This window comes from Pantoea eucrina (assembly GCF_001691555.1).
In the GTDB taxonomy this organism is placed as follows: Bacteria; Pseudomonadota; Gammaproteobacteria; order Enterobacterales; family Enterobacteriaceae; genus Pantoea; species Pantoea borealis.
In genome coordinates this window covers 57672-115342 of sequence record NZ_MAYN01000001.1, presented here as the reverse complement: position 1 = coordinate 115342, position 57671 = coordinate 57672, and the positions used below count along the sequence as shown (strand labels likewise).

Below are 57671 nucleotides of genomic sequence, written 5' to 3'. Positions count from 1 at the left end.
CAGACTTAGAGATGATTGATTTATGCAACTTAATCAGGAAACTTTTTAATAAAATATACGGATGCCAGCATAATTACAGCTTCTGATATTTCCTTAACTATCAACCAGTCAGAAAACGTTTTTAAAAGAGATGGTTTGGTTTTTCGGTAATCAGACAATTTCAGATCAATATATGCGCAAGAAACACTAATAAAATAGCAAAAACCTTCAATAAACATACTTTGATCTGGCGCACATATTTATTATTTGCGATTTGAATTTAAAATTCTCATAAATTAAATATATTTATACCGCAATCGGCGGTTTATTAATAAAGGAATATGAACATGGGATATTTAAACTCAGGCATCAGCAACAGCAATAGTGAAAATGCAAACAAAGCTGTACTCACTATTGAAGAACAGGAAGTATTAGCATCCGTCTCACAGACGGATGAAGAGAGTCAGTCTGAAGACTAACCTTTCAGCGGCACATTATTGTGCCGCTTTAATATGGACATTTATCATGATTATCCTGCCTGAAAGATCTGTCACCCTTACCAGGTCAAGAAAAGCGATAGAACGTTATTTTTCCCGCCAGAATATACAGATCAAAAATGACAACTTTGGCAATACGCTTTCAGCTACGGTTACACTGTTAAATAAGGGGAGTAACACCAGACCGATCGCTGGCTGCGGTAAAGGCTATGCAGAGGAAGCCAGCGTTGGTGCACTCTATGAAGCTTATGAACATTACAGAAGCTTTCCGGCACTCAGAGAGAAAAGCAGGTTATATCCCTTCAAGTCAGTCATTCAGCAGGCAGAACTTCGCGGGATATTGCCATTACCTATTCTTGCGAAATCATTACCCGCCAAAATTGCAGCAGTGGAATTTACAGATAAAAAGGGTAGTGCGTCACTGCTCTGGCCTCTTTTTTTAACGAATTGCGAATATTTCAGCCATATCATTCAGGGAGACACTACAGACTATAGCGCAGCGCGACGCTATACCAGTAATGCAGGTATCGCTGCGGGTTATGGTTTTACTGAAGCAGCGATTCACGCCATCGGGGAAATAATAGAGCGGCACTGCACAGGTCTCCTGCTGGCAAAAACGTTTTTCTACGGTACACAAAAAGAGATCCGACTGGTTAATACGGACTCACTGCCCCCTGCATCTGAAAAAATATTCAATGATGCTCAGTCTGCCTTAGAGGATGAAATTAAAATTATTGATGCTTCAGAACCGTCACTGCCTCCTGTTTATCTTGCTTACTGTAAGAGTAAGCCACGCATGGGGATAAACATCTACGGCGCTGGCTGTTCACTTTATGCCGACCATGCGGTTGCCAGGGCTATCAAAGAACTGGTCCAGCTGCATAAACTGGCCGATAATTTCACTTACTTCACTGAGGAGCTGGAAAAACACCAGCAAAACCTGAGAAAGCATAAAAAATTATATCGCAGCCTTGTTGCCGATTTTAGCAGCTTCGCTTCCGTCAGCGTTGACCTGCCTCAGAAACGCGTTGAACTGAATCTGCAAGAGCACCTTCACTGCCTGACAACAATGTGCGAAATGGCCGGGTTGCCTGTATGGCTTAAAGAGATAGACAGCGATCCTGCCGGCGTGTCACTGGCCTGCGCCGTCATGCCTGGTATGGAGCGATTCGCCCTGGTCACATTAGGTAACGTCGTTATTCCCTGCCGGAATGATCAGGATCAGACATGCGTAAAATAATCTACATTCGGGTCCCGAATCGCGAGCGGCATGATATTTTTATCATGACAACAAAGGAATCACTTTTTGCCGGCATACGGACGCCATTTATTCACGACACTGCCTATAGCATCATTCTTCCCGGGATGATACGCGGCATACTCATTTCGCTGGATGAAACTAAAGATGAAATAACCCTTGGCATCAGAGTGCCGGACGATCCGGCGTGGCGTGAAAAATTACTCCCCGCCTGCCCGGATTATAATATTCACTTTCCGTGGCCGCCGCTGGATGACCAGGGTAATGAGGCTATATGCCCGGAATCATTCTGGAACCAGATGGCTGATACGCCGGAGAAGCTGGACAGGCAGGAAGCGCATTTCCGGGTACATACTCTGAAATTGCTTCAGGATATCGCTTTTCCGGGGTGCCGTGTGTTTGACCCCGCCTGCTCTACCGGAGCATTTCTTGCCTCATTAAAACAGCAACTTCCCCGGCTAAACTATTTTGCTGCAGATCGTGCTGAAAAAATGGTTGTAAAAGCCAGGCAGCAGCTTCCGCATGTTGTACACAGCGACTTTATGCAAACCAGTGACCGTACCAGGTTCGATATCATTTTTTGCCGCTTTGCTAATCATGAAGTGATAAGACACGATCAGACAGCCCCTGTTATTGATAAGCTGATTACGCTGCTTAACAGGAAAGGTTACGTAATTATCTTTGGCCATACCCCTGTAAATATTGATATTGCTGACTATGTAAGGGGCAAAAACATTGCTCTTAAGATGACAAGCGGTTACAGCGAACGCTTTGCCGGTTTTTTCCAATACTACTTATTGCAAGCAACATAAAAGACCGGATTGCTGTCAGGAGTAAACCAGCATTGCCCTGCCATCCGCGCCCGGTGTCATTATGGCCAGCGTTTCTGGCCGGATCCGCAGGATGCCGCTGTATATCGTTAGCTCTGCTCGTTCAGATGTAAGCCTTCGTTTAGCGCCCATCTGTGTTCCTGTCAGGCGATACGATTGCTGTGGTCTCATGTAAAATAGTTAAATTGAATAAGTATGTTGTAACTAGGATGTAGTTTTTCCCGCTTTAACGCTTAGAAACAGAATCCCTGCATCGCGTAACCTCCGTTTGCTCATGACCATCTACACTTACTTCACCTGAGATCCCCTGAAAACATGAGGTTAAGATGAGTCTGTTATTTAGCGCCACAAAACTGGGACAGCTCTCGCTGGAGAACCGCATTATTATTGCGCCGATGTGTCAGTACTCCGCTGAGGCGGGTAAAGCTACTGCCTGGCACCGTATCCATCTGGGGCAGCTCGCCCTCTCCGGTGCCGGCCTGCTGATTATCGAAGCAACAGCCGTTGAGGATATCGGCCGCATATCACCGGGCGATCTGGGATTATGGGACGATGAGACCGAAGCTGCGCTGGCCAGCGTGGTGAAGGATATCCGTCCATGGGCCACATTGCCGATAGGTATTCAGCTGGGTCACGCAGGGCGCAAAGCCTCCTGTGCCGTACCCTGGGAAGGCGGCGAGCAGATCTCTGCGCAACAGGGAGGCTGGCAGACGGTGGCACCTTCCGCCGAGGCTTATCAGTCGGGTGAACAGGCGCCACATGCCCTGAGTAAAGAAGAACTGATGCGTCTGAAGCAGGCCTTTGTTGATAGCGCACAGCGCGCGGTGCGCATCGGAATTGAACTGGTTGAACTGCATGCCGCTCATGGTTATCTGCTGCATCAGTTTCTTTCACCGCTCAGTAATAAGCGCGATGATGAGTATGGCGGATCGCTGGAAAACCGCATGCGCTATCCGCTGGAGGTCTTTCAGGCGATACGTGATGCCCTGCCAGACTCAGTGCCGGTGGGCGTGCGTATTTCAGCCACTGACTGGGTAACCGGCGGCTGGGATAATGAGCAGTCTATTGCGTTCAGCCAGCAGCTGGCCGCCGCAGGCTGTGCGTATATTCATGTCTCAAGCGGCGGGCTGTCACCCGATCAGGAGATCGATATCGGCCCAGGCTACCAGCTCTCGTTTGCGCGCGATATCCGTAAAGTAGTGGATATCCCGGTAATTGGCGTCGGACTGATAACCGATCCGCAGCAGGCAGAACAGGCCCTGCATACCGGCGATACGGACCTGATCGCGCTGGCACGCGGTATGCTCTGGGATCCGCACTGGCCGTGGCACGCCGCCGCTGAACTGGGCGCTACCGTCAAAGCCCCGCCGCAATATTTGCGTTCAGAGCCGCACGGCCTGAAAGGCACCCTGGTACAGAACGGTAAATAATCCGTTGCGGCAGGCTGCCCGCCTGCCGCTGCTTTCTGGGAAATTTCACAGATTGCGGCCAGAGTAAGGCGCTCCGGCCTTTAACCTTTATGCTTCATTTCACGCATTCACATTAAAGGACGATGAAATGAAACCTCAACACCTTCTGCTTTCTGCTGTATTACTTTGCACTGCTGGCGTCGCCGCCGCTGATACCATGAAAAATCCGGTCAGCGTGCACGTGCTTAATCTGCAAACCGGTATCCCTACTGCGGGTGTAAAAGTGGAGCTGGATCAGAAAGCAGGCGATAACTGGACAGAGCTGGCGGAAGCCACCACGGATGCGCAGGGGCGGATCCCGGCACTTTATCCAAAAGATAAAATGGCGCAGTCAGGTATTTATCGTGTGGTGTTCAAAACCGGGGAGTACTATAAGTCGGTTAATCAGCAGACTTTCTTTCCGGAAATTCCGGTGATATTTAACCTGGAAAAAACCGATCAGCATTACCATATCCCGCTGTTGCTGAGCCAGTATGGTTACTCAACCTATCGCGGTAACTGATATTCAAAACGCGCTGGCTTCAGACCAGCGCGTTCTCATTTCAGCTCGCGCCAAATAACGGCAGCCAGTCCAGCCAGCTCAGCAGCCACGCGGCGATGTTCAGCACACCAAACAGTACCACCAGCGTAATCGCCAGCGGAGATTTTTCATGCGTGGTGAAGCGCTGCCCTGCCCGCCACGCCAGCAAGGCCGGGATCAGAACTGCCCACAGGGTTGCAAACAGACCGGCGTAACCAATAGCCGCCACGAACCCGTGTGGCCAGAGAATGGAGGCCAGCAGCGGCGGCAGAAACGTCAGCAGCGCCGTTTTTACCCGTGCTCCGGGTGTATCTCCCCATCCCATCCGGTCGGCAACAAAGTCGAACAATCCTGCCGTGACGCCAAGAAACGACGCGATAACCGCAAAATGAGAGAAGAGCGACAACATCAGGCTTAATGCCGGCACCTGCAGATGAGTACCTAAGGCCGCCATCAGCGCGGCGATGTCACCGCCCTGCGCAACAATAGCCGGAAACGCGCTGCGCGGCAGATTACCCATCGTACTGACGATCCAGAACAGGTAGAGCGCCAGCGATATCAGCGTCCCGAGCAGCAGGGCACGCGCGATCCTGCGACGGTCGCGCTGGTAATAGCTGACCAGACCGGTGATGTTACCGTGATACCCGAAAGACGCCAGGCAGAACGGCAGCACGCCAAACGCATAGGGCCAGTACGCGCTTCCTTCTGGCGCTGGCTGCAGCAGCGAGCCGCTGTCAACCTGCATCAGCAGTCCGCCAAATAACAAAATAAGCAGTGCAATTTTTGCCACCACGCAGAAGGTCATCAGCCGGCTCACGCCACGCGTACCAAGCAACACCACCACTGCAACCAGCAGCGTCAGCGCAATTTTTGCACCGGCCGTTGTGAGCGGTACGCCCAGCTGACTGAGGGAGTGCTGATAGACCGGACCGCTGGCGGAAATATAGGCGTAAGTCAGAATCCCCAGTACAAACAGGATGCTTAAACCGTTAAGTATCGCCCAGCCGCGTCCCAGCAGATCGCGTACAAGGGTGTCATAGCCTTCCCCGGCTGCATAATGCAGGCTGACCCGCATAAACAGCAGACCGGAGAGCAGCATAGCGCCCCAGCTGATAAACAGCAGCAGCACGCCCCAGCCAAACCAGCTTCCTGCCATAACAACGGGTAGCGTAAACATGCCGGCACCCACGACGGTGCCACAGATGATCATAGCGCCCCACCAGACTGAGGGCTGGCGCGACGTGAGTTGAGGTACTGACATTCAAACGACTCAGAAAATTAGCAAAGGCGGGATGATACACATCATGTACTAGTATGTAGAGCACAAAGCGAAAAAAAGATTGCGGCGCCTGTAATCAGGCGATGACAGTAACGCGCCCGTAAGCCAGGCGCGCAGATTAGGCAGGATTACTGATAAAAAGCCGGACGGAGCGGCATGGTAATCGGAACAATGTCACCACTCTTTTGCGCCGCGACGCAGGCGTCTGCTGCCACCGCCGCCGCATAACCATCCCAGGCAGAAGGCCCGGTCAGCTCGTCTGCAAGGACATTGTTAATGAACGCCTGCAGCTCCACATCGTAAGCATCAATAAAGCGCTTTTTCCAGTCGGTCAGAATGGCCACAGAGAGCGATGCGTTACTGCGCGTCTGTACCGCCATCGGTTCCGGCAGCCGGGCAATGCCGCTTTCTCCCACCACTTCACACTGAATGTCATAGCCGTACTGGCAGTTAACAAAAATTTCAACGTCGATGCGTGTACCCTGCGCCGTTTCCAGCAGGACAATCTGCGGATCTTTCAGATGTGAACTGGCGTGGCGCGTTTTGCGTGGCCAGATCACCTGTGCGCTGACGTAATCGTCATTCAGTAACCAGCGCAGCACATCCAGCTCATGAATCAGCGTATCGGTAATCGCCATATCTGTTGTGTAACTGTCACCGACTTCCGGATTGCGATGTGCACAATGCAGCATCAGCGGCGCGCCAATTTCACCGCTCTCCAGCACCTGCTTTAACGCACGATACCCGCTGTCATACGGGCGCATAAAGCCGACCTGCACGCGTTTTTTACCGCCGGCCATCTCCGCTTCAACAATATTCATGCAGCCCTGCGCTGTGACCGCCAGCGGTTTTTCACAAAACACAGCCTTGCCTGCTTTGATTGCGGCCAGCACAAACTCTTCATGTGTCGGTCCCCAGGAGGTCACCAGCACGGCCTGTACGTCGGGCGCATTGATCAGGTCGTGCGCGCTGTCGTAGATCTCTGCCTGCAGCTGCAGCGCAGCTGCTACTTCTTCGCACTGACGGCGATCGATATCATTCAGCGCTACCACGCGCGCGTTCTGCAGCACCTGACTGCAGCGCCGGATATGTTCACGGCCGATTGCACCGGTACCAATTACGCCAATATTGAGTGTCATAGTCTGTTCCCTTAGCCGGTCGCGGTTAGCTGTTGAGGTAGTCGATGCTGCTGCGAATCTGCTGCTCAATCTCTGCAGCGCTCCAGTTCTCCATCACCGACGAGAAGGGTTCAAACGCATAGATACCGCGGTAACCCATCTCTTCAAGGCGGGCAACCTGCTGCTTTGTCTGCAGTCTGTCATCAGCACTAAGCATGATGCGCTCTTCATCCGTCAGCTCTGCAGCCGGACGGGTATCGGTCACGCCGGAAAGATGAACCAGACCAATCTCATGAACATTGACGTGTCCGGCAAAGTCCGCTTCGGCGCCTTCATAGAGATGGTGATGAAAGGTATCCAGCACAATTTTGAACGGCACCCCGGCCTGTTTAATCAGCCGCTGCGCCTGCGCGGCTGAACGCAGCGAGCTCTGCGGAAAGCCCAGCGGCTCAACCAGTCCCTGAATGCCCTGCTCCGCAAACAGCGGCGCCAGGGTTTGCAGAGCGTCAATAGTCTGCGCGTCGCTGACCGGCGTACCATCGTTGAGCGGACAGAGCACCAGCGCTTTTGCACCGCTTTCCGCAGCGTCTTTCAGCAGGCTACGGGTCTTTTCCAGCACCTCATCACTGAGCTGATTAAACGGATAAACGGCATTGATGGTTTCGATAGTCAGGGCATGCTCACGGGCCAGCGCGCTGACCTGTGCGCCGCCGAGATTGTCGGTCACGCTGCCGCTTTTCATATCGTTGCGGAGTTCAACCTTGTGCAGCCCCAGCTTTGCCACCAGCGCGAAAAATTCACTGATGCTCAGGGCGGGGGCAATTTTGCGATTAATACAGAGGCGGTCGCTGCTTAGTTTACCGGTCATATTCAGTCCTGATGCGTACGGGTTGGAAGGCAACTGAAGGGATACTAAAACATCAGGCTGACCGGCTCCGCTGCTTCTTTGAGTGATTTACATCAGCTTGTATCCTGCTGCCTGAGTGCATATCAGCAGCCCGGTTTTTTACTGCGCGGCAGCGATATCACCAGTAAGCCCACCACAATCAGCACCACGCCCGCCAGACTGCTCCAGCGAAAGGGCTCATGAAACCACGGCAGTACAACAGCAGCCAGCCAGACCAGTACATAGCTCAGACTGAGTAACGGATAGAGCCGGTTGAGCGGCTGGTAGCGCAGCGCCACAAGCCAGCACAGCATCGACACCCCGTAGGCGGCGAGGCCCGCGCAGAGCATTAACGCAGGGCGCGCGCCGCCATGCAGCAGCGCGCTGAACGCAGGAAAGCTCATCATCGCGCCGCGCAGCATCAGCTGCGCCAGCGTCACCAGTACTACGCTGCAGAGTGCCAGACCGGTGCCTTTCATAGCTGGCTCCCCATCAAAGCCACCCCTGCGACAATCAGCAGCGTGCCCAGCCACTGCTGCAGCGTACAGGCTTCGCGCCAGATCAGGCGTGCCGCTGCGGCAACCAGCACAAAGTTAAGGCTGAGCATCGGATACGCCTGGCTGACCGGCACACTGCGCAATACCTGCAACCAAAGCAGCATCGCCATTCCAGGCAGCAGCAGGCTGAGCGCGAGCCAGAGCACCATGCGCCTGCGCGGAGCGTCTGACGCTACCAGCGCTGCCTGCTTCTGACACAGCTGAGCTGCACAGCTGAGCAGGCTGACCAGAACAATCAGCAGCAGGTTCATGGCGCGTGGCGGTATCCGTACCAGACCAGCCGGCCCTGCTGCCAGATCTCATCCGGCACCGGCAGCGCCGCATCGGGCGTTTTCTGTCCGGCATCCAGCATCAGTACCAGCGCGACATCCCCCTTTCTGCGATGAATCCGCAGCCAGTCGGCAAAATCTGCATCCGCAACGTAACGTTTCCGGGCATCGGCATAGCTGAGGCCATATTCCAGTTCGCCTTTGGACGTATAAAAAATCATATCGCTGCGCTTAAGCTGCCAGGCAATCGCAGAGGCGACGCCGGGGTTATCTGCCAGAATATAGCGACTGTGCGTAAGCTGATCCGCTATGTTACGGACAAAGTTCTGCGGCTGTTTGGCGTCCCGTATTCGCTCGGGAATGGCGAATCCCACCAGCAGCGCCAGCGCCAGCGGGCAGAGCGCTGCCAGCTGCCAGCGCCGGGTATGCAGGCTGACACCTGCCGCCAGCGCCCAGCCGGTAAACGCCAGCGCGGCCAGAGAGGCGCGCAGCTTCTCGTCGCTGCTGTAGAGCGGCCGGTGTGCCAGCCCCCAGGGCGCCAGTACGCTTATCACCGTCAGCGCGGTCAGCGCGCCAAACATCAGGTTTATCCAGCCGTTGAGACGCAGCGCGGTGCTTAATCGTGCGCTGTTACCCAGCGCATAACGTGCCATCAGCAGACTCAGCGGGGCGAAACAGGGCAGGATATAGGTGGGCAGTTTGCCTTTAGCAATACTGAAAAACAGCAGCGGCAGAACGACCCAGCACAGTAAATAGAGCATGCCTGCCTGCTGGCGGCGCTGCTGCCAGCCGCTTATCAGCGCGCCGGGCAGCAGCCCCAGCCAGGGCAGCGCGCCCGCAACCAGCACCGGCAGGTAATACCAGAAAGGCGCTTTGTGCTGCGCATTCTCTTCAGCAAAACGCTGAATATGCTCAACCCAGAAAAAGTAGTGCCAGAAATCTCCCGCCTGCTGCGCTATCGCCAGCGCCCACGGCAGGCTGAGCAGCACAGCGGTCAGCAGCGCCAGCGGCCCCCAGCGCAGCAGCTCCATAACGCGACGCTGCCACACCATCCACGGCACAATTGCCAGCGCCGGGACTGCAAGTGCCAGAAAGCCTTTTGTCATAAACCCCATGCCGCAGGCCGCCCCCAGCAGCAGATAGCCGGAGAACCGTTGCCGGAATGTGCGTGCCTGAGCTGCATACCAGAAGCTGCACATTGCCCCCGTCAGCCACAGCATCAGAATCGGGTCCAGCACGGCGTAAGTGCCAATGCCATAAACCAGCAGCGAGGTCATAAAAACGACACTGCCCAGCAGCGCGACGTTACGACTGGCAAACATCCGGCATCCAAGCCAGAAAATCAGCAGGCCGCTGCCAAAGGTGCTGAACAGCGCGCCAGCGCGCACGCCAAAATTAGTGTGGCCAAACACCAGCTGACCCAGATTGTTTATCCAGTAGCCGGCGATGGGTTTTTCAAAATAGCGCAACGTAAAAAAGTGCGGCACAACCCAGTTACCGCTGACAATCATTTCACGGCTTATTTCCGCGTAACGCAGCTCATCAGGCTGCCAGAGGTCGCGAAACGGCACCGGCAACAGATAGTAGAGCGTAAAGAGCATCAAAAGCAGTGTGGTTTTTGTTCCTGTACGCATCAGAACGCCCTGTTTAGTTTGCAGCCTGGCAGCCCAGCCACCCTTCCCGACCGGCGATACTGCCTCGTACCACAGGGGCACGTGGCAGCATGGAAAGGTCGGCAGGCAGCAGCTCACTGAGCGGACAGAAGTGAATACCGGCCTGCCGGGCGCGGTCGAGCAGATTGCTGAAAGCGTCGCGCGCAGCTATCCCTTCGACTTCGGCATGAATGGTATAGACCGGTGTACCTGCGGCATGCTGCATCCGCTCCAGAATAAAATCGTTGAAGCGTGCTGCGCTTACCTGATGCCCCACCACTTCATCCCAGGTGGGCAGCGTGACCGGGATCTGTACCGTGCCTTCCGTGCCGTCAGGCAGTAGCGGGATAAACGGACCGCTGCCGCGGCAGTCGCTGTTGTAGCGGAAATGAAAGGGCTCTTTTGCGGCAATAATCCGGCTGTCCGCACGCCAGCCGGCAACCGCCGAGCAGGTGACACCGTCACCTGTCAGCGCGTCCAGCGCCTGTTGACCCCGGCTTATTTCCTGAGCCAGCCGCTGTTCTGACCAGACGCCCGCCCAGGTCTGCCAGGCAAAGTGATCCCAGGCGTGCAGGCCAACTTCATGATGATCGGCGGTGGCGCGAATAATGTCCGCCTGGCCGCGACCAATATGACGCCCTGGCCAGGCGGTACCCGCCAGCAGAATATCCCAGCCATAGAGCGACGCCGCGCGGGAGCGCACCATTTTCCAGAAAAAGCGCGGCTTGAGCAGGCGCCACACATGGCGCCCCATATTATCCGGCCCGACGCTGAAGAAAAAACTCGCCTGCAGCTGATGCAGGCTGAATTGCTCCAGCAGCGCCGGGACGCCCAGCCGGGTGCCGCGCCAGGTATCAACATCGACCCGCAGCCCCACTTTTTTCATGGCTTCTCCTGCAGTTCAGCGGTGCGCAGAAAGAAATCCAGCGTGTTATCGATGGTGGTATCCATATCCACGTCGGGTGTCCAGTTCAGCAGCCGGCGCGCATTTTTTATCGACGGCTTGCGGTGCTCGACATCCTGATACCCTTTGCCGTAGTAGCTGCTGCTTTCCACTTCGCGAAATCCGGCAAACGGCGGGAAACGGTCGCGCAGCGGATGACGTTCAAAGCTGCTCAGCAGATGCTCTGCCAGCTCGCGGATACTGGCTTCATTTTCCGGATTACCGATATTGATGATCTGCCCGTCGCAGTTGTCGTTGCGGTTTTCAATGATGCGAAACAGCGCTTCAATCCCGTCGCGGATATCGGTGAAACAGCGCTTCTGCGCCCCGCCATCCACCAGCTTAATGGGCGATCCTTCTACCAGATTGAGGATCAGCTGGGTGATGGCGCGGGAGCTGCCAATGCGTGCAGCATTAAGGTTATCGAGCCGGGGTCCCATCCAGTTAAAGGGGCGGAACAGCGTAAAGCGCAGGCCCTCTTTTTCACCATAGGCCCATAGCACCCGATCGAGCAGCTGTTTGGAAACCGAGTAGATCCAGCGCTGTTTATTGATCGGGCCAACGACCAGGTTGGAGCTATCCTCGTCAAAATGCCGATCGGTACACATACCGTAAACTTCAGACGTAGAAGGGAAGATAATGCGCTTCTTATACCTGACGCAGTCGCGAATGATTTTCAGGTTCTCTTCAAAATCGAGTTCAAACACCCGCAGCGGGTTACGGGTGTACTCGATGGGCGTGGCGATCGCCACCAGTGGCAGCACCACGTCACACTTCTTGATGTGATATTCAATCCATTCAGAGTGGATACTGATGTCGCCCTCAACAAAGTGAAAACGCGGCTCGCTGAGAAAACGACTTATCGCATCAGAGCCGATATCCAGCCCATAGACCTCAAAGTTATCATCCTGCAGCAGACGTTCAGTCAGATGATTGCCGATAAAGCCGTTCACACCGAGGATCAGTACCCGCGTACGGCGTTTCACAGCGGCCACCGGCTCAGAGTAAAGCAGCGCGCCGGGAACCAGTCCCAGGCTTTGCGCCAGCTGACTGCCATTCATAAATACGCCGTTATCACACTGGCCGGTGACGATCTCCAGCGCCCCCTCGCCGCAGGCGACCTGCAGCGGATCAACCGAGAGCACGGTCCCGGCTCTGGCAACAGGCGTGCCGGTATGCACACGCCCTTTCCACACCATAAACTTTACCGTACCGGCAAAGGCAAATGCGCCGGGCCATGGCCAGGTGACCGCGCGCACCAGGTTATTCACCTGCCGTGCGCTCTGTTCCCACCGGATACGTCCATCTTCCGGCGTACGGCGTCCCACGCGGGTGGCCTGCCGCTCATCCTGCGGCCGGGCAACGACCTCACCCCGCTTCAGCGCCGGGAGCGCACCTTCCAGCAGCTGCGTGGCACAGGCGACCAGCTTACGGTGCAGCGTCAGCGCATCATCCTGTTCATCAATGGTGACCCGCTCCTGCGTGACAATGTCACCGGCATCGGCCCGGCTCACCATACGATGCAGCGTCACGCCAGTTTCCGTTTCGCCATTAACCAGTACCCAGTTAAGCGGTGCGCGACCGCGATAGGCAGGCAGCAGCGAGCCGTGCAGGTTGAACGCCCCCTGTGCCGCACATCCCAGGATAGCGTCGCTCAGCATCGCCCGGTAATAAAAAGAGAAAATGTAATCAGGCTCCAGTGCCCGGATACGTTCAAGCCATAAAGGATGATTAACCTCTTCAGGCGCATGCACCGGAATGCCGCGCTCAGCGGCGAGACGTGCGACGGAATCAAAAAAATGGCTCTCTGCAGCGGTGTCGGTGTGCGTAAAGATCGCTGTGATCTCAAAACCCGCTTTCAGCAGCGCGTTGATTCCTGCGCAACCCATTTCCGCATAGGCAAAAACAACTGTTTTCATGATTTGATTTCCTGAACCTGAGAGGTTTCGTGCTGCGGGTGGATCACCCGCTGAATGAAATAGCGCGGCCGTGCGCGTACATCGTTGTAGATACGCCCGATGTACTCGCCCAGCAGGCCCATCCCGATAAACTGCGCACCGACAAAAATAAACAGCACCGCAAACAGCATAAACAGGCCGTCGCCGGCCCAGCTGGCGCCAAAAAACAGGCGTAAGATCACCAGCAGTATTGAAAAGGCAAAGCCCGCCAGCGCAATCAGACTGCCGATGATGCTGAGCAGGCGCAGCGGCGTCGTGGTCAGACAGGTCACCAGGTCATACATCAGATTGATGAGTTTCATGACGCTGTATTTGGAATCGCCAAATTCACGCTCAGCGTGTGCGACCGGGAGTTCGATAGTGCGGCGGGCAAAGGTATTGGCCAGAATGGGAATAAAGGTGCTGCGTTCATGGCAGTTGAGCATGGCGTCGACAATGTGCCGGCGATAGGCGCGCAGCATGCAGCCGTAATCGCCCATCGCTTTGCCGGTGACGCGCTGGATCAGCTTATTAATAGCGCGTGAGGCGCGTTTGCGAAACCAGCTATCCTGCCGGTTCTGGCGGACGGTGCCGACCACGTCATAGCCCTGCTGCGCCGCCTTCACCAGTGCCGGGATCTCTTCCGGCGGGTTCTGCAGATCGGCGTCCAGCGTGATAATCAGGTCGCCTGACACGTGTGCGAAGCCCGCCATTATCGCCGAGTGCTGACCATAGTTTCGGTTAAGCAGAACGCCCACTACGTGACTTCCTGGCATGTCAGCAGCATCGGCGATCATCTGCGCCGAGCGGTCGCTGCTGCCGTCATCCACCAGCAGGATCTCATAGTTCAGGCCCAGCGTGCCGCAGGCCGCGCTGGTACGGCGTACCAGCTCCGGCAAACTCTCCTCTTCGTTATAAACCGGAATTACCACAGAGATTTTCTGAAGCGGTTTTTCATCCAGCATGACGGCCTCCTGCCAGCGTGCGCAGCGCGCTGATTACCCGGCTCACATCCTCGTCCTGCATATCGGGAAACAGCGGGAGCGAGCAGATACGTTCGCTGTTCCATTCCGTGTCAGGCAGGCTAAGATGCGGATAACGTTCCCGGTAATATTTATGCGTATGCGCCGCACGGAAATGAAGGCCGGTGCCGATCTGCTCTGCTTTCAATGCCTCCATCAGCGCATTGCGACTGATGCCGCAGGTGGCTTCATCGACGCGGATGATAAACAGATGCCAGGCGTGCAGATGTGGCCAGTCAGGCTGTTTCAGGGGCAGAAAAGGCGTATCCGCCAGCGCCTGCAGGTAACGCTGCGCAATCGTCCGGCGACGGCGGTTGATATCGGCAAGCTTGCCGAGCTGGACCAGCGCAATAGCGGCGTTGATATCCGGCAGATTGTATTTAAAACCAGGCGCGATCACCTCTGCCTGCGGTTTTCGCCCGTGCGTATCGCGATCCCAGGCATCCACGCCCAGTCCGTGAAACTTCAGGCTGCGTATCCGGTCGGCCAGGTCATCATCATCCGTCACAACAATCCCGCCTTCGGCACAGGTAATATTTTTAATGGCGTGCAGTGAAAAGATTGCCGTGCCGCGCTGTCCGACATGCTGGCTGTCATAGTGGCAGCCGATTGCGTGTGCAGCGTCTTCGATTACCGGGATGCCATAGCGCTCGCCCAGCGCACAGATTGACGCAAGATCAACCGGCGCACCGGCGTAATGCACCGGAATAATCGCGCGGGTGCGTGGCGTGATCGCCGCGTCAATCTGTTCTGCTGTCACCATCAGCGTATGGCGATCAACATCGACCATGACCGGCGTGGCCCCCAGCAGCGTAATGATATTGAGTGTAGAGACCCAGGTCAGTGAAGGAGTAATGACCTCATCTCCGGGCTGAATGCCCAGCGCCAGCAGCGTGACGTGGAGGCCGGCGGTGGCTGAACTCACGGCAATGGCATGCTGATTTCCGGTCAGCTCACAGAAAGCCTGCTCCAGTTCGGCATTTTTCGGGCCAGTGGTAATCCAGCCAGAAGCAAATACCGCCCTGACGGCAGCCAGCTCTTCTTCGCCCAAAGCGGGGCGTGAAAATGGTAAGAAAGACATAAATCCACCTTATCAATTATGCTCTGATACAGATGCAGGGCCAGAGCCTGCATCAGCTATCACGCGCAACCTCAACGTACTTTCAACGCGTTCAGGCGAAAAACCTCATGACATTTTGTCTGCTACCGGGTTTATCGCTTCCTGATGCGGCCTGCCAAATCATTAGCCAGCCTGCTATTTTTCCTGCGTAATCACCATAAGCAGCAAAACTTAACGCAACATTAAATTTGCGGTGATTATTCAGCCAACTTCTTCAGCGTTGAGGATTGATTGATAATTGTGCCGGGCGCGATGCAGCAAAAAGCGCAGCGGTTATTCGGGTTTGATACGCTGTTTTTCTGAACCCGGCGCGCAACGATCGTTGCAAGTTATTGAAAATGAGTATTGTCACTCCCGTTACCCCAGAGGATGAGGTAGGTTGCTCGCAGGCTAATGACATGATGAGAGCAGGAAGACGATATGGTGATGTTGCTGGTTACCCTGCTGACGCTGGCCGTTGGCAGCTTTATTAATGTTGTCGTGTATCGGTTACCGCGGCATATCGCACAGGCGGCCACGCTCACCTCACTGCTGACGCCCTCATCCTGCTGCATACATTGTGAACGCGCCCTGCGCTGGTATGACATGATTCCGGTGCTGAGCTGGATCTTGCTGCGCGGCCGGTGTCGCGATTGCCATAGTCCGATCGGCTGCCGTTATCCGGCTACTGAGATCGCGACACTCCTGCTCTCCCTGCTGCTGATCGTGCTGTTGCCCGCTGACAGCCGGCTGATTGCCACACTGCTGCTGGCATGGGCACTGCTGGCGCTCTCCCTTATCGATATGACGCATCTGCTGCTGCCGGATGCGATTACGCTGCCGCTGCTCTGGCTCGGCCTGTTATTGCATAGCGCTGATGTATTACCAGGCACGCTCCATGATGCGGTGACAGGCGCTGCGGCCGGATATGGCGTGATGCGTTTTACTGGCTGGTGTTATCAGCTGCTGAGAAACCAGTCCGGTGTCGGACAGGGAGATGCCAAATTACTGGCAGCACTGGGTGCCTGGCTTGGTTTGACGTCACTGCCAGTACTGCTGATTATGGCCAGTGGCAGCGCGCTGATTTTTGTGACCTTTGTCAGATTATGGCGTTTTCAGCAGCCTGGCCGCCTTATCCCGTTTGGTCCATGGCTTTCACTGGCGGGCATAAGTCTCTTTATTCATTCAATAATTTGAACCTGACCGTTTTAGCAGAGAAATAACAACGGCCAGTTTCTGTCCAACGTTATGATTCGTATATGAAAAGAATAAACAATTCTACACAAAATTAATCATTGTGATGTCAGTAAAAAGGCTCTATATTGGCCGCGCTTTTTACATTACTGATACTTTTTTGTTCAATTAGTCAATCGGCCAGCCACTGCGAGCCCCGGTTGAAGGAGAGATATGATGACGGATAAAGTCCGTATTGATAATTTTGGTGCCAGCTCATTCAACGGAAACAACGACGCATTCTTAGCCCGTCAGGCTGAGTTTGAATCAAACGTCAGGAGTTACCCGCGCAAATTGCCTTTAGCTATCGCTAAAGCCAGCGGCGTGTGGATTACGGATGTTGAGAATAAGCAATATCTTGACTGTCTGGCTGGCGCAGGGACGCTGGCACTTGGTCATAACCACCCTGATGTTCTGCAGAGCATCCAAAATGTCATTACCAGCGGCTTGCCGTTACATACTCTTGATCTGACCACACCGCTGAAAGATCAATTCTCTGAATCACTGCTTTCTCTGCTGCCTGGCCAGGGCAAAGAGTATTGCCTGCAGTTTACCGGCCCATCGGGCGCGGACGCCGTTGAGGCTGCACTGAAGCTGGCGAAAAAAGTTACCGGCCGCAGCGGTGTTATCAGTTTCTCAGGCGGCTATCACGGCATGACGCACGGTGCGCTCGCCGTAACCGGCAACCTGTCACCAAAAGAAGCGGTTAACGGCATGATGCCGGAAGTGCAGTTTATGCCTTACCCGCACCAGTATCGCTGCCCGCTGGGCATCGGTGGTGACGCAGGCGTGAAAGCGCTGACCTACTACTTCGACAACCTGATTAACGACGTAGAAAGCGGCGTGCGTAAACCGGCAGCCGTTATTCTGGAAGCGGTTCAGGGTGAAGGCGGTGTGAACCCGGCTCCGGCTGAGTGGCTGCAGCGCATCCGCAAAGTCACGCAGGAGCACGGCATTCTGCTTATTCTGGACGAAGTTCAGGCAGGCTTTGCCCGCACCGGTAAATTCTTCGCCTTTGAACACGCCGGCATTGAACCAGACATCATCGTGATGTCAAAAGCGGTTGGCGGTGGCCTGCCACTCGCTGTGCTGGGCATTAAAAAGCAGTTCGATGCCTGGTCACCGGGCCACCATACCGGTACCTTCCGCGGCAATCAGCTGGCGATGGCAACCGGTCTGGCTACCCTGAAAGTGCTGACTGAGCAGAATATTGCTGCGAAAGTCGCTGAACAGGGTGAGTGGCTGAAAGCACAGCTGGCAGAGATGCAGCAACGCTTCCCGGTTATCGGTCACATTCGCGGCATGGGCATGATGATTGGTATTGAAATCGTTAAGCCCGATGAGCCGGCTGACCACATGGGCAGCTTCCCGGCAGATGGCGAGCTTTCTGCGCTGCTGCAGAAGAAATGCTTCGAAGCGGGCCTGATTCTGGAGCGCGGCGGCCGTCACGGTTCTGTGCTGCGTCTGCTGCCGTCCCTGCTTATCACTAACGAAGAGCTGGCCGTATTCCTGGATAAATTTGAGCAGGCGCTGCTGGGCGCTGGCGTCAAACCTGTTTGACTGGAAAAGTAAATGAGTGAAGTGAATCCGATTCTGGCCGCCTCCGCGCAGAGCATTGAGGCGTATCAGCAGGCGATTGCCCAGAGCAGCGCCGCGGTTGTGCAGTGGCTGCAGCAGCCTGAGATGTATCAGGGCAAAACGGTTGCCGAACTGCGCGAGCGCATTGCGCTTGACTTCAATCCTGACGGCCTGGGTAACCAGGCCGCGATTGAGCGCGCGATTGAGTATTTCCTGAAAGACAGTCTGTCAGTGCACCATCCGCAGTGTGTGGCGCATCTGCACTGCCCAAGCCTGGTGGTAAGCCAGGCCGCCGAAGTCCTGATCAACGCCACGAACCAGAGCATGGATTCCTGGGATCAGAGCCCTTCAGCGACCATTATTGAGGTCAAACTCATTGAATGGCTGCGTGCTCAGGTGGGTTACGCTGCCGGAGACGCCGGCGTCTTTACCAGCGGCGGTACCCAGAGCAATCTGATGGGCCTGATGCTGGCTCGCGATGCGTTCTTTGCCCGTCAGGGCCACTCGGTGCAGCAGGATGGTATCACCGGCGATCTGCGTAAGATGAAAGTGTTCTGTTCTGAAAACGCGCACTTCTCGGTGCAGAAGAACATGGCGCTGCTGGGTCACGGCTATCAGTCAGTGGTTCAGGTGAAGTCTGATGACTTTGCACGCATGGACGTCAACGATCTGCAGGCCAAACTGGCGCAGGCTGAAGCGAACGGCGAACAGGTACTGGCGATTGTTGCTACGGCGGGAACCACCGACGCAGGCGCTATCGATCCGCTGCGTGAAATCGCTGCCATCGCCGCTGAACGTAATATCTGGGTTCACGTGGATGCGGCCTGGGGCGGCGCGCTGCTGCTGTCAGAGAAGTATCGTCACTATCTGGATGGCCTGAATAGAGTGGACTCCGTTACCCTGGACTTCCATAAGCAATATTTCCAGACCATCAGCTGCGGCGCGTTTCTGCTGAAGGATGCGCGTCATTATGAACTGATGCGTTATCAGGCGGCCTACCTCAACTCCGAGTTTGATGAAGAAGCGGGCGTACCGAACCTGGTCTCTAAATCGCTGCAGACTACGCGCCGCTTTGACGCGCTGAAGCTGTGGATGGGTCTGGAAGCGCTGGGTCAGAAACAGTATGCGGCGATTATCGACCACGGCGTCACTCTGGCGCAGGAAGTGGCACAATATGTTGAAGCCACCCCGCGTCTGGAACTGGTCATGCAGCCGCAGCTGGCAAGCGTGCTGTTCCGTTATCGTCCGCAGCAGCTCACTGACGTTGCTCAGATTGCGCTGTTTAACCAGCGCATCGGCGATGTTCTGCTGGAGTCGGGCCGCGCTAACGTAGGTGTGACCGAGAATCAGGGCGTCACCTGTCTGAAGCTGACGCTGCTGAATCCCACCGTCACGCTGGATGATATTAAGCTGCTACTGGCACTGGTGGAAAAAACGGCCGATCAGCTGCTGAGCGCCTGATTATCCCGCTGAAATCTGGCCGGCACCCTTCACGGGTGGCCGGCTTTTTTTATGCCGGATTTTCCGGGCCGCTTCCGCGCGTTATCACTCCCGCCTCCAGCAGACAGCCCTTCAGCGCGCCAAACGCATCCTGACACTGACGCTCGTCAACGCAGGCATATCCCAGCAATAAACCGCGTTTCTCCTGCGGGTGCATATAATACTGCGACAGCGCACGCACCTTCACGCCGCGCTTTAGCGCCAGCGCAGCAATCGCGACGTCATCGCACCCCTGCGGCAGCGGCAGCACAAGATGCAGACCCGCCTGATGGTTCACCGCCGGCAGAAACGCTTCGCCAAGATAACGGGCAATAAGCCCGGTCAGGAACTGCCGCCGCTGGCTGTAGAGCTTCCGCATGCGGCGGATATGCGCCATGTAGTGTCCTTTCTGAATAAACTCTGCCAGCGCACGCTGGATCAGCAGATGACCGCCACGATAAAGCTCTGCAGCCGCCAGCCGCAACGGCTGAGCCAGCGCTTTAGGCACAACCAGATAGCCGAGCCGCAGCGCCGGATAGAGCGTTTTAGAAAAGGTGCCCATATAGATAACCGGTGCATCTGCCTCAAAGCCCTGCAGCGACGGAAACGGCTGGCCGGAAAAACGAAACTCACTGTCGTAGTCATCTTCGACCAGCCAGCTTTTATGTTTCCGCGCCAGATCAAGCAGCTGTCTGCGGCGCTCCAGGCTGAGATGCACGCCCAGCGGATATTGATGTGACGGCGTCACAAATATCATTTTTGGCGGCTTACTGCGCGAGGGCAGATCGGGAATAATGCCCTGTTCATCTACCGCTTTCGCCTGGATTTTAAGACCGTTAATCCGCAGCAGATTACGCGTTCCCCAGTAGCCCGGCTCCTCGATCCAGACCGGGTCGCCCGCGTCGCACAGCACGCGTGTCACCAGATCCACCGCCTGATGTACCCCCTCGGTAATAATAATCTGGTCGGCGTCTGCCCGCACCGAACGCGCCACGCTGAGATACTCCGCCAGCGCCTGACGCAGCTGCGGACAGCCTCCGCTGCTACTGTAAATCAGCCGTTCTATCTCCGGATCGCGGTTCAGTCGCGCCTGGATCTGACTGAACAGCTTATGCGGGAACTGACGCACATCGGGCGCGCCCGGTACAAACGCGCCCCACTGCCACGGCGAGGCGTTGGCATGTCCGAGCAGCGTTGCGCCTCGCCGCGACAGCGCAGCGGGTTTGGTCAGCACAGCGGCAGACTCAGGAACGCGCTGCGGGCTGTTCAGGCATCCCTCCGGCAGCGTCTCCGCAATCCAGGTACCGCTGCCGGTACGGGCCGTAACGTAACCCTGCGCAATGAGATTTTCATACACGTTTAGCACCGTATTGCGCGATACCGCCAGCTCGCGGGCCAGATCGCGCGTGGCGGGCAGGCGCGAGGCGCGCGGAAAAATACCTTCAGCAATCGCCTGCTGCATGCAGATAAGCAGCCGCTGCTGCAGCGTGCCTTCCGCGACAAACTGCAGGCGCTCCAATACATGATCGGCGTACAAACTCCGCAATTGGCTCCATCCTTTTTCGTTGAATTGGCTCTGGCAACCTGTGCCGCTGCAGGCATAAATAAGCGTGTTTGTCGTGATTTGTAAAGAAGCTTATCGCTAAGGAAAGGTTATGGAAGGTAAAAACAGCCAGCTGCAACAACGTAAAGATGATGCTCTGCCACGCGGCACCGGTAACCTGTGTCCGTGGTTTGTTGAGCAGGCAGAGAACGCCACGCTGCATGACACTGAGGGTAATAGCTGGATCGACTTTGCCGGCGGAATCGCGGTTCTGAACACCGGCCATCGTCATCCGCGCGTCGTGCAGGCCATCAAAGACCAGTTAGAAAAATTTACCCATACCGCTTTCCAGGTCACGCCTTATGAGAACTATGTTGCGCTGGCGGAACGCATCAACGATCTGGTGCCGATTACCGGAAAAGTGAAAACCGCGTTTTTCAGCACCGGCGCTGAAGCGGTAGAGAATGCCGTCAAAGTTGCACGCGCCGCCACCCGGCGCCACGGTATTATCACCTTCGGCAATGCGTTTCATGGCCGCACCTTTATGACCATGGCTATGACCGGCAAAGTGGCGCCGTATAAGCGCGACTTTGGTCCGATGCCTGCATCCGTGTTCCATGCCCGCTACCCAAACAGCGTTACCGGCATCAGCACGGAGGATGCGCTGGCAAGTCTGCATGATCTCTTTACGCAGGATATCGCTCCGCAGGATGTGGCCGCGATTGTGCTGGAGCCGGTCCAGGGCGAAGGTGGCTTTCATATCGCGCCACCTGAATTCATGACGCAGCTGCGTGCGCTGGCCGATCGGCACGGGATCCTGCTGATTGCTGATGAAGTACAAAGCGGATTTGGCCGTACCGGTAAAATTTTTGCCATGGAACACTATGGCGTTGAGCCTGACCTGATCACCATGGCAAAAAGCCTCGCAGGGGGAATGCCGCTCTCCGCCGTGAGTGGCCGCGCAGAAATTATGGATGCGCCCGGCCCCGGCGGCCTGGGGGGAACCTATGCCGGTAACCCTCTCTCTATTGCGGCGGCGCACGCGGTGCTGGATGTTATTGCCGAAGAGCAGCTCTGCGAACGCTCCGTACAGCTTGGTGCCGCACTGACTGAATTCCTGCAGGGCGCACGCGCCACGCAGCCGGCTATCACCGATATCCGCGCGCTGGGTTCGATGGTTGCCGTAGAGTTTGCTGATGCGCAGACTGCGCAGACGCTGCAGCAACAGGCGATGGCACAGGGGCTGTTGCTGCTGACCTGCGGACCGCTCGGTAACGTCATCCGCTTCCTCTATCCGCTGACCATTCCGGATGCGCAGTTCCGCCAGGCGCTCGATATCTTGGGCGGTTTGCTCACTCCGCAGCGTTAAGCCGCGCTGCACCTCTGGCCTGTCCGCTGCAGGCCAGACTGTCCACCTTCACGCCAGGCGGCGCGGTGCGTCGCCTGAGAGACGATTCGGAGAAAAAACTATGACCGCTCAGAATGCCGACGTACTGGCACCAGGCTTGAAGCCGCGCCACGTGAGGATGCTTTCTATTGCCGGCGTTATCGGTGCCGGCCTGTTTGTGGGCTCCGGGCACGCTATCGCCGAAGCGGGGCCGGCGGTGCTGCTCGCCTATATTGCCGCCGGTACGCTGGTGGTGCTGATTATGCGTATGCTGGCGGAGATGGCCGTTGCTTCGCCTGATTCCGGCTCTTTTTCCACCTATGCTGACAAATCGCTGGGGCGCTGGGCCGGTTTCACTATCGGCTGGCTCTACTGGTGGTTCTGGGTGCTGGTGATCCCGCTTGAAGCGAACGCCGCCGGCACTATTCTGCACGGCTGGTTTCCGCAGGTGGACGTCTGGGAATATACCCTGGCGATCACGGCGTTTCTTACCGTCAGCAATCTGTTCAGCGTGAAAAACTATGGCGAGTTTGAGTTCTGGTTTGCTCTGCTGAAGGTGGTCGCGATCGTCGGCTTTCTGGTGGCAGGTAGCCTGGCGGTATTTGGCCTGCTGCCCGGCAGCAACACGCAGGGGATCTCGCATCTCTGGGATACCAGAGGGTTTATGCCGAACGGTATCAGCGCCGTGCTGGCCGCCATTCTGACCACAATGTTCTCTTTTATGGGCACGGAAATTGTCACAATTGCCGCAGCGGAGTCGCGCGAACCGAAAAAGCAGATCACCCAGGCGACTAATTCTGTGATCTGGCGTATCGCCCTGTTTTATCTGCTGTCAATTTTCCTGGTGATTTCGCTGGTGCCGTGGAACAGTCCGGCGCTGATGAAGAATGGTTCTTATCAGACCGCGATGGAGATAATGAACATTCCTCATGCGCGTCTTATTGTCGATATTGTGGTACTGATTGCCGTATGCAGCTGCCTGAACTCAGCGCTTTATACCGCCTCGCGTATGCTGTTTTCGCTGTCGCGTCGTCAGGATGCACCCGCTGCCGCCTCGCGTACCACGCGCAGCGGTACACCGTGGGTTGCCGTATTACTTTCAACCGCAGCGGCGTTTCTGGCGGTGTTTGCTAATTATGTGGCACCCAGCGCCGTTTTTGAGTTCCTGCTGGCCAGCTCGGGCGCGATTGCGCTGCTGGTCTATCTGGTGATTGCGGCCTCTCACCTGGTATTGCGCAAAAAACGCGAGGCGCGTGGCGAGACCCTGAGCTATCGCATGTGGCTCTTTCCGGGGCTCACCTGGGCGACCATTGTATTTATCATCGGCGTGCTCGGCTCGATGCTGTTTAATCAGCAGCATCGCCCGGAGATCATCGCCACCGCTATTCTGACGCTGCTGGTGCTGGCTGCCAGCCGGCTGGTACACCGCAAACGCGCGGCGCGCCGCCACGCCAGAATGGTAGCCGTTCGTTCCTGAGTCACGGTTCCGGGCAGGGATGCCCGGTTTCAGTACACGTCAATGCTGAGAGCCGACTCCGGCACATCAATTTTCACCACGCAGTGTGTCCAGACGGGCTGTCCTGGCGACAGCTCATGCTCAACGAAATAGTGCTGAAACGCTTTCAGTGCGTCAGTCAGATCGCTAATGGCTCGCGCATCAGGCTCAAACCAGTCAGGTTCACCCTGCTCATCCAGATAGTTAAACTGATATTGCCCTCCCTCCTCGTCAGCAAACAGCTCAGCCTGTACCGTCAGCTGTCGGGCGCCTTCCGGACCGCAGCTGTAGAGAATTTGTCCGATGCGGCGATAGAGATCTTCATATTGCATATTTTTTATTCTCACGTGTGGACGGTGGCACTTCACCATCCGTTAAGGTTGACTTTCTGACGCACGCCCTGAAAATGGCAGCGCCAGACTTAGCCGTTTATAAAGGGAGTTTACCATAGCCTGTTTATCGCGTTTTCATCTGACAGCGCTGCTGCGCACCGGCGCGCTGGCACTGCTGCTGGCAGGCTGTGCCGGCACACCGCCTAAGTCGCTGGTGACGCCGCTGCCACCCGTGGCAAAGCCACCGGTTACGCTCACCCCGGACGCGCCGCGCGAGCCGATGCGTGGCGTATGGCTCACGACTGTTTCACGCCTCGACTGGCCGCCGGTGACATCGGTGACGGCCGCGCCGGCTGAACGTATTCGTCTGCAGCAGGCGTCGCTTATCGCCAGACTGGACCAGTTAAAGCAGCTTGGGATCAACACGGTGTTTTTCCAGGTCAAGCCTGACGGCACCGCGCTCTGGTCCTCAAAAATCCTGCCCTGGTCCGATACGCTGACCGGCCATATCGGAGAAAACCCTGGCTACGATCCGCTGGCATTTCTGCTGAAAGAAGCGCATCAGCGGGGCATAAAAGTGCACGCGTGGTTTAACCCCTATCGCGTCTCGACCAACGTCAAACCCGGTACCCTGCGCGAACTGCAGCGCACGCTGACACAGCAGCCTGCCAGCGTCTATGTTCTGCATCCCGACTGGATCCGCACCGCAAGCGACCGGCTGGTACTGGATCCGGGTATTCCCGACGTGCGCGACTGGATCACCAGTATTGTGGCTGAAGTGGTTTCGCACTACGCCGTGGATGGCGTGCAGTTTGACGACTATTTCTACACCGAAACTGCGGCCTCTCCTCTGAATGACAACGCGACTTTTCGTCAATATGGCGCCGGTTTCACTACTAAAGCTGACTGGCGGCGTAATAACACGCTACAGCTGATTGAGCAGGTCTCGCGCACGGTAAAAAAACTGCGGCCCGACGTGGCGTTTGGCGTCAGTCCGGCTGGCGTGTGGCGTAATCTCTCTCACGACCCGGCCGGTTCCGATACGCGCGGTGCCGCAGCTTACGATGAGGCTTACGCTGATACGCGCCTCTGGGTACAGCGTGGTCTGCTGGATTATATCGCCCCTCAGCTTTACTGGCCGTTTGCCCGCGCAGCAGCACGCTATGACGTGCTGACCCGCTGGTGGGCAGACGTAGTTCGTCCAACACCGGTGCGCCTCTACATTGGCGTTGCGCTCTATAAAGTGGGCGTGGCGTCTAAAATGGAGCCCGACTGGACGCGTCAGGGAGGCGTACCCGAACTGAAAAAGCAGATTGAGCTGAATGAGTCGCTGCCGGATGTTGATGGCACGATCCTCTTCCGCGAGGGGTATCTGTCACAGCCGCAGACGCAGGAAGCAGTACGCTATCTGCAGCAGCGCTGGAAAAGCCGCGACTGATGCACACGGTTTCGCTATCATCAGCATCCGTTAGCCCAATACAGATGCGCTATGACTGCTGATTTTGACGCGTTTATCGCGCCGCCGTGCCATGAAAAGATTACTGTTATCTGGCAGGATGAACACCTGCTGGTGATAGGTAAGCCCGCCGGTCTGCTGAGCCTCTCCGGTAAAAATCCACAAAACAGTGATTCAGTGCATTACCGGATGCTGCAGCGCTACCCGGGCTGCTCGCTGGTGCACCGGCTCGATTTCGGCACATCCGGCCTGATGATCATCGCCCGGAGCAAAGCCATCAACGCTGCGCTTTCCGCGCAGTTCAGTATGCGACAGGTTGAAAAAATCTATACCGCGCTATTGTGCGGGCATCTGCCCTGCGATGAAGGCGTGATTGATGCGCCGATTGCAAAAGATCCCGCGCACTTTCCGCTGATGTCAGTCTGTCCAATTAAGGGTAAACCGGCGCGCTCGCGCTATCAGGTCACGGCACGCGTTTATCAGCCTGACGGGCTGCCGCTCACGCGCGTGATGCTGATGCCCGAAACCGGGCGTACCCACCAGCTGCGTCTTCACTGTCAGCTGCTAGGTTATCCGATTCTGGGCTGCGACTTTTATGGTGGCCGGCGGTTACCGGGCACGGAAGAGGCGGCGCGCCTGATGCTGCACGCCAGTGCGATCCGGTTTGTTCATCCGGTCAGCCAGCAGCCGCTGCATCTGCAGCTGCCGGCTCCGTTCTGAACGCCAGACTGCTTACCACATCAGATCATCCGGCACTTTAAAGTCAGCGTACGGATCATCCTCATCCTGCGCTTCCTGACTCAGTGCGCTGTTCAGCACAATCGCGCTGGCATCGCGCTGTGCGATCTTATCCGCCACGCTGGCCGGAATAATCGCGTAATCGCTTTTCTCCGTAACCAGACGGGCAATGGCCAGACGGCCGTTGATAAGCTGCGCCTGCGTGGCTTTATCAACGGTGATTTTTTTGATCAGATTGTTATCGGTAAAGTTAAAATCGATATCACCCCGTCCAGTCGTAATACGGTTCATCTCAATGAGCTGCTTTACCTGCGCCTTATACTCTTTTTCCAGCACCGCCTGACGCTGCTGGTCATTAAGCTGCTTATCACGCTCAAGCTGCGCTTTTTTGTTCTCTTCAACGGCCTGTTTCGCTTCACGCGCCTGCACGCGTGACTTTTTAGCCGTACGCTGCACCTTTTCCATTTTTTTGCTGGAGACTAATCCGGCTTTGAGCATCTGCTCCTGTAGCGTAAGTTTAGACATTTCCGATCCTGAATCTGTTGGCTAATCTGGCAGATTATACCTGTTATTCACCGGGCTGTACCGGACAGCCGCATCCGCTTTTGCGGATATCTGCGGCAGCCGGTGCCCTGTTCACCTTCAGAACGTGGCGTTAAGGCCTATATTCCATGTTATCTGCCGCCGATCGCTATTGCCGCTGATAGCAGAAACGCCGGTAAACGCGCTGACGGTCTCTGTCAGCGGCACAGAGGCGCCCGCTGCCGCCTCCAGCCAGTTATTATCACCGCTGCTTACCGTGCGGGTGAAAGCCGTGCGGGTTGATTTCAGCCCACCGCGAACGCTGCTCTCAGCGTCACCAAACTGGCGATTATAGGTAACTTCCGCCCACGGATTGACCGGCCACTGCGAGGTGTCGATGCGCCAGCCAGCTGCGCCAGTCTGCGTGTGCCGGGTCTGATCGGAAAAACGCATGGCGGTGCTGCTGTCTCCGTTTTCACGGTAGCCACCGGCGCGCGTGTAATCGAGTGCATAGCGCACAACCGGACCGGTAGAGAGATGGGAAGTCAGCGGAAAATCCCAGCCGCTCTGCACACGAAAACCAAGCAGTTTGCCACTGCTGTTCCCCTGCTCTGTACGAGTGGCCGGCCCGATGTGAATACGGCGTTCAATACTGTCATAGCTGAGATCGCCGTAGTGCACATCTGCATTGATCCAGCCCTGGTCAAACAGCGTCAGCTGACTGTAGAGCGCCACCAGATTGCCGCGCAGCTTGTAGGTGTAACGCTCGTCAGGATGCTGGCGCTGATCGCTGCGTGACAGCAGCAGACCCGCCTGCCAGCTATCGGTCAGCTGATACCCTATCCCCAGCGTCAGGCTGGCACGGGTGGCATCGCCCGTCAGCCGATCGCCACCGCGATAGTCAGCGTGCTGTCCCGCATAGCCTCCAAACACGCTAAATTCACCGGCATCCGGCGTCTGCTGACGCTGCTGCTGCAGATGTCCCTCCAGCGTATTTTGCATATCACGGGCCAGCCCCGTCGGGGCGGCGGTAAGTGACGAGACCAGCGCCGGCGCCTCAAGAATCGAGCGGATGTAATCCGCAATCATTGCATGTACCGCCGGTGAGGGGTGCAGCCGGTCAGCAAACAGAAAGCGCTGCGCCTCACTGAAGCCTGGCGTGGCAGAGGTACACTCCGCAGCGGATGTGCCTGGCGGACAGGCCATTCCAATGGTGTTGGTCAAACCATAGCGCGCAGGATCGGCAATCACTTCACTGAGCAGGCCGGCAATATCAGCACGCACGATATTGCCTCTGAGCGCGGCCAGCCCCGCTTCCTCCTGCTGATTAAAGCCGTCAGAGAGTGCCGTCACCTGCTCACTCAATACCTGCCAGAGCGCAAACAGCTGCTGCGCCAGCGCCTCGCGTACGGCAGGAATCGCCGACACTTCACCCGCCGCCTGGCTGAATGCGGTCTGAATAGCCTGCTCGCGGGCAGCCGTACTCAGCACCGGCGTCGCGTTCAGTGACTGAAACGCTGCCTGCAGCGCTGAATCACCCAGCGGACTAATCAGCTGAATGACTGTCTCAACCATTAACGGCGTTGTGCCGAGCTGGGGCACGTTAGGCACAATCACCGCGCCGGCACCCGCCTCCAGCAGCGTTCTGACCTGTGCCGTTGCCGCGCTGGCGCTGACAGCAACGGTCTGCGGCGCGGTCAGCGGATTTGCCAGCACCGCCGCCGCAATATCATTAGCCCCAGCCCAGTGAATATACAGGCCATTGCTCTGCGCGCGACCGTTATTCAGTTGCAGCCAGCGCGCAAGCTGATCCTGGGTATTTAACGCCGGGTTAAGCGCTGGCACGGTGACTGCGCCGCCCTCTGCATAGTTACTGCCGCCCTGCGATGAAGGCCGCAGTGACTGGCCGAGGTCAGCCGCCAGAATGTCGTCATACAGGGGATGCCGTGCACCATCATATGTAAAGCGACCCACATTACCGCTGTCGCTCAGGCTATCGCCAAATACAGTCAGGCTATCCCAGGCGTAAGCAGGTGCTGCGGCAACGGCAGTCAGAGCAATGGCACCGGCAAGTGCCGAAGGTGTAAAACGGGAATGACGCATATCTGACTCCTGAAATACCCGATCGCCACGCTGGCGACTAAACAGGCGGAATGCGCATGCGGCTCATCCGCAGGCGGGGTGGTATTGCAGGAAAGGTGTAGACATTGAGAAAGGCATTTACCAGATTGTGACCGGGGTTTTGCGGTATACGTCAGAATAATGGGGTTCAGGGCGGGATAATACCGTACCCGCCAGCTGACGCGCTGGCGGGTGAAACGGATCACATGCGGGCTTCGAGCGGCACCGGCACTTTCTTCGCTTTTGGCTTCAGGCCAAACATCATAGAGGCCACGCGTGAGCGTTTGATAAACCAGTAGCAGACGGCGCTCAGCCCGATACCAATGGCACAATCAATCAGCACATATAGCACGGCATAGTTGGCAGGCAGCCAGTCATCAATGAGCCAGGAGAAGGCGATCACCACCGGATAGTGCAGCAGATAGATGATCAGGGCTGAATCCACGATAGCGGTCAGTATGCGGTTCTCTTTAACCTGAATTTTTTCAAAGGTGAATACCATCCAGTAAGAGAGCATGGCTGAAAGCACGCTGCCCATTATTACCGGCACATACTTGACCACACCGCTAATATGATTATGCGCAATGTAGTAGCAGCCTGCCCAGACGGCAGCCACCAGCGCGGCAATCAGCCAGTTGTTCATCAGTTTGCTGTTCGCGTAATGCGCAATCTTCTCGCGATTGATATACAGCGCATAGCCCGCCGTGTAGTAGACCAGGAAACGTGCCGTAATCGGGATCAGCTCAACAAATTCACCGCGCCCTTTGACCAGGAATTTCAGCACGAAACAGGCGTTACCCAGCACAACCAGCAGCGCAATCAGCATGGGCAGCGAGAGTTTACCCAACTGGCGCGCGCTCCACTGATAAAAGCTGCCAGGTACAGCGAGTGACATGATGCTTAACGAAACCAGAAACCACAAATGGTGCATCATGGTGTAGCTGTTCAGCCAGCCTTCCAGCGAGTAAGGCCTGTCATTTATCTGACCCGTGATGAAATACATCAGCGGCGGAATAAACAAATAGGCTGAAATAAGCGGAACTAATACGCGTTTGCGACGATTCTCGGTAAAAAACTGCTGCCCTTTACGGAGAATAATGAGGGCGGAAAACATCCCTGATAAAAAGAAAAACACTTCCATCCTGAACGTATGAAACATACTTACCAGCGCAGTAAATATCTCAGCAGGATCGCGCTGCGCCGTATAATACCAGGGGTTTTCACCGGGTAAACTTCTTGAAGCATGTAACAAGACACCTTCCAGAATTAACCCGGCACGCAGCAGATCCAGACCGATATTTCGGCTGGACAAAAAGGATTGTGTTTTCACATCGCATACCTTGATGGGGATTGTGAGCGGAATATAAGTTAATCGTGGGTCAGGTAATACCAGAAAATTCTGTATACATTCTTATGATTAACGATTAGGAATTTCGCTATTGTGTAAAAGTTGTAACATTTTTACGGGCCTGTTCAGTAAAGCAGCGTTATCTGTTTGAAACTGTTAGAGAGTTAATGCGTTATGCGGGCTCCACGCTATGCCGTCAGCATCTTCTTTTAGCGAAGAATCAGCGTGCTCCTGGCCTGAGCGCTTTTCCGGCGTCAGATTCTGACTGAGACGTCTGATGAAAAGGTTTAGCGTGGTTGTTCTGAATCAGCAGAATACGCTGCGCTTGCCGCTAAAAATCAGGACCATGAATTATAACAGCGCTCCTGCCTATCCTGCTGATTAGAAAAATCATTTCACAACGTTATTACCAGAGTTTAAGAATTAACCTGATTTTGATTTTCTCCTCACGCTTTAAGATTGTATGACCTGTATCACAGCTGTTATGGTTACATTTTACTCTTTCATTAACCGATCCATTAAATATTGTTGAGCCTCACCAGGCGGGAAATTTGCTATGCCTTATTCACTGATTCGTTTTGCTTCATTATTGGTTACCGGATTTGTCCTGCAAAATAGCGCATGGGCGAACGCGCCTGATACCAGTAATAACTTTATTATTGAAGCTTACGGTGGTTCAAGCACGCTGGGGGCAATGGCTGTCAGAGAGAATGGCAAACAACATAACATCAACATCAAAGACAATGAGATTGCCCTGATAAATAAATGGCTTGGCGAAAAGTATGGTCCGGGCATCCGTGTGGTAAATAAGGGAGCCGCTTCGGCTCAGGCGATGGATTTACTGCACCCGAAATACTTTTATAAAAAGAATAAAAGCTGGCGTGAAGAAATGCAGCGCTCGCCCGCTAAAATAATTTTGCTGAACTTCGCGACTAACGATGCGCGACACTTCCATTTTAAAGATACCGAAGCCAAATATATCGTCAGTCCGGACCAGTATACTAAGGTGATGACGGAGCTGATCGCTATTGCCCGCGAGGAGGGTAAACAGGTCGTGTTACAGGAACCGCATCCGATTTGCGGGGGGGCAAAGAAGTGGAACGTTGCGCCTTATGTCACCAAACTCGACGCGCTGGCACGCGCCGAGTCGCTGCCGCTGGCACGGCAGTATCAGCGTATTCTGCAGATGAAAGAGTGGCAGTCGCTGATGTCACCTGACTGTATTCATCCCTCTGAAAAGCTCTATCGCATGAAAGCTGAGGAGACCTACTCCGTTCTGACTGCCCGTTTCAATGATGAGCTTGCGGCAGCCGGTAAGTCCGGTAATGATGCACAGCAGGTTGCCCGGCGCTGAGTTTTAGCCTGCGGCACTGCAGTAATATCATTCAGGTCAGGATGACGCAGAAAGGGCATTTTTTTCACTCTGCTTTCGGCTATTGTAGCACTACCGCTTCGTACCGAATGGAATGGAATGATGAGCACAAAATATGCCCCTGCGCAGATTTTGCTTCACTGGCTGACCTTTATTTTAATTGTTCTCGCTTATTGCACCATGGAGTTCCGCGGCCTGGCGCCGCGCGGCTCCTGGCAGCGTCTCTTCATGGTGGTGACGCATTTCTCTGCCGGCAGCTGCGTGCTGCTGCTGATGCTGTCACGGCTGGTCATGCGGTTTCGTCACCGTACGCCAGCTATTGTGCCAAAGCCTGCTCACTGGCAGACCGGGCTGGCACATCTTACCCATCTGGCGATCTATCTGCTGTTTATTACCCTGCCGGTGCTGGGCATTCTTTCCCGATTCTGGCTTGGCCGCGACTGGTGGATTTTTGGCATTCCGATGCCGGTCAGCGCAGCGCCCGATCCGGACCTGGCTGATACGCTGATTGACTGGCATGAAACGCTGGTGCCGCTGGGTTACTGGTTGATCGGTCTTCACGCGCTGGCGGCGCTGGCGCATCACTATCTGTTTAAAGACAATACGCTGCTGCGTATGATGCCCGCGCGCAAACCGCGTTAATGGCTTTTCGCGCGCCCGGCACGCTGCCGGGCGCGTCAGCTAGCTTACTGTAAAGCGTGCGGCCGTATGCGCGAGCTGCGCCGCCTGATCCTCAAGGGAACTTGCTGCCGCCGACATCTGCTGAACCAGCGCCGCGTTTTGCTGCGTCGCGCCATCCATCTCATTCACCGCAATGGTGACCTGGCTGATGCCGCGTGCCTGTTCATCAGAGGCGATAACAATCTCATCAATGATACTGCGCACTGAGTTGACCGCCTGCGTCATTTCGGTCATGGTTTTACCCGCCCGCTGCACCAGTCCGACGCCGCTGCTGACATGCTGCCCGGACTCCTCGATTAACGCGGCAATCTCTTTTACCGCGCCGGCGCTGCGCTGTGCCAGGTTACGCACTTCAGAGGCTACTACGGCAAAACCGCGTCCTTGCTCACCTGCGCGGGCGGCTTCCACCGCCGCGTTCAGTGCCAGAATATTCGTCTGAAACGCAATGCTGTTGATAATGGCAGTGATGTCGCCAATCTTTTTCGCGCTGTTATCTATCTGCGCCATCGTCTGCACAACTTCACCCACCAGCGTTTCACCGCGGCTGGCAATATGCGTGGCGTTTTCTGTCAGCGTGGTTGCCTGATGCGCGTTCGCTGCGTTATGTTTCACTGTGGCGGTGATCTGCTCCATACTGGCCGCGGTCTGCTCCAGCGCAGCCGCCTGCTCTTCTGTACGCGACGCGAGATCGAGGTTGCCGCTGGCGATTTCACCTGCGCCTTGTCGCACTGATGCGCTGGCATCCTGAATCTGGCCCGCCATATCCCGCAGCTGTGTCTGCATCGTATGCAGCGCATAGAACAGGCTGCTGCTATCCTGCGATGCCAGCGGAATAGTATTATTAAGCCTGCCTCCGGCAACCGCCAGCGCAATAGCCGTGGCTTCTGACGGCTCGCCGCCAACCGGCTTAAGGACTTTGCGGCTAAATACCCATCCCAGCAGCACGCTTACGGTAACGATGCTGATAAGCATCAGAATCAGCGCGTGTATCAGCTGACGATGTGCCGCCGCCATGACTTTGCTCACCGGAGCAACGATACCCAGGTACCAGTGCTGGTCACTGCTGCCGATAGTAACGGGCTGCCATGTTATCAGCGCTGCTTCACCCAGTATGGCGTCATACTGTTCAGTAACGGCCCGGCTGAACGCGTGCGTCTCTCCCTGCCAGCGTTTCGCGGTCTGTGTCTGGTCAGGATAGGAGACTACCTTGCCTCCGCTGGAGAGCAGCATCGCATAGCCACTGCCCTCCCAGGGCCTGATCTTATTAACGCGCGCCTGCAGCGCCGCCAGTGAGATATCAGAGGTCACTACGCCCCAGAGTTTGCCCTGGCTGATGATGGGAGTGGCCACAGATGTGAGCAACACAGGTACGCCATTGTAGGCGTAGCTGTAGGGTTCAATCAGCGTATCCTTACGGCTTTTCTGCGGCAGCAGATAGTAATCGCCCTGGCCCGGCGTCAGCATAGAGGCCAGAGGATGCAGCCTGAAGCTGCCGCTGCCGTCGCGATCGACAAAGTAGGCATAGCGCCCCTGAGGCGCCGCACCAGGCTGGCTGGCAAACTCTGCATCGCGGCCATCAAACGCATTTTGTTCAAATATGACTGAAACAGAGAGGTAGTCAGGATTATCACGCAGCGCGGAGATAAGAAGCTGGTCCGCCACTTTCCGGTCGCTGATGCCTGCCGCCGGCAGCGCAATCAGGCTATGTCCGAGGTTGTGCGCAACATCGCGCGCATAGCTCAGCTCCTGCTGAATCTGCAACGCCTGACTCTGCGCAATCTGCTGCAGGTAGTTTTCAGCCAGCGACTTCTGTTCTCTGCTGGATTGCCAGCTGAGCACGCCAATGGTGATGGCAAAGCCACAGGTAATGGTGACGGCGCCCGTCAGCAGCATTTGAGTACGGGTACGCATTTTTTTCGTTATACGTGCGTGTGTGGCCATGATGGCGCTCCTGGGGTTAGCAAAGCAGTGCAATAGTTGCGCCACGTCCTGGGCCACCAGCGATCCTTTATCACTCTATCGGCCCGATCGTGCTGAACTTGATGGCATACCCGATAAGATTAAAAAACATTCAGAGACCAGTAACGCACAATGTGACCAGGGCGGCATAAATGCCGCCCCTGCAGATTATTATTCGTAGGGGTCGCATTAATGCGACCCAGGTTTCGGTGCGTGCCGCACCTGCAGATTAATGCCCGTAGGGGTCGCATTAATGCGACCCTGGGTTCGGTGCGTGCCGCCCGTGCAGATTAATACCCGTAGGGGTCGCATTCATGCGACCCTGGTTTCGGTGCCTGGCGCGGCCAGGGCGGCATGAATGCCGCCCCTACAGGGTTCGGTGCGGCTGCACCTGCAGATTAATGCCCGTAGGGGTCGCATTAATGCGACCCTGGGTTCGGTGCGTGACGCCCGTGCAGATTAATACCCGTAGGGGTCGCATTCATGCGACCCTGGTTTCGGTGCGTGCCGCCCGTGCAGATTAATACCCGTAGGGGTCGCATTAATGCGACCCTGGGTTCGGTGCGTGCCGCCCGTGCAGATTAATACCCGTAGGGGTCGCATTAATGCGACCCTGGGTTCGGTGCGTAACGCGGCCAGGGCGGCATGAATGCCGCCCCTACAGGGTTCGGTGCGTGACGCACCTGCAGACTAATGCCCGTAGGGGGCGCATTCATGCGACCCTGGTTTCGGTGCGTGCCGCCCGTGCAGATTAATACCCGTAGGGGTCGCATTAATGCGACCCTGGTTTCGGTGCGTGCCGCACCTGCAGACTAATGCCCGTAGGGGTCGCATTCATGCGACCCTGGGTTCGGTGCGTGACGTAACCAGGGCGGCATAAATGCCGCCCCTACAGGATTCGGTGCGTGCCGCGGCCAGGGCGGCATGAATGCCGCCCCTACAGGTTTCGGTGCGTGCCGCGGCCAGGGCGGCATGAATGCCGCCCCTACAGGTTTCGGTGCGTGCCGCGGCCAGGGCGGCATGAATGCCGCCCCTGCGAAATTAATCACCTATTTCACTGGCGGGTTGATCTGGCGCAAGATCCCGGCGTACAACTGCTGTCAACGTATCTCCTGCAGGCTTTCCGCCCTTACGAACACAGGAGCATACAATGACAGGTAAAATGGGGTTAACCGGACTTTTACTGGTGTGGCTGGTTTATATTGTCTGGATGGTAAGCTACTACTCAGGCACCTTCTCACTCTTTTCACACTGATAAACGGCCCGTACGCCGGGCTTTTTCATGCTTATTCAGAAAGTGTTAAAGGCGAGTCAAGCGACGGCAACCTGGTATTGAACAGGGCGGGTGGCAAAAAGCTGTCTGGAAAACTCCCGGGCGGTGGTCGCAGCACGCGCTATCAAATCAAAGCTTAATCCCCGACAGCAAAACGCCGTCACAAAGACGGCGCCGGGGTGCATCACAACAATCAGGCCGCTTTAACCGCGCGCACTTTTTTTTCAGGGGCAGATTCCGCCTCTTTCACGTCAGGTTTAGCATCTTTGTCTGCAGCTGCGTCAGGCAGTTTGCTGGTACGCAGAATATGCTGCACCGCGTCTTTTTGCTCTGCCAGCAGCATGCCCCAGGTTTCCGCTTCTGCATCCGCCAGCTCTGGCTTGATCTGCTGCAGCCAGTCGGTAAAGGCATCTGCCATATCGAGCATTTTATCCCAGGCATCGGCATCTTTTTTACTGGCAAACGTCATCTTCTCTTCACCTTTTCTGACTACAACGTATTTGGTTTCGACTGCCATGATGCACCTCATTAACTGTATTTATATACAGTATATTCTGTTATGCAGCGATGAGCAAGCCTGCCTGTGGTTCAGGCAAGTAATTCCTCCAGAAAGGCTGCCAGCGCTTTTCGCGGATCGTCCTCTTCTGACACAATCATCTCAATTCCCCACTGGCCCAGCACCTCTTTGGCCACCGGATTATTGCGATTGGTAAAAAGATACGATTTAGGCCGGGCGGTAGCGAGACCGGTGCGTCCCCACATTTTCGTCAGCCGGTAGAACAGCAGGCGGATATTAAAATCGCTGATGCTGTAGCCAACAAACAGCACAGAGTTGCCCATCACGTCGTGCGTCAGTTTGATATCCAGCGGAGAATCAAAATAGAGGCGCTCAAAGTAGCTGCTCTCATCCAGCACAATCGACGTATCGTCGTCAAAATCACCGTGAAGTTTAATGATATGGCGCTTATCTTCAGTCAGTGAGACGAGATCGGCGGCGTTAGCCACTTTGCTATAAGGTACGTTGTGGGCTTCATGAGCCATTTCCAGCCAGCGATCGTAATTGGTGGTATAGATGCGCGAAAAATTACCCTGGGTGATCATGGTATGAATTTCGGAGCTGCGCACGTCGATATCGGGGCGGTGCCACTCGCGATCCATCCAGCTGCGCAGCGGCCCCAGTGAGCCTTTGCGCTGTTTGTAATATTCCGCCAGTGACAGATGCGTGCCGTAGGTGTTGAATATTTTAGGATCGTAGCCCAGCTCTTTTGCCAGATGAGCAATTAACTCATGCCACTCCGGCAAACCGAAATTGCGGGAGATGCCGGCGCCGGCAAACAGGATCAGTTTGCCGGCATCATAGGCGCGTTTAAGTTCCGGCTTCATACATACCCCCGCGCGGTTTTGAGAAACGCGGCAAAGCGATCCAGTGCCAGCCGTCGATTGGAGATCTCATTTTTTAAATCCCCCATTTCGGCAAAGGTCTGTGTATGCCCTTCCGGGATAAACACGCAGTCCCACTGAAACTCCTGCGGCCCGGCCGGTTCTGGCGCAATGCGACCACGCAGCTGTCCCTCAAACTGATACATCTTACGGCCATCGCAATACCCCAGTATGGTTTTTGCCGTCACGCAGGGGGTATCAAGGCCGCGCACCAGTTTGGTAAAGCGGTCGGCATTGAGCCGGCTCCAGAAAATGCGCGTCAGTCCGGCTGGCAGACCGTTAAGCCCGTCCAGAAACAGGCCGGTATGCTCGACAAACAGCGGCCGCCCGATAATGGAAAACGCTTTGGTCAGCTTATCGCGTACCAGTTCAACCTCATTTTCCGTCTGAATCTCTTCAATTCGCCGGGCGATAGGCACCACTTCCACCCCTACCGGTTCAAGGATGGTACGCACTTCAGAGAGTTTGAGCTCGTTAGCCGATAAGAAACGAATTTTCATTGCAACCAGTAATATTAAGTAGGGTTAAACTGCATTAGTAAAGTGATCCGGCTGTTTTTCGCCTGTTGTTATGTTTAGCACATCAAGCTGTGCCCTGAATGATTCTACTCCGTGACCGGGAGAAGGGACAACCGCGCGCGCAATTAAGCGCAGGCAGTTAGCGGTTCGCTTCCGTGAAAAGTTGCGTGATAACCCCCCGCCACGCATAAATATCATCTCCAATGTCAAATCTCCGGAGCAGATCAACGCGCAGAAAAAGCGCTATGACAGCCGTCTCGCTTAGCGCTAAGATAGCGTTCCTGAATACAATAAAACTAATCAATTACAGAGCAGAGTGATGATCGCGTTTTTGACTGCGGGCTATTCGCGCGTACGTAATTTGCCCTTTAGCCTGAAGGGAGAGAGCGCAGAAAAGAAGCTGCGCTTTACGCTGCTGATTGCGGGGGTGGCCAGCACTACCTCAGGCATCTATATGGCGCTGCTTAACGCCCATAGCCGTTCGCCAGCAATACCGTCGCTCTACTATCTGGGCGTGGCGCTGGGCCTCTATATCTGCGCCGTTGCCTTTCACGGCAAACTGCAGCGGCATCTGGCGATCGTCACGCATGCGCTGCTGTTTATCATTACAGCTCTGCTGCTGCTGGACAATGACCATCCTGCCGTTAAACCCTCGGCCTGCAATTATCTGATCGCGCTGACCATTGGCTCAGCACTCGTCCTGCGGCAACAGCCGCGCTATCTCAGCAAAATATTTCCGCTAATCTGCCTCGCCTGTTACCTCATTTTTACCCTGACCGGCCTGACCTGGCAGCAGGGATCGTTTCATTTTACGCTGCCGGCGGAAGCCAGTTTCTACATCGTTAACTGTATTGTTCCCATGATCTCTCTGCTGCTGACCGCCCTGACCTTTCGCGGTGATTACTCTGAAACTGACCTGATAAAACGCGAACTCTCCGCCGCCATCGCTCAGGAGCAGCTGGAGCTCTATTTTCAGCCGCAAGTGGATGCCGGTAAGCACCTGACCGGATTTGAAGCGCTGCTGCGCTGGAAACATCCGGTTAAAGGGTTTATTTCACCGGACGTTTTTATCCCGGTAGCGGAAAAAAGTGGCCTGATGATTGAGATTGGTCACTGGGTCATGGAGCGCACGCTGCAGCACATCGCGGCCTGGGAGCGCCTCCGGCACGTCGGCGAACTGGTGTTTTCTGTTAATATCAGTCCACTGCAGCTGATGCATCGCGACTTCACCGCGGAAACCCTGCTGCTGCTCTCGCGTTACAGGATCCAGCCACAGCGGCTTAAATTTGAGATCACCGAAAGCACGTTTATCTACGATCAGCAGCATATCGGCGACGTTATCGCGCATTTCAGCCATCTCGGTGTAAAATGGGCGATTGATGATTTTGGCGTCGGTTACTCATCGCTGAAATCGCTTAGCGATTTTTCGATTGACGATATCAAAATTGATAAGTCCCTGATTATGCATATTTTTGACAATGAATCAGCCGCTATTGTGGTACATAAAACGATTGAGCTGACGCGCGAAATGGGATTAAACGTGCTGGCTGAAGGCGTTGAAAGCGAAGAGATGTTTCACTACCTGCGCAGCCGGGGATGCCAGTTTTTTCAGGGCTATCACTTTGCCCGGCCTCTGCCGGCGGCAGAGGTGGTAAGCTGGGTGAAAAAATATCAGGGCGAGAAACGGGGCCGCGGTGCGACCCGTCCCTACTGATAAACAATGCCCGGCGGGTTGATCTGCGACTGCGCTACCGCTTCATCCTGCTCTCCCCAGCGTGTCAGCACCTGCTGATACTGCCCGCTGGCAATGGCATGATTGACCGCCTGCTGCAGTGCCGGAGCCAGCCCGTTGCCCTTTTTGGTGGTGACCGCTACCCATGCCCGGTACGGACCGTGGCCAACAACCTCCGTTTGCCCGCGTGATGCCGCTTTCCACGCTGCCACCGCCTGTGGGCCAAAGGTGGCATCCGCGCGTCCGGACAACAGCGCGAGCGTGGCAGAGGCGTCATCATTAAGATAAACAGGCTGCACCGGTGCTAATCCCTCCTGGCGGTTTTTCGCATCCCAGCCCAGCAGGATCTTCTCCTGGTTAGTGCCGGATCCTACAATAATGCGCCGGCCTGCAACATCCTGCCGTCCGGTAATCGCAGTGATATCACTCCCTTTCCGGACGGCAAAGGCGTGGTTGTCAGCCCGGTAAGTAGCAAAATCAAATTTGCGCTTACGCTCTTCGGTTACGGCGATATTAAACATGGCCACATCATAACGTCCCGCGCTGATGCCCAGCGGCCACTCCTCCCACGACGCAGGAACCAGTCTGAGCCTGAGGCCCAGGCTTTCAGCCAGCAGTCGCGCCAGATCGGGATCGCTGCCAATCAGCGTTTTGTTATCTGAGGCCCACAATCCAATGGGCGGTGAGTTAGTGGCGCTGGTCGCGACCGTCAGAAAGCCAGGATGAACAAACGCATAGTTTGCCGGAATTCTGGCTATCGCCTGCGGATCGGCGGCAATATGAATCGCCGTTTCATTATCAGCCGCATCCAGCGCCGCGCCCTGCGCGGCTGAAAACAGCAGGCCGGATACCACCAGCGTTAGTATGAACCGCGTCATCACAGCACCCGCGCCAGAAAACGTCGGGTGCGCTCGTGACGCGGCTGATTCAGCACCTGCACGCTGCTGCCCTGCTCAACCACGCGTCCGTCAACCATAAACACCACGTTATCTGCTACTTCACGTGCAAAGCCAATCTCATGCGTCACGATGACCAGCGTGGTACCGGAGCGCGCCAGCTTTTTAATGACGTCCAGCACCTCACCCACCAGCTCCGGATCCAGTGCCGACGTCGGCTCATCAAACAGCATCACGCGCGGATTGAGCATCAGCGCGCGCGCAATCGCGATACGCTGCTGCTGGCCACCCGAGAGATGGCGCGGCCAGGCGTCGGCTTTATGCCGCAGCCCTACCGTGTCCAGCAGCTCACCGGCGCGTTCAATGGCCGCGCGCCGCGAAAGCTGTCGATGCGCGATCGGCGCTTCTGTCAGATTCTCCAGCACGGTGAGGTGCGGGAAAAGGTTGAAGTTCTGAAAAACATAGCCGACATTTACCCGCTGACGCAGTATCGCCCGCTCTTTAAGTTCATAGAGTTTATCGCCGCGACGCTGATAGCCGATGTAGTCATCATCGATCTGAATAAAGCCCTCATCGACCCGCTCCAGATGATTGATGGTGCGCAGCAGCGTGGACTTGCCGGAGCCGGATGGCCCGAGAATAACCGTCACGGATCCCGGTGCCAGCGACAGCGACACGGCATCCAGCGCTTTGTGTTTTCCAAACGACTTGCTGACGCCGGTGATTGTGACAGCCCCGGCAGTACAGGACGGGCGGTAATCAATGGCTTCGGACATGAGTGCGCTCCTCAATAACAGCAGGGGTTGAGTAACGGTTACGCCACTGCCGCCAGCGCGATGGCGGCGCCTCGCGGGTTACGCTGCGCGCCAGTGAGCGCTCAACGCTGTGCTGCAGCAGCGACAGCACCGTGGTGATAATCAGATACCAGGCCGCGCCTACCATCAGCAGCGGGATCACCTGTTGCGTGCGGTTGTAGATCATCTGAATGGTGTAAAACAGCTCGGGCATCGCCAGCACGTAAACCATTGACGTGCCTTTGGCCAGGCTGATGATTTCATTAAAAGTGGTAGGAATGATCGCGCGCAGCGCCTGCGGCAGAATGATACGAAAAGTCCGGCGCGAAGAAGAGAGCCCCAGCGCTGATGCAGCCTCGAACTGCCCCTGATCCACACCGAGAAAGCCGCCGCGGATAATCTCTGCACTATAGGCGCTCTGCACCAGCGTCAGGCCAATCACCGCCGCCGGAAACTGGCCCAGCACATTGATCGTCTGAAAGTGACCCCACGACCAGGGCGTAAACGGGATACCCAGCGATAAGGTGTCGTAGAGATAGGAGAAGTTATAGAGAATGATCAGTACCACAATCAGCGGCAGCGAGCGGAACAGCCAGATATAGCCAAACGCCAGCGTGCTCAGCAGCCATGAGGAGGAGAGCCGCGCCAGCGCCAGCAGACCGCCGAAAATCAGGCTCAGTACGGTGCCCGCCAGCGTCAGCAGCAGCGTCTGCCCCAGCCCGTTCAGGATCACCGGGTCGAAAAACCAGCGCGCAAATACGCCCCACTCCCAGCGCGGATTGAATGCGATGGAATCCACCACCGCCGCCAGAATAAACAGCGCTGCCACCGCGCCCAGGCTGCGCGCCGGATAACGTGCCGGTACCACGGTCAGTTTTTGCGTTTCGCTCATTTTTTACTCCTCAGCTCGCCTGCGCCGCAGCGTGGACATCCATTATCTTCAGAAAGCGCAGGCGGCCATCGTGCGGCGGCAGACCATAAACCTCCATATCTTCCAGCAGGGCAAACTGTGGCTGGTAGCCGTAACCAATATACAGGCGTACCGCCTCGGGCTGGCGGAAACCGGTGGTCAGGTAAACACGCTGATAGCCGGCGCGCAGCGCACGGCGCTCCAGCTCCTGCAGGATCAGCAAGGCCAGCCCCTGCCGGCGCAGATCGGCACGCGTCCAGATGCGCTTCAGCTCCGCCGTCTGTGCGTCATAGCGCTTGTAGGCGCCCATGGCGATAATTTCGCCCTCCCGCTCCAGTACAATGAACAGGCCCCCCTGCGCAGGTAAAAACCACTCATCCCGCTCCACTTCATTCTGGCTGCTGAAAAAATCGCCGTAGCGGGCAGCATATTCACCAAACAGACCAGCGATAATCGGCTGCAGCTCTGCCGCTGCGGGTGAAACGTCACGAAAAAAATGCATATTGTCCCCTTAGTCACCCAGTCCCGGTGGATTGATTTCCGAGCGGTCAAGTCGCTCGATTCCTTCGCCCCAGCGATTCAGCACCTTGTCGTAGTCGCCGTTTTGCATTACGCCGTTCAGTGCCGTATTGACTGGCTGCACCAGCCCGCTCTCTTTTTTCACCGTCACCGCGATGTGTGCCGCTTTTGGCCAGCCGCCATCCACGCTGCCCGCCAGCCTGGTCTGCCCGTTCAGCGCCGCTTTCCAGGCCCCGATAACGTTGGGGCCAAAGTAAGCGTCCGCGCGTCCGGCCTGCAGTGAGAGCGTCTGCGCAGCGTCATCTTTGGTATAAACCGGGATAAACGGCTTCAGGCCTTTTGCGCGATTCTGCTGATCCCATGCCAGCAGGATCGCTTCCTGATTGGTCCCGGAGCCGACAATAATGCGCAGGCCGGCGATATCTTCCGCTTTGCTGAGCGAAACAATCGGGCTGCTCTTTTTCACATAAAAGCCAAGCGAGTCTTTACGGTAGGTGGCAAAATCAAAACGCTCTTTGCGCGCTTTTGTGACGGTTACGTTGGTGATCGCCGCGTCATATTTGCCGGACGCCACGCCGAGCGGCCAGTCTTCCCAGGAGGTCGGCACGACGTTGAGCTTCAGGCCAAGGCTGTCCGCCACCAGACGCGCTATATCCACTTCGCTGCCCAGCAGCGTTTTGTTGTCGTCGCTGAACACGGTAAGCGGAGGGGAATTAAGGGCGGCCACCGCCACGGTAAACGCGCCAGGTACAGCAAACCGGTGTCCGGCCGGGATCTGCGCGATCGCCGCTGCATTTTTAGCGGTATTAATGGGCGTCTTATTCGCCTCCACGCTGACCTGCTGCCCGTTGACGGCTACGTTTTCTGCCACGGCTGCGCTGCTCAGCCCCACTAACAGCAGTGCTATCCATGATTTTCTCTGCATCGTATGCATCCTGATCATTCTTATGATGTGAACTGATTAACGGGGGTCTGCAGCCCCAGACTGGCGCGCAGCGTGGTGCCCGGATAGTCGCGCCGGCTTAGCCCGCGCGCCTGCAACAGCGGAATAACCCGATCGACAAAACGTTCAAACGTGTCGGGCGTACCGCCCTGGATAATGAAACCATCGGCGGCTTCCTGCTCAAACCAGTGCTGCAGGCCATCAGCGACCTGTTCTGGCGTGCCGTGAAACAGCGGGCGTGGCGTGGCCGCTTCCAGTGCAACCTGGCGCAGCGTCTGACCACGCACGCGTGCGTTGCGTTTTATTTCATCGGTAGTGCTGCGGAAGCTGTTCTGGCCAATATCACCCAGCTCGGGGAAAGGTTCATCCAGCGGATAGCGTGAGAAATCGTGGTGGTCAAAGAACCGCCCCAGATAATTAAGCGCATCCGGCACTGAGACCAGCTGCGCGGTAGCCTGATACTGCTGCTCAACATCAGCGGCATCATCGCCAACGATCACGCTGACGCCCTGAAAAATATGCAGGTCTTCCGCAGCGCGTCCGTTATCAGCCAGCTGCTGTTTAACATCCCGGTAAAACGCCTGCGCCTCGTCCAGATTTGCATGATGCGTGAAGATCGCATCCGCATGGCGTGCGGCGAGGCGTCGCCCGTCCCCCGAGGCGCCGGCCTGGAAAATCACCGGCCGCCCCTGCGGCGTACGCTCAATATTCAGCGGCCCCTGCACCTGAAAGAAATCGCCGCGGTGATCGGGCGTATGCAGCTTTGCCGGATCGAAAAACTGACCGCTGCGCTTGTCGCGCACAAAGGCCCCCTCTTCCCAGGAATCCCACAGGCCTTTCACCACCTGCAGATACTCATCCGCAATCCGGTAACGCAGCGCGTGTTCCGGATGCTGCTGCCGTGAGAAATTTTTTGCCGATCCTTCCAGCGGAGAGGTCACTACGTTCCAGCCGGCACGACCGCCGCTGAGGTGATCGAGGCTGGCAAACTGCCGGGCAATAGTGAAAGGCTCGCTATAAGAGGTAGAGACGGTGCCAACCAGCCCAAGATGATCCGTCACGGCCGCCAGCGCTGACAGCAGCGTTAGCGGTTCAAAGCGATTGAGAAAGTGCGGGATCGATTTTTCATTAATATAAAGGCCGTCAGCAACAAACAGAAAATCAAGCCTGCCCGCTTCCGCCTTGCGCGCAATTTTTCTGGCGTAGTCAAAGCTGATGCTGGCGTCGGCCTGCGCAGCCGGATGACGCCACGCGGACATATTACCCGACGCGCCGTGCAGCATTGTACCGAGGCGTAATTCTCTTTTACTCATTATAAACTCCTGACAAAGCAGAGCCGTCGGCAGCGTAAAGGATGCCGGGCGAAAAAAAGTTAAAGGGTGTTATGCAGACAGAATCAGCGCTGTGCCGGGCAACATCGCTCACGCAAATGCCGGAAAGAGAAGCGGATAAGAAAAGCGGAGCGGATCATTACGCTCTCCTTAAACCGTAGCCATACGCGCAGTGGCCAGCAGCTCCAGTGATTTAAACCGGGCAGCTTCATCGGCGAGTGGCGTATCGATAATAAATTCGTCAATGCCATAACGGTGGTGCATCGACTCCAGCTGAGCATGTACCTGCGCAGCAGTTCCTTTTAGCAGTGACGGTGTGCGCGGTTCTATCACGTAATCTGTGTATTCACCCTGACGCACATAACGCTCAGCCTGCTCCAGACTGGCAACGGTCACCGCCGGGCCATTTTTAATGCTGACGTGATAAAGCCGCAGCGCATCGGTAAGCAGTTCAGCCTCTGCCGGCGAATCCGCAACGACAACCTGAACCGCGACCAGCGCACGACCGCTGCGACTGCGTTCATGGTAGTGCTGCAGGACGCGCGCCATCTGCAGCGGATCGCCGTTATGGTGTGCAGCAAAAACCAGCTGCCAGCCCATCTCTGCGGCCAGCTCTGCGCTCGCGTCGCTGGCACCCAGCAAAAAACGGCTGGCGGGACGCGGCGGCTGGGGCGTGGCGCGCAGCGTCTCTTCATCAGCAGAGGGTGATGCGGTCAGCCAGCTGTCGAGCAGTGCAAGCTGTTCAGCAAAGCTGCCTTTTTCACTCTGCTTTACCCCCAGCTGTAGCGCACGCGTTGAAAGCGGCAACCCGCCGGGCGCTTTGCCGACGCCGAGATCGATGCGATCCGGTACCAGCGATGCCAGCAGGTTAAAATTTTCTGCAACTTTATAGGGGCTGTAGTGCTGCAGCATAACGCCGCCAGAGCCGACGCGAATGGTGCGCGTCTGCGCGGCAATCCAGGCGATAAGCAATTCAGGTGACGGACTGGCCAGCTGCTCGCTGTTATGATGCTCTGCAACCCAGAAGCGCTTATAGCCCCATTTCTCAGCCAGCTGCGCCAGTTTGAGCGAGCGCGCCAGTGCCTGTGTCGCATTTTCTCCTGCCGCAACCGGCGACTTATCGAGCACGCTTAATTGGTAAGACATACGCCCTGTCCTTGTCCTGATGAATATGGCGTTTAGTTTGCAGGCGATGATTCCATTACGTAAAACATCATATTGTTAGTTCTATTGCTGTTTTGCGCATATCACCTGGCTGACCGGAACAGAAATAAAAAAACTCCTGCAGGAAATGCAGGAGTCAGATTAAAGAAAGGTTAAAAGCTGGATGCAGATTAAGAGCGTTTGAGCGTACCTGCCTCGCTGCGGTCAAATGAACTGCGCGTATCTTTTGCACCATAAATAGCCGAAAGCGCGCGGTTAAATTTATCCGGATCGTGATGCTGGCGGATCCTGTTTACGGCTGCTGCTGAATAATCGGCCACGCGCATCCTGTCTTCCAGAACCGCTTTAATATGCGCCTTGAGCTGCGACACGATTAATATGCGCAGCGCCATTTTCTCTGCCAGGGTGTCAACATTAAGTTCGAACATGTCGTTAAGCGGGCAGTTGATAAGCCACCCGCTCTGTGCCGGATTAATTTCCGGCAGTGCTCTGACGTTAGTGGTAATTACCGGACAGCCGCACGCCTGCATTTCCAGTACGGAAAAGCCGTAGGTATCCTGCCAGGTTGGCAGCAATCCGACATGCGTATTGCGCAGCAGCTGCATCACGGCATCATTCGGTAATCCCGTATGATGGGTGAACACCGAACGCTCTGCTATCAGGGTTTCAATCTGATGATGGAAATCGGCATCATCCTGCCATTCATGATGCGCAATATTATGCTGTTTTTTGATGTCACCGATCAGATTAACGCTGATCTGATCGGCTGATATCACGCCTTCATCCATCAGTTCGGAAAAAGCCATCACGACTTCTGCCCCGCCTTTACGATAGAACTCGTTGCCGACAAAGGTAAATACCATTTTATCGGCCGCAGGGGCACGTCCGCCTTCATAGAGGACCGGCTGCGGTGGATGCAGCACATGCAGTTTGTCGGCAATCGCTTCCCGTTCGATGGGAAATGCATCCAGCAGTTTCAGCTCAATTTTTCGCGTTGCTTCTGAAATAGCAATAATGCCTGCACAGTCCGGTGCTGCAACATGGCGCATGAGTTTTTTTAACAGTGGATTGGCGGTTTTGGCGACGCCCGGCACGGGTAATACCCGCGGCAGCTCTGTTTCAAATGTTGAAACCCAGCGTCCCCGGCTGGTGGCTACCTCGTTAAAGAGATGCACGACTTTTTTATCGTTTCCTGCAGACCATAGCGGAGCAGAAAAAATAAACAATTTATTGCGTTTAAGAATTTTCCCACGGAACGCGTTGATATACGTCCAGATATTTCTGGAGTGAAAATCGATATACGTTTTTTTAACATCCGTAACAATATTTCTTTTTTCGGGATATCCCTTGCCGCTAATGATGATTTTCATTTTATACTCCGGCCATAAACTTTAAGCACTACAAACCCGGCATTCAAAAAAGTTAAAATTGCAGATCGCCTGACGAGTATAATGCTTTATCAGCCTCCTCTTTTGTTATTCAGACTATTCCCCGAAAAACATTTCAGCGTGTTATTTTGTATTAGTTATTTTTACGGCTATTTTTAAGGTTACCGTAATGATTGATAGCAAGCTAATTAAAACACTGCCGCTTAATTGCATAGAAAACGTTATCAATAAATTTTTACCCATCCTCCTTAAAAGGCTATTCCATTAACTTTGATAATATTAGCAAAACTGCTGTTGTCTGATAATGAGGGCAAAATCCTGTACTGAATAAAGGGCAACGCTCTACTGGCTTTATTTTTATTATTTATATGATTCAGTGGCTTAGATGGATTTGCAGATGAAATGACCGGACTTTGGCAAAATGTACTGAAAAACAGCTGCTTTTGTTTTGCACAAAACGCACGGGTTAACCCATAACCGTGTTAAACAGTAAGGCGCGTTATTTTATCCGGGTACTACGCTATTTTTTCGGGCCGATTGCGCATTGCGGCCCGGCTCTTCGCGATTTCAATCAGGAAAAATCATTAATTGTGAGCGGAGAAAAGGCGCGCCTGAACGCGCCTGTTGGGATCAAAAGCGGTAACTTGCCGTCACCGAGTAGCTGCGCGGTTCGCCATAAACGATGCCGCTGCTGCCTACATTTTCATCATACTCTTTATCAAACAGGTTTTTCAGATTGGCTTGTAATGAGAGATTTTTTGTCACGTCGTAGCGGGCAAACAGGTCAACCAGCGCGTAGCTTCCCTGACGTACACGCCAGTTTCCGTTACCCTCAGGTCCGCCAATATCTTTCCAGGTCTTTGACTGCCAGTTAACGCCGCCGCCCAGCGTCAGTTTATCGAACTGAGGTATGCGATACTGCGTAAACAGATTGAAAGAGGTACGGGGCAGCTGTGAGTTGTAAGCCTCACCCTTACTGTCTTTCGCTATATAGGTCGTGCCGCCAAACGTCATCTGCCAGTTATCGGTCAGTGCGCCGTTGATTTCAAACTCAACGCCGCGGCTGACAACACCATCAGTGGTTTCATAAATAGCGCTCCCGCTGTCGCTGAAACGCCCGGTATCAACCGGCGCATTATCCAGCTCGGTGCGGAACACAGACAGCGTGGTGGTCAGACGGCTGTCAAACCAGTCTGATTTAACCCCGGCTTCATAATTTTTACCGACAATCGGCGTCAGGAAGCTGCCGCCGGCGTCCAGGTTATCCTGCGGCTGGAAAACCGAGGTGTAGCTGGCAAACGCTGACCAGGCCTCATTGATATCCCAGATCAGACCGCCATAAGGCGTGGTATTGTTCTCTTCCAGTTCAGAGGTGATGCCCTGACGGTTCCAGTTGGTATAACGCGCCCCGAGGATCAGATGCAGCGGATCGGCGAGCGTCAGGCGCGTGGCCATATAGACCGATTTCTGCCGCACCAGCTGGCTGTCGGTCGCCGGTTCGCGCGGTGACCAGTCAGGCTCCGGATAGTTGCCGTTGAAGTTGTTGAAATTACCCAGTTCAGCAGCGGATATATTGGTCCAGGCGCTGTAATATTTATTATCCTGACGACTGTAGTTAACCCCCAGCATCAGCTGATGCTGGCGTCCCAGCAGCTCATACGGACCACTGGCAAAGGCATCTACGGCATCCACTTTGCGCTTACCGGTGTTATAACCGGTTCCCCCGACTACCGGGTAATTGGCGTAAGCGGAACTGCCCGTCCCGGTCACTTTATTGAAATACCCGTCAAGATAGATCTGCTTGCTATCAAGCAGCATTTCGTTATGCGTGCCGTTGAGCGTAATATTCCAGCCGTTATCAAAATTCTGCTGCAGGTTAACGAAAACCTTGCGGTTCTCTTTATCATTGTAAGCCCACTCCGGCGCAGTATTGTAGCCGCGACGCAGATGCGTCTGACTGCCATCGGTATACCAGCGTGGTGCCCCACCCCACATCGGCGAATCGGTATCGACCTGCGTAAATTCGTAGCCTGCCGAAAGCGTGGTGCTGTCAGTCAGATCGGCGTCTATCACGCCATAAATGAATTTTTTCTCAAAACCGTAGCGTTCGATGAAACTGTTTTTATCTTCATAGCCTGCCACCACGCGACCGCGTACGTTACCTTCTGGCGTTAACGGTGCAGAGAGATCGGCGACATAGCGCTGTTTATTCCAGCTGCCGTAGCTCGCTTCCAGCGATCCGGTGGGCGTTTTACTGTCAGCGTGCTTACGGACCATATTGATTGACGCAGAAGGATTGCCAGGCCCGGTGAGTAAACCGGTCGCGCCGCGCACCACCTCAACCCGCTCATAAAGCGCCATATCGGTCTGCGCATCGCCCAGGTTCCAGCGTGATGCGAACGCGGTCGGGATCCCGTCTACCATGTAGTTATCAATGAGAAAGCCGCGTGAGTAGTAACTGGTACGATCCATATCCGCAGAAACACCCCGGATACCGGTCGTGTCGGACAGGACATCATTCAGCGACTGCAGCTGCTGATCGGCCATGCGTTGTTTACTGATGAGCGATACCGACTGAGGGATGTCGCGCGCCGTCAGCGCCATTTTTGTGCCTGCGCGCGTTACCGGTACGCTGTAATCCCGGGCATTATGATTTTCCACGTCAGACGCGCTGGTTTCCACCATCAGGGTCTGTTCCGCCGCCTGTGCGACACCGGCTGCAACCAGCATCGCAAGTAATGACAATTTCAGCACAGGTTGTGCCTTAGCAGCCGCGGCCCGCACGCGCATCGGTTCAAAAGACATAGCAATCCTTAGTTCTCATTTTCGTTTATCTGTCAGAGCACCCTGCCGGTCATATCAGACAGGCCTCCTGACGGGAATGGTGCGCAACATAGGCCGGGCAGCAGCGAGTTTTCACCCAGGTATCTCTGCGACGGCGGCAGGCGCAGTTAAGAAAGCAAATGAGAAATATACTCATTAAGATTACTATTGCAAGAAATTGTTACGGCTTCTGCCCGCTTCCTTTCCAGTAAAAAGGATGGATTTTCAGCAAGTAAGGTTGTTTATCGGTGGGTTATCTCGACAACCTGCGCGGTTATCGGTGTAACGTATTACAAAACGCGACAGAAACACGCTGGCTGGCCCCGGGAAAAGCAGGTGACCCATCAACGCTTTGCACACGCCCGATGTCATCGCGTGAGGATTAATCTGCCCGTTGCGTGGCGTGAGGATTAATCTGCCCGTTGCGTGGCGTGAGCGCTTTATAGACTTTAATGTCTGTTAAATATTCAATTTGCAGAAGATGAATTTTCTAAGCGGGTGATAACTCAATGAGCCTGATAATTACGCGGAACAGCGGATTTCGCGCCTCAATGCATATTTTAATTCCAAAAAAATTATCGTAGAATGCGCGCTTTAAAATTTTCATATCAGTAATAAGGGTTATATTCATGAGCGATGCACTAAAGGCATTGAATAATCTTCGTACACTGCGTGCTCAGACGCGTGATATTGAAGTAGCGGTATTAAATGAGATGCTGGAAAAGCTCGCTGTGGTAGTTGCAGAGCGCCGTGAAGAAGCTGAAGCAGATAATGCTGCTCAGCGTGAAAAAGAAGAAAAGCTGGCGTTATACAAAGAGATGCTGATGAATGACGGCATTGACATTAGTGAACTTGCGAAATTAAACCAGTCGGAAACTAAACCCAAGGCTAAACGCGCGCCGCGTCCGGCCAAGTATAAATATACCGATGAAGACGGTAATGAAAAGCAGTGGACGGGTCAGGGCCGTACGCCTTCTCCGATTAAAAGTGCTGTCGATGCAGGCGCATCACTGGACGATTTTTTAATCTGATCGGCTGACAGTAATATTTTCCAGCCTCATTTCCCCGGGGCTGGTTTCGCCACTCTCTCCTCTGTTTCTAATAGTTCTGAGCTGTTAAGTCACTGCAGTTATTCACTTATCACAATACCATTGCGGGTATTGAGATATAGCTACACCTCTCTCTGCTGTTACCTTCTCCGGATAATGTGTGCTGCACGCCGCGCAGCGTAATCGTGAGCAAGGAACAGGCTATGTCGTCGTCAGAGTTAACCCCGTTAAATGAACAGCTGATTGCTTTCCGTCAGGAGCTGCACCGCTTCCCTGAACTATCAAACCAGGAATTTGCCACCACCGCGCGAATTCGTCAGCAGCTTGAGGCGCAGAATATCCGCATTCTGCCGTTAGCGCTGACAACCGGACTGGTCGCCGAAGTGGGTCCCGAAAGCGGTCCGCTGGTAGTACTGCGGGGCGACATCGATGCATTGCCTGTAGAAGAGCAGTCCGGAGTAGAATTCAGTTCAGAGCATCCCGGAATTATGCACGCCTGCGGTCACGATTTTCACAGCGCGGCAATACTCGGCGCAGCGATTTTGCTGAAATCACGCGAGGCGCAGCTGGCAGGCCGGGTACGCTTTATTTTTCAGGCTGCAGAAGAGACCGGTAAAGGCGCACCTGCGGTGCTTGCCAGCGGTGCCCTGCAGGATGCTTTTGCCATTTTTGGGCTCCATAACGATCCCACTTTGCCGGCAGGCGTCGCCGGCAGCCGGACAGGCGCGCTGACTGCCGCCGTTGACCGCTTTGTCCTGCATATCAGCGGCACCGGCAGCCATGCCGCACATCCGCATCAGGGTAACGATCCTGTTGTGATTGCCGCGCAGATTGTCTCTGCAGCCCAGACGCTGATCAGCCGTAATACCCCTTCAGCAGAGAATGCTGTGCTCTCAATTACGCAGCTCCACAGCGGCAGCGCGTGGAATGTTATCCCGGAAAGCGCGTGGCTGGAGGGCACTGTCCGTACCTTTTCTGCTGGCACACGCGAGCGTATTGAACAGCGCTTCCGTGAACTGGTTAACGGTATCAGCGCTGCTTTTGCGGCCGAAATAACGATCAGCTGGCAGGCGGGGCCGCCCGCCGTGATAAATGATGAGCACTGGACTGCGTTTGCCCTGCATCAGGCCACGCTCAACGGGCTGGACGCGCGTGAAATTCCCGCCACACCGATTGGCGAAGATTTCTCTTATTATCAGCAATATATACCTGGCGCATTTATCATGATTGGTACCGGTGAAGCCTGGCCTCTGCATCACCCTGCGTTTCGCATCAATGATGATGTGCTGTTACCTGCAGCACGCTACCTTGCCGCGCTGGCCGATACGGCTTTTGCTCAGCGACCGGTTTAACACGTCATGCAATTTTTTCTGATGCACAGTCGTTGCCGGAAACATTAAGTAAAAAAATACCACCGGTAAAAAATGGCAGGTGTAATTATTAAGTCATTCAACGTGTTGAAAACAGCAGCAGCTATTTCCCGGATTAAAAAACGGTAAGCGGGAATAAAAACCCTCTGCGAATTAATCATCCACTGCTGACACGTTGCCACATCAGCTGTTATCTGTACCCGTTGATAAATAAACTTATTCTCCGAAAAAAAGGTTTTTTGCGGCTAATAAAGCAAAGCATTCGCTGCCGCTTTGCTTTTTTTCCAGCAACTTCACAGAGTTGCTGAAACCCGGTGCCTGACTATAATTTCTTCAAACAACTTTTAAAAAGTTTTACCGCTGCCCTGACTTTGTGATGTAACCCGCCGGCAGCCTTTTTATTTATCCAGTCACAGCCCTGATAAATTTTAATTAAAGCTGGCCCTGTAATTTACTTTACAGGGCTGCTGTTTTGTCCTGTTTTTCCAGGAGAATTCAATGTTGCCATTTTCCAGCTTCTGGCAGGCCGGGTTTGAGGGTGCCGACCATATTAATCCCGCCGGGATTACACTTGATATGAATGCAATTAATGCGCACGACGTGCATATTGCAACTGATTATGCCGCGCTTGCTGCATTTGATATCCGTTCAGTGCGTGAAAGCGTCGGCTGGCGGCTGACTGAAGCCGATCCTCAGCGCACGTTTGCCCGGCTTACCCGCTGCATGCAGGCGGCAGAAGAACACAACATTCAGGTGAACTGGACGCTGAGCCACTATGGCTGGCCTGCCGATCTCACCCTGTTTTCGCCTGAATTTGTGCCGCGGTTTGCGCAGTTCTGCCATCAGGTTGCGACCTGGCTGACCGGGTTTTACCGCGACGCTCCCCCGGTTTACTCACCGATTAACGAGCTCTCTTTTTTCGCCTGGGGCATTTCAGTGGGATTGTTTGGTGACAGCGCCCATAGCGACCCTGATGCCATTAAGCGTCAGCTGGTGCGGGCTGCCCTGGCGGGCTGCGACGCCATCCTTGCCGTCGACCCGCGCGCGCGCTTTCTGCACTGCGATCCCATCATTCACGTGGTGGCGGATGATGACAGCGACCACGCGCAGCAGCACGCCGCCACCCTGACGGACGCGCAGTATCAGGCGTGGGACATGCTGGCAGGGCTGCGTGAACCGGAGCTGGGCGGGTCACCGCGCTATCTGGATCTGATCGGAGCCAACTATTACCACGGTAATCAGTGGCTGGCGCAGACCGGCCAGCGGCTGGAGTGGCATCTGGATGATGCGCGGCGTAGTCCGTTATCCGACATGCTTGCCCGCCTCACGGCGCGCTATCAGCGCCCCCTGTTGCTGGCGGAAACCAGCCATGTCGGGAGCGGCCGCGCGGCGTGGCTGACCCATATCACCGGCCAGATCGCACAGGCGCAGCTGGCGGGCTGTGACATTCGCGGTATCTGTCTCTATCCCATTATTGATCGGCCTCTCTGGGAAAACCTCATGCACTGGCCGCATAGCGGCCTGTGGGATGTCGATCCGCAGAAAGTCCGCTTACTTAACCACACTTACGCTGCCGCGCTGCGGCAATCACAACGCGCACTCGCGCGTTTTCAGGGGTTTCTCACACCGGCCGCTGGGCCAAAGGAGTTCGTCATGAATCAATCTGTACTGGTGGTATTTAGTCATCTGCGCTGGGGATTTGTGTTTCAGCGGCCGCAGCATGTGCTCTCACGCCTTGCACAGCACCACCGGATTATTTTTATCGAAGAGCCGGTTTATCAGGCAGGTGAAGCCGGATTACGCACCTCGCAGCCTGCGGCTAATGTCACCGTGGTCGAGCCGCATACGCCGATACACGCCCCCGGTTTTCATGACGACCAGATTGCGTTACTGCAGCCGCTGCTCAGCAATCTGCTGGAGCCTGACGCAGAACCGCTGGTGTGGTTCTACACGCCCATGGCGCTGCCGCTGCTTAGCGCGTTTAACAGCCGCGGGATCATTTATGACTGCATGGATGAGCTGTCCGCTTTCGATCAGGCGCCGCGTCAGCTGCAGCAGCGCGAATCAGCCCTTCTGAGCCGCGCCGACCTGGTTTTCACCGGCGGACGCAGCCTGTATGAAGCAAAAAAAGATCGTCATCCGCGCGTTCACTGTTTTCCCAGCAGCGTGGATGCCGGGCATTTTGCGCAGGCGCTCGATCGCAGCAACGGCCATCCGCTACAGCAGTTTCTGCCTAAACCGCGTCTCGGTTATTACGGCGTCATTGACGAGCGCATGGATCTGCCGCTGGTCACCGCCCTGGCTGACGCACACCCCGACTGGCAGATCATCATGGTGGGACCGGTGGTAAAGATCGATCCTGCGACGCTGCCGCAGCGTAAAAATCTGCACTGGTTCGGCCAGCAGCCTTATGCCGCTCTGCCGCAGTTTCTGGCCGGCTGGGATGTCTGTCTGATGCCGTTCGCGCTGAACGCGTCAACGCGCTATATCAGCCCGACGAAGGTACTGGAGTACATGGCGGCGCAGCTGCCGATAGTCAGCACGGCAATCGCTGATGTAGCCCGTCACTATGCGGACATTGTGACCATCGCAGATTCACCGGAAGCGTTTATTCAGGGCTGCGAACACGCCCTGCGTCTGACCGCTGAACGGCGTCATATGCAGGATGAAGCAATGGCTGCCATAGTGGCTGCAACGTCGTGGGATAATACAGTGGCGCAGATGCAGCAGCACCTTAGCGCCATCAAACGCCGGCCAGCGCAGCCAGCGGCTCAGCCCGCTGTACACGCTGAACGCACGCAGCCGGCCACGCTGCATCCGGTTGAATGCCTCATCCTCGGCGCAGGCCCTACCGGTCTCAGTGCCGGTTATCATTATGGCAAAGGTGCCGTCGTACTTGAGAAAAACGAATCACCGGGTGGCTGGTGCCGGTCAATAGAAGATAAAGGTTTTACCTTCGACTATGCCGGCCACATCATGTTTTCTAACGATCCCTACGTGCTGGAACTGTATGACCTGCTGCTGGGGGAAAATCAGCACTGGCAGATGCGTGAAGCCTGGGTCTACAGCCACGATGTCTATACGCGTTATCCGTTCCAGTCAGCGCTGCACGGTCTGCCTGCGGAGGTGATCGGTGAGTGTGTGCTGGGCGCAATTGAAGCGCGCTACGGCGCAGCTGAAAACGAGACCGCCGTGCTGCCTGCCGTGGACGCATCGCGCGACTGCTGCGCCGACGGCGTGATAGCCGATGAGAGCTGCATTACTGAACAGCATAACAACGAAGATTTTGAACACTTTATCTATCGCGTCTGGGGCAAAGGCATCGCCCGTCATTTTGCCGTTCCCTATAACCGTAAACTGTGGAAAACGCCGCTGGCCAGTATGGAGACCTCATGGCTGGGCGGTCGCGTACCGTTGCCCGATCTGGCGCAGATTGTTAGCGGTGCACTCGCGCCGCTGGATAAACCGGTTGGGCCTAACGCACGCTTCGGCTATCCGCTGCGCGGCGGTTTTCAGGCGCTGATGAACGGCTTTCTGCCCCATCTTACCTGTACGCTGGAAACCGGCACGGCGGTAGCAGAGATTCAGCCACAATCGCGCAGCGTCACGCTCAGCGATGGCCGGCATCTGCAGTATGACCAGCTTATCAGCACGCTGCCCCTGCCGGAACTGGTGCGCCTGATGGGCGCACGCGCGCCGCAGGCGGTACAGCAGGCGGCCTCTCAGCTGCGCCATACCTCAGTCTGCTGCGTTAACCTCGGCATCGGACGGCCGGCCATCAGTGAAAAGCACTGGATCTACTATCCGGGTGACACGCTGTTCCACCGTATTTTTCTGCAGGGTAACGCCAGCCCGCACTGTAATCCCCCGGGCGGATTTGGCCTGACCTGTGAAATTACCTGGCGTGACGACCAGCCATTGCCCTGTGAGGGTGAGGCGCTGATCCAGCGCTGCATCGATGACTGTATCCGGGTGGGCATTATTAATCAGGATGATGAGATCCTTACCAGCAGCATCGTAAATATGCCGTACGCCTACGTAGTTTATGACCATGCGCGCAGTGCCAATGTTGCGCTGATCCGCAGCTGGCTGGCTACGCAGAGTATTCATCTGGCCGGTCGTTACAGTGAATGGGAGTATTACAACTCCGATCATGCTTTTCTGGCGGGTAAGCGGGTGGCGGAGAGCGTAAAAGATCTGCTCAGTAATCGTAAAACCATCGCCTGATGCGGCACGCCAGGCCTGAAAGCCTGGCGTGCTTTACTGACGGGCCAGCCGCTTGCGGATGGGCTCAAACTCTTTAGTGGCGCTGCGCGGCAGGGGATCGGGCAGGTTTTTTTCTGCCGCCTGCCAGTAGCGCCACGGGACCTTCTGACGTCCCAGTTCATAATCCATGCCGTCCCAGCTATCTTCACGAAAGCTATAGAACGCCCAGTGTGCGTGATAGCTGTCCAGCACCGTCAGAACATCCTCCAGGTACTGTGTACACCCGGCCAGCGTGCGCACGCAGCCAAATTCGCCGATCACCAGCTGCTGCTTACCGATCCCATTACGCGCGGCCCAGTTAAAGGGCCGGGCCAGATAGTCCGCGATGCGCGCTGCATCCCACTGCTGCATTCCGCCGCCAAACGGCACATAGCCCGGATAGGGCCAGGGTTGTTTACGCCGGGCGTTAGGCGCGCTGGTCGCAGCATAGGGTTCATACATGTGCACACTATAAAGTATGCGTTTATCGCTCAGCGCCCCAGGCCAGTAATCAAACGCATCAGCGGCCGCATACCAGCCGCTGTCGACCATAATGGGTGTGACAGCATCCACTTCACGGATAGCGGCAATTACCCTGGTATAGAACCCCGGCAAATCGCGGCTCCCACCGCGCTGCTGCTGGTACCAGCGCGCCATAGCCTCGCTGCTGGCGTGTTCAGCCAGCCCGCCATTTTTTTCCGGCGCGGGTTCATTGAT

Annotated in this window: 47 protein-coding genes (1 of these 47 only partly in view); 18 read left to right on the top strand and 29 right to left on the bottom strand. The window is 55.5% G+C overall.

Features of this window, described 5'->3' with window-relative positions:
• Nucleotides 1-326 precede the first annotated feature (326 nt).
• The 5 genes from BBA90_RS19565 to uraH all read left to right on the top strand — a co-directional run bounded on the left by BBA90_RS19565 (nt 327) and on the right by uraH (nt 4535).
• Entirely contained in the window at nt 327-458 is a 132-nt protein-coding gene (locus tag BBA90_RS19565; RefSeq protein ID WP_276203813.1) for a hypothetical protein, read from the top strand.
• A gap of 46 nt (nt 459-504) precedes the next feature.
• Nucleotides 505-1716 (top strand): YcaO-like family protein, encoded by a 1212-nt coding sequence (locus tag BBA90_RS00480; protein WP_065647379.1) that lies wholly within the window; start codon nt 505-507, stop codon nt 1714-1716.
• Nucleotides 1704-2546 (top strand): class I SAM-dependent methyltransferase, encoded by an 843-nt coding sequence (locus BBA90_RS00475; protein WP_065647378.1) that lies wholly within the window; start codon nt 1704-1706, stop codon nt 2544-2546. Before BBA90_RS00480 ends, BBA90_RS00475 begins: the two co-directional genes overlap by 13 nt.
• Before the next feature lie 344 nt (nt 2547-2890).
• Entirely contained in the window at nt 2891-3994 is a 1104-nt protein-coding gene (locus BBA90_RS00470; protein ID WP_065647377.1) for an NADH:flavin oxidoreductase/NADH oxidase, read from the top strand.
• Between the two features lie 127 nt (nt 3995-4121).
• Nucleotides 4122-4535, top strand: coding sequence for a hydroxyisourate hydrolase (gene uraH, locus BBA90_RS00465; protein WP_065647376.1), 414 nt, complete (start codon nt 4122-4124; stop codon nt 4533-4535).
• Nucleotides 4536-4575: 40 nt separating this feature from the next.
• Here the strand turns inward: uraH and BBA90_RS00460 are convergent, their stop codons facing one another.
• The 10 genes from BBA90_RS00460 to arnB all read right to left on the bottom strand — a co-directional run bounded on the left by BBA90_RS00460 (nt 4576) and on the right by arnB (nt 15297).
• Nucleotides 4576-5814, bottom strand: coding sequence for an aromatic amino acid transporter (locus tag BBA90_RS00460; protein WP_065647375.1), 1239 nt, complete (start codon nt 5812-5814; stop codon nt 4576-4578).
• A 146-nt stretch (nt 5815-5960) separates the two neighbouring features.
• Entirely contained in the window at nt 5961-6971 is a 1011-nt protein-coding gene (locus BBA90_RS00455) for a Gfo/Idh/MocA family oxidoreductase (RefSeq protein ID WP_065647374.1), read from the bottom strand.
• A gap of 25 nt (nt 6972-6996) precedes the next feature.
• Nucleotides 6997-7818: a TIM barrel protein gene (locus BBA90_RS00450; RefSeq protein WP_065647373.1), complete on the bottom strand. Its 822-nt coding sequence runs from the start codon at nt 7816-7818 to the stop codon at nt 6997-6999.
• Nucleotides 7819-7940: 122 nt separating this feature from the next.
• The gene (arnF, locus tag BBA90_RS00445) at nt 7941-8315 is read right to left on the bottom strand and encodes a 4-amino-4-deoxy-L-arabinose-phosphoundecaprenol flippase subunit ArnF (protein WP_065647372.1); all 375 of its coding nucleotides are present in this window, start codon (nt 8313-8315) and stop codon (nt 7941-7943) included.
• Nucleotides 8312-8644 carry a 4-amino-4-deoxy-L-arabinose-phosphoundecaprenol flippase subunit ArnE gene (arnE, locus tag BBA90_RS00440; protein ID WP_065647371.1) on the bottom strand — a complete coding sequence of 111 codons (333 nt, stop codon included), beginning with the start codon at nt 8642-8644 and terminating at the stop codon, nt 8312-8314. Before arnE ends, arnF begins: the two co-directional genes overlap by 4 nt.
• Nucleotides 8641-10296 (bottom strand): lipid IV(A) 4-amino-4-deoxy-L-arabinosyltransferase, encoded by a 1656-nt coding sequence (gene arnT / locus BBA90_RS00435; protein WP_065647370.1) that lies wholly within the window; start codon nt 10294-10296, stop codon nt 8641-8643. The genes arnE and arnT overlap by 4 nt, the downstream gene beginning before the upstream one ends.
• A gap of 13 nt (nt 10297-10309) precedes the next feature.
• Nucleotides 10310-11200 (bottom strand): 4-deoxy-4-formamido-L-arabinose-phosphoundecaprenol deformylase, encoded by an 891-nt coding sequence (gene arnD, locus BBA90_RS00430; RefSeq protein WP_065647369.1) that lies wholly within the window; start codon nt 11198-11200, stop codon nt 10310-10312.
• The gene (gene arnA, locus BBA90_RS00425) at nt 11197-13176 is read right to left on the bottom strand and encodes a bifunctional UDP-4-amino-4-deoxy-L-arabinose formyltransferase/UDP-glucuronic acid oxidase ArnA (protein WP_065647368.1); all 1980 of its coding nucleotides are present in this window, start codon (nt 13174-13176) and stop codon (nt 11197-11199) included. Before arnA ends, arnD begins: the two co-directional genes overlap by 4 nt.
• Entirely contained in the window at nt 13173-14159 is a 987-nt protein-coding gene (arnC, locus tag BBA90_RS00420; protein ID WP_065647367.1) for an undecaprenyl-phosphate 4-deoxy-4-formamido-L-arabinose transferase, read from the bottom strand. The genes arnA and arnC overlap by 4 nt, the downstream gene beginning before the upstream one ends.
• Nucleotides 14149-15297, bottom strand: a complete 1149-nt coding sequence (gene arnB / locus BBA90_RS00415; protein WP_065647366.1) for a UDP-4-amino-4-deoxy-L-arabinose aminotransferase — start codon at nt 15295-15297, stop codon at nt 14149-14151. The genes arnC and arnB overlap by 11 nt, the downstream gene beginning before the upstream one ends.
• 459 nt (nt 15298-15756) lie before the next feature.
• Here arnB and BBA90_RS00410 point away from each other — a divergent pair, with 459 nt between their 5' ends.
• From BBA90_RS00410 to BBA90_RS00400, 3 genes are all read left to right on the top strand, one after another.
• Complete coding sequence (locus BBA90_RS00410) at nt 15757-16512, top strand: prepilin peptidase (protein ID WP_065647365.1); 756 nt, start codon at nt 15757-15759, stop codon at nt 16510-16512.
• A gap of 213 nt (nt 16513-16725) precedes the next feature.
• On the top strand, nt 16726-18108 hold the full coding sequence (locus BBA90_RS00405; protein WP_065647364.1) for a diaminobutyrate--2-oxoglutarate transaminase: 1383 nt from the start codon (nt 16726-16728) through the stop codon (nt 18106-18108).
• A gap of 12 nt (nt 18109-18120) precedes the next feature.
• A complete protein-coding gene (locus BBA90_RS00400) occupies nt 18121-19587 on the top strand; it encodes a pyridoxal phosphate-dependent decarboxylase family protein (protein ID WP_065647363.1) in 1467 nt (488 codons plus the stop codon).
• 49 nt (nt 19588-19636) lie between these two features.
• Here the strand turns inward: BBA90_RS00400 and BBA90_RS00395 are convergent, their stop codons facing one another.
• Nucleotides 19637-21151, bottom strand: a complete 1515-nt coding sequence (locus BBA90_RS00395) for a PLP-dependent aminotransferase family protein (protein WP_206099876.1) — start codon at nt 21149-21151, stop codon at nt 19637-19639.
• A gap of 109 nt (nt 21152-21260) precedes the next feature.
• On the opposite strand from BBA90_RS00395, the gene gabT reads away from it, so the two are divergent.
• Together gabT and gabP are read left to right on the top strand one after the other, a co-directional pair.
• Nucleotides 21261-22517, top strand: a complete 1257-nt coding sequence (gene gabT, locus BBA90_RS00390) for a 4-aminobutyrate--2-oxoglutarate transaminase (protein WP_065647362.1) — start codon at nt 21261-21263, stop codon at nt 22515-22517.
• A 100-nt stretch (nt 22518-22617) separates the two neighbouring features.
• Nucleotides 22618-24012 carry a GABA permease gene (gabP, locus tag BBA90_RS00385; protein WP_065647361.1) on the top strand — a complete coding sequence of 465 codons (1395 nt, stop codon included), beginning with the start codon at nt 22618-22620 and terminating at the stop codon, nt 24010-24012.
• 29 nt (nt 24013-24041) lie between these two features.
• Here gabP and BBA90_RS00380 read toward each other — a convergent pair whose 3' ends face one another.
• Nucleotides 24042-24362, bottom strand: a complete 321-nt coding sequence (locus BBA90_RS00380) for a hypothetical protein (protein WP_065647360.1) — start codon at nt 24360-24362, stop codon at nt 24042-24044.
• Nucleotides 24363-24501: 139 nt separating this feature from the next.
• Between BBA90_RS00380 and BBA90_RS00375 the strand changes: the two genes are divergently transcribed.
• A complete protein-coding gene (locus BBA90_RS00375; RefSeq protein ID WP_084798720.1) occupies nt 24502-25800 on the top strand; it encodes a glycoside hydrolase family 10 protein in 1299 nt (432 codons plus the stop codon).
• Nucleotides 25801-25851: 51 nt separating this feature from the next.
• Nucleotides 25852-26538 (top strand): RluA family pseudouridine synthase, encoded by a 687-nt coding sequence (locus tag BBA90_RS00370; protein ID WP_065647358.1) that lies wholly within the window; start codon nt 25852-25854, stop codon nt 26536-26538.
• Nucleotides 26539-26550: 12 nt separating this feature from the next.
• Here BBA90_RS00370 and BBA90_RS00365 read toward each other — a convergent pair whose 3' ends face one another.
• The 3 genes from BBA90_RS00365 to BBA90_RS00355 all read right to left on the bottom strand — a co-directional run bounded on the left by BBA90_RS00365 (nt 26551) and on the right by BBA90_RS00355 (nt 30529).
• On the bottom strand, nt 26551-27081 hold the full coding sequence (locus tag BBA90_RS00365; protein ID WP_065647357.1) for a DUF2058 domain-containing protein: 531 nt from the start codon (nt 27079-27081) through the stop codon (nt 26551-26553).
• Nucleotides 27082-27198: 117 nt separating this feature from the next.
• On the bottom strand, nt 27199-29181 hold the full coding sequence (locus BBA90_RS00360) for an autotransporter outer membrane beta-barrel domain-containing protein (RefSeq protein ID WP_065647356.1): 1983 nt from the start codon (nt 29179-29181) through the stop codon (nt 27199-27201).
• Between the two features lie 220 nt (nt 29182-29401).
• A complete protein-coding gene (locus BBA90_RS00355; RefSeq protein ID WP_065647355.1) occupies nt 29402-30529 on the bottom strand; it encodes an acyltransferase family protein in 1128 nt (375 codons plus the stop codon).
• A 574-nt stretch (nt 30530-31103) separates the two neighbouring features.
• On the opposite strand from BBA90_RS00355, the gene BBA90_RS00350 reads away from it, so the two are divergent.
• Nucleotides 31104-31901 (top strand): SGNH/GDSL hydrolase family protein, encoded by a 798-nt coding sequence (locus BBA90_RS00350; protein ID WP_065647354.1) that lies wholly within the window; start codon nt 31104-31106, stop codon nt 31899-31901.
• 120 nt (nt 31902-32021) lie between these two features.
• Entirely contained in the window at nt 32022-32561 is a 540-nt protein-coding gene (gene cybB, locus BBA90_RS00345) for a cytochrome b561 (RefSeq protein WP_065647353.1), read from the top strand.
• A gap of 39 nt (nt 32562-32600) precedes the next feature.
• Here the strand turns inward: cybB and BBA90_RS00340 are convergent, their stop codons facing one another.
• The 4 genes from BBA90_RS00340 to BBA90_RS00320 form a co-directional block, all read right to left on the bottom strand.
• Nucleotides 32601-34541 carry a methyl-accepting chemotaxis protein gene (locus BBA90_RS00340; RefSeq protein ID WP_065647352.1) on the bottom strand — a complete coding sequence of 647 codons (1941 nt, stop codon included), beginning with the start codon at nt 34539-34541 and terminating at the stop codon, nt 32601-32603.
• A 1484-nt stretch (nt 34542-36025) separates the two neighbouring features.
• Nucleotides 36026-36349: a YebG family protein gene (locus BBA90_RS00330; RefSeq protein WP_065647350.1), complete on the bottom strand. Its 324-nt coding sequence runs from the start codon at nt 36347-36349 to the stop codon at nt 36026-36028.
• A gap of 71 nt (nt 36350-36420) precedes the next feature.
• The gene (locus BBA90_RS00325) at nt 36421-37215 is read right to left on the bottom strand and encodes an SIR2 family protein (RefSeq protein ID WP_065647349.1); all 795 of its coding nucleotides are present in this window, start codon (nt 37213-37215) and stop codon (nt 36421-36423) included.
• Nucleotides 37212-37772 (bottom strand): non-canonical purine NTP pyrophosphatase, encoded by a 561-nt coding sequence (locus BBA90_RS00320; RefSeq protein ID WP_065647348.1) that lies wholly within the window; start codon nt 37770-37772, stop codon nt 37212-37214. The genes BBA90_RS00325 and BBA90_RS00320 overlap by 4 nt, the downstream gene beginning before the upstream one ends.
• Nucleotides 37773-38109: 337 nt before the next feature.
• On the opposite strand from BBA90_RS00320, the gene BBA90_RS00315 reads away from it, so the two are divergent.
• Nucleotides 38110-39504 (top strand): putative bifunctional diguanylate cyclase/phosphodiesterase, encoded by a 1395-nt coding sequence (locus tag BBA90_RS00315; RefSeq protein WP_065647347.1) that lies wholly within the window; start codon nt 38110-38112, stop codon nt 39502-39504.
• Here BBA90_RS00315 and BBA90_RS00310 read toward each other — a convergent pair.
• From BBA90_RS00310 to fhuE, 9 genes are all read right to left on the bottom strand, one after another.
• A complete protein-coding gene (locus BBA90_RS00310) occupies nt 39498-40400 on the bottom strand; it encodes an ABC transporter substrate-binding protein (RefSeq protein WP_065647346.1) in 903 nt (300 codons plus the stop codon). The genes BBA90_RS00315 and BBA90_RS00310 overlap by 7 nt on opposite strands.
• Entirely contained in the window at nt 40400-41194 is a 795-nt protein-coding gene (locus BBA90_RS00305) for an amino acid ABC transporter ATP-binding protein (protein ID WP_065647345.1), read from the bottom strand. Before BBA90_RS00305 ends, BBA90_RS00310 begins: the two co-directional genes overlap by 1 nt.
• Nucleotides 41178-42104, bottom strand: coding sequence for an amino acid ABC transporter permease (locus BBA90_RS00300; RefSeq protein ID WP_065647344.1), 927 nt, complete (start codon nt 42102-42104; stop codon nt 41178-41180). The genes BBA90_RS00305 and BBA90_RS00300 overlap by 17 nt, the downstream gene beginning before the upstream one ends.
• 10 nt (nt 42105-42114) lie before the next feature.
• Nucleotides 42115-42624, bottom strand: a complete 510-nt coding sequence (locus tag BBA90_RS00295) for a GNAT family N-acetyltransferase (protein ID WP_065647343.1) — start codon at nt 42622-42624, stop codon at nt 42115-42117.
• Between the two features lie 9 nt (nt 42625-42633).
• Entirely contained in the window at nt 42634-43566 is a 933-nt protein-coding gene (locus tag BBA90_RS00290; RefSeq protein WP_065647342.1) for an ABC transporter substrate-binding protein, read from the bottom strand.
• Between the two features lie 20 nt (nt 43567-43586).
• A complete protein-coding gene (locus tag BBA90_RS00285) occupies nt 43587-44897 on the bottom strand; it encodes an LLM class flavin-dependent oxidoreductase (RefSeq protein ID WP_065647341.1) in 1311 nt (436 codons plus the stop codon).
• A 168-nt stretch (nt 44898-45065) separates the two neighbouring features.
• Nucleotides 45066-46061 (bottom strand): MsnO8 family LLM class oxidoreductase, encoded by a 996-nt coding sequence (locus tag BBA90_RS00280; protein WP_065647340.1) that lies wholly within the window; start codon nt 46059-46061, stop codon nt 45066-45068.
• Nucleotides 46062-46249: 188 nt separating this feature from the next.
• Nucleotides 46250-47449 (bottom strand): glycosyltransferase, encoded by a 1200-nt coding sequence (locus BBA90_RS00275; RefSeq protein WP_065647339.1) that lies wholly within the window; start codon nt 47447-47449, stop codon nt 46250-46252.
• A gap of 648 nt (nt 47450-48097) precedes the next feature.
• The gene (gene fhuE / locus BBA90_RS00270; RefSeq protein ID WP_084798719.1) at nt 48098-50272 is read right to left on the bottom strand and encodes a ferric-rhodotorulic acid/ferric-coprogen receptor FhuE; all 2175 of its coding nucleotides are present in this window, start codon (nt 50270-50272) and stop codon (nt 48098-48100) included.
• A gap of 647 nt (nt 50273-50919) precedes the next feature.
• On the opposite strand from fhuE, the gene BBA90_RS00265 reads away from it, so the two are divergent.
• From BBA90_RS00265 to BBA90_RS00255, 3 genes are all read left to right on the top strand, one after another.
• Entirely contained in the window at nt 50920-51321 is a 402-nt protein-coding gene (locus BBA90_RS00265; RefSeq protein WP_065647338.1) for an H-NS family nucleoid-associated regulatory protein, read from the top strand.
• 221 nt (nt 51322-51542) lie between these two features.
• Nucleotides 51543-52691 carry an amidohydrolase gene (locus BBA90_RS00260; protein ID WP_065647337.1) on the top strand — a complete coding sequence of 383 codons (1149 nt, stop codon included), beginning with the start codon at nt 51543-51545 and terminating at the stop codon, nt 52689-52691.
• 516 nt (nt 52692-53207) lie between these two features.
• The gene (locus BBA90_RS00255) at nt 53208-56936 is read left to right on the top strand and encodes an FAD-dependent oxidoreductase (RefSeq protein ID WP_065647336.1); all 3729 of its coding nucleotides are present in this window, start codon (nt 53208-53210) and stop codon (nt 56934-56936) included.
• Between the two features lie 33 nt (nt 56937-56969).
• On the opposite strand, the gene BBA90_RS00250 is transcribed toward BBA90_RS00255, so the two are convergent.
• Nucleotides 56970-57671, bottom strand: partial view of a glycoside hydrolase family 5 protein gene (locus BBA90_RS00250; protein ID WP_240484861.1) — the 3' portion only. 492 nt of this gene lie beyond the right edge of the window; 702 of the gene's 1194 nt are visible here — the last part of the coding sequence; the start codon falls outside the window, past its right edge; it ends in the stop codon at nt 56970-56972.

Coding starts and splice junctions, on each gene's coding strand:
- gabP (WP_065647361.1), top strand. CDS start 22,618: ATGACCGCTCAGAATGCCGACGTACTGGCACCAGGCTTGAAGCCGCGC.
- arnA (WP_065647368.1), bottom strand. CDS start 13,176: ATGAAAACAGTTGTTTTTGCCTATGCGGAAATGGGTTGCGCAGGAATC.
- BBA90_RS00400 (WP_065647363.1), top strand. CDS start 18,121: ATGAGTGAAGTGAATCCGATTCTGGCCGCCTCCGCGCAGAGCATTGAG.
- BBA90_RS00285 (WP_065647341.1), bottom strand. CDS start 44,897: ATGAGTAAAAGAGAATTACGCCTCGGTACAATGCTGCACGGCGCGTCG.
- BBA90_RS00365 (WP_065647357.1), bottom strand. CDS start 27,081: ATGTCTAAACTTACGCTACAGGAGCAGATGCTCAAAGCCGGATTAGTC.
- BBA90_RS00290 (WP_065647342.1), bottom strand. CDS start 43,566: ATGCAGAGAAAATCATGGATAGCACTGCTGTTAGTGGGGCTGAGCAGC.
- BBA90_RS00280 (WP_065647340.1), bottom strand. CDS start 46,061: ATGTCTTACCAATTAAGCGTGCTCGATAAGTCGCCGGTTGCGGCAGGA.
- BBA90_RS00305 (WP_065647345.1), bottom strand. CDS start 41,194: ATGTCCGAAGCCATTGATTACCGCCCGTCCTGTACTGCCGGGGCTGTC.
- BBA90_RS00315 (WP_065647347.1), top strand. CDS start 38,110: ATGATCGCGTTTTTGACTGCGGGCTATTCGCGCGTACGTAATTTGCCC.
- BBA90_RS00475 (WP_065647378.1), top strand. CDS start 1,704: ATGCGTAAAATAATCTACATTCGGGTCCCGAATCGCGAGCGGCATGAT.
- BBA90_RS00360 (WP_065647356.1), bottom strand. CDS start 29,181: ATGCGTCATTCCCGTTTTACACCTTCGGCACTTGCCGGTGCCATTGCT.
- arnC (WP_065647367.1), bottom strand. CDS start 14,159: ATGCTGGATGAAAAACCGCTTCAGAAAATCTCTGTGGTAATTCCGGTT.
- BBA90_RS00455 (WP_065647374.1), bottom strand. CDS start 6,971: ATGACACTCAATATTGGCGTAATTGGTACCGGTGCAATCGGCCGTGAA.
- BBA90_RS00325 (WP_065647349.1), bottom strand. CDS start 37,215: ATGAAGCCGGAACTTAAACGCGCCTATGATGCCGGCAAACTGATCCTG.
- arnF (WP_065647372.1), bottom strand. CDS start 8,315: ATGAAAGGCACCGGTCTGGCACTCTGCAGCGTAGTACTGGTGACGCTG.
- arnB (WP_065647366.1), bottom strand. CDS start 15,297: ATGTCTTTCTTACCATTTTCACGCCCCGCTTTGGGCGAAGAAGAGCTG.
- BBA90_RS00410 (WP_065647365.1), top strand. CDS start 15,757: ATGGTGATGTTGCTGGTTACCCTGCTGACGCTGGCCGTTGGCAGCTTT.
- BBA90_RS00295 (WP_065647343.1), bottom strand. CDS start 42,624: ATGCATTTTTTTCGTGACGTTTCACCCGCAGCGGCAGAGCTGCAGCCG.
- BBA90_RS19565 (WP_276203813.1), top strand. CDS start 327: ATGGGATATTTAAACTCAGGCATCAGCAACAGCAATAGTGAAAATGCA.
- BBA90_RS00300 (WP_065647344.1), bottom strand. CDS start 42,104: ATGAGCGAAACGCAAAAACTGACCGTGGTACCGGCACGTTATCCGGCG.
- uraH (WP_065647376.1), top strand. CDS start 4,122: ATGAAACCTCAACACCTTCTGCTTTCTGCTGTATTACTTTGCACTGCT.
- BBA90_RS00275 (WP_065647339.1), bottom strand. CDS start 47,449: ATGAAAATCATCATTAGCGGCAAGGGATATCCCGAAAAAAGAAATATT.
- BBA90_RS00340 (WP_065647352.1), bottom strand. CDS start 34,541: ATGGCCACACACGCACGTATAACGAAAAAAATGCGTACCCGTACTCAA.
- BBA90_RS00330 (WP_065647350.1), bottom strand. CDS start 36,349: ATGGCAGTCGAAACCAAATACGTTGTAGTCAGAAAAGGTGAAGAGAAG.
- arnD (WP_065647369.1), bottom strand. CDS start 11,200: ATGAAAAAAGTGGGGCTGCGGGTCGATGTTGATACCTGGCGCGGCACC.
- BBA90_RS00260 (WP_065647337.1), top strand. CDS start 51,543: ATGTCGTCGTCAGAGTTAACCCCGTTAAATGAACAGCTGATTGCTTTC.
- BBA90_RS00310 (WP_065647346.1), bottom strand. CDS start 40,400: ATGACGCGGTTCATACTAACGCTGGTGGTATCCGGCCTGCTGTTTTCA.
- BBA90_RS00255 (WP_065647336.1), top strand. CDS start 53,208: ATGTTGCCATTTTCCAGCTTCTGGCAGGCCGGGTTTGAGGGTGCCGAC.
- BBA90_RS00350 (WP_065647354.1), top strand. CDS start 31,104: ATGCCTTATTCACTGATTCGTTTTGCTTCATTATTGGTTACCGGATTT.
- BBA90_RS00370 (WP_065647358.1), top strand. CDS start 25,852: ATGACTGCTGATTTTGACGCGTTTATCGCGCCGCCGTGCCATGAAAAG.
- fhuE (WP_084798719.1), bottom strand. CDS start 50,272: ATGTCTTTTGAACCGATGCGCGTGCGGGCCGCGGCTGCTAAGGCACAA.
- cybB (WP_065647353.1), top strand. CDS start 32,022: ATGAGCACAAAATATGCCCCTGCGCAGATTTTGCTTCACTGGCTGACC.
- BBA90_RS00450 (WP_065647373.1), bottom strand. CDS start 7,818: ATGACCGGTAAACTAAGCAGCGACCGCCTCTGTATTAATCGCAAAATT.
- BBA90_RS00470 (WP_065647377.1), top strand. CDS start 2,891: ATGAGTCTGTTATTTAGCGCCACAAAACTGGGACAGCTCTCGCTGGAG.
- BBA90_RS00380 (WP_065647360.1), bottom strand. CDS start 24,362: ATGCAATATGAAGATCTCTATCGCCGCATCGGACAAATTCTCTACAGC.
- BBA90_RS00480 (WP_065647379.1), top strand. CDS start 505: ATGATTATCCTGCCTGAAAGATCTGTCACCCTTACCAGGTCAAGAAAA.
- BBA90_RS00320 (WP_065647348.1), bottom strand. CDS start 37,772: ATGAAAATTCGTTTCTTATCGGCTAACGAGCTCAAACTCTCTGAAGTG.
- arnT (WP_065647370.1), bottom strand. CDS start 10,296: ATGCGTACAGGAACAAAAACCACACTGCTTTTGATGCTCTTTACGCTC.
- gabT (WP_065647362.1), top strand. CDS start 21,261: ATGGAAGGTAAAAACAGCCAGCTGCAACAACGTAAAGATGATGCTCTG.
- arnE (WP_065647371.1), bottom strand. CDS start 8,644: ATGAACCTGCTGCTGATTGTTCTGGTCAGCCTGCTCAGCTGTGCAGCT.
- BBA90_RS00265 (WP_065647338.1), top strand. CDS start 50,920: ATGAGCGATGCACTAAAGGCATTGAATAATCTTCGTACACTGCGTGCT.
- BBA90_RS00460 (WP_065647375.1), bottom strand. CDS start 5,814: ATGTCAGTACCTCAACTCACGTCGCGCCAGCCCTCAGTCTGGTGGGGC.
- BBA90_RS00405 (WP_065647364.1), top strand. CDS start 16,726: ATGACGGATAAAGTCCGTATTGATAATTTTGGTGCCAGCTCATTCAAC.